Genomic DNA, 57,513 nt, shown 5'->3' on the forward strand with positions numbered 1-57,513 from the left:
TATGGACAATGCCATATGGAATAATAAAAGTGCTGAGGCGGTCAATCAGGCTTTAAAACTCATCTTAAAACAAGACAAGATTCTGTCCATCACGGCAGATAATGGTACAGAATTTAACCGCTTGTCTGATGTATTTTCTGAGGAACATATCTATTATGCGCACCCCTATGCCTCTTGGGAAAGGGGAACTGATGAGAATCACAACAGGCTCATTCGGAGATGGTTACCTAAGGGAACTAAGAAAACGACTCCCAAAGAAGTCGCATTCATCGAAAATTGGATTAATAACTATCCTAAAAAATGCTTGAACTACAAATCACCCAGAGAAGACTTCTTCATGGCTAACTTGAACTTGAAATTTGGCTTTTTTGAAAAAATAGGTAAAAAGTTTAAAAACTCGAAGAAAACTCTTGACAAATCCTGCAAATATTTATATAATCTATGGTAGTAAGGTAGTCTTACGAAAAAATATTTTAAAGAAAAACAAAGGAGATAAAACGATGAAAAAAGTTTTATTGACAAGCGCAGTCGCTCTTGCAGCATTTGGTGCTGTACAAGCTGTTTCAGCTGATACAGCAACTTTTAGTGAGGCTAATGTTCAAACATTGCCAAATGCTAAACCTGCAGCTGATGAGAGAACAGAACCAAGTGCAGAAGTTTCTAAACTCTTTAAAGAAGCAGCAGAAGCAGCAGAAGCAGCAGCTAAACGTGGAGAAGAAGCAAGTGGTAAAGTTAATACTACTGAAAATGGTGATTTGACTATTGATGATATTAAGTCTTACCTTGCATCTCAACAATCTCAACAATCTCAACAATCTAATAAACAAAGAGTTGTTACCGATAGATATGTTAAGGTTTATGATAAAGAAGGTAATGAACTGAAACTTGATGGTAAAGCAGTTGAGATTAAGTATGAAAAATCAGCTAAAAGTACTGTTGAAGTTAAAACTAAACGTGGAACATATAAATTAACAGTTCGAGTACAAAATGGTAAAGCAACCCTTTTGGAAATTCCTCAACTAGTAGCTTCTGCTGAAAAACCAGCTGCTCAAGCAGCATGGGTTCAATCAGGTTCTCGCTGGTGGTACAAACACGCTGATGGTTCTTACACAACTAATGGTTGGGAAAAAATCAACGGAACTTGGTACTATTTTGACCAAGCTGGTTGGATGGCAACTGGTTGGGTTAAAGACAATGGTACTTGGTACTACCTAAACGACAACGGTTCAATGGCAACTGGTTGGGTTAAAGATAACGGTACTTGGTACTACTTGAAATCATCAGGTTCAATGGCAACTGGTTGGTATCAAGTTGGTGGTAAATGGTACTACTCATACGCGTCAGGAGCTCTTGCAGTTAATACAACTGTAGATGGTTATAAAGTAAACCACAACGGTGAGTGGGTTAAATAATCCAAGATAATTTAAAACTAGGAGAGTTCTCTCCTAGTTTTTTTGCTCTTTGTTAGCTATAGGGGTAGAGTTTTTGGCATTTTCCTTGCAACTCCGTCTATTGGTTAGAAGAAAATAAAAAGTGAACAAGACGATATTTCAGTCGTAACCGCCTAATAACGAAGTATATTGAAAAATCTCCAGCCTAGAGAACTCACGGATAGTTCCTAATCTGGAGATTTCTTATTTGCACTTTTCTTGTACAACTTTAGTCCATGGTAAATAAGCCTCTAAAACCTCTTTGTTTACGAGAGTTTCCTCGTTTGGAAGACATTCTAGAAGATAGGATAGATATTTTTCACTATTTAGTTGATGACGTTTAGCTGTTTCCAACAAACTCATAATAATAGCTGTTGCTTTAGCTCCTTCAAAACTTTGAGAAAACAACCACCCTCGCTTTTTAAAATTTAGCTTAGGCTAAAAGAGTCCACTGGACTCTTTTACTCCGTCCCATAACCAATGATTTAATGGCGTGTTCAGCTAGATTATTGGAAAGGACCAGATGTCCGTCTTTTAAAATGGTCTTAAAGGTTTCTTCATACTTGAGGCTGTATTCAATAGCCCTTCCTAGTTTTGAACCTGCTAAAACTGACTGACATCGACACCAAGCAAAGAAATCTTCCATTAGGGGGTGGAGCTCTTCTTGACGTTTCTGTAGTCGTTCATCAGCTGGCAAAGCATGCAATCGCTTTTCACCTGCTTTTAAGGCCTAGTTTAAGACTAAGTTAGAACAAGGAAAACATTACAATGTAGCCATCATCCACCTTGCAAAAAAACTTATCCGAACCATGTTTTATCTCCTAAAAAAGAGCTACCATTTGACGAACAAAAAGTGATGTAATTTCTGAAATTAACACAAGATTACCTTTGAAAAAAATGGACTTTTTCAAGGGATTTTTGCCGTGCTCTAAAATCATCGCTAAATCATCAAATTGAAATAAGAAATATTTTAGATAAACTATTGACTTTTCTTATAGTTTGTCTTTCATTATAGCACATTTTTAAATCTAAGTTTACTAGTTTCAATGCTTCTATCTATTTATTCGGGAAAAAGTTTGAAAAATACTTGCTCTAGCTCTTCCCAATGGTATTTTTTGATTCTTTCCTTTATAATGGGTGTATGGATAAGAAAAAATTATTATTGATTGATGGGTCTTCTGTTGCTTTTCGGGCGTTTTTTGCACTCTATCAGCAGTTGGACCGTTTTAAGAATGCGGCTGGTTTGCATACCAATGCCATTTATGGTTTCCAGTTGATGTTGAGCCATTTGTTGGAGCGGGTGGAGCCTAGTCATATTTTGGTGGCTTTTGATGCGGGAAAGACGACCTTCCGGACAGAGATGTATGCGGACTATAAGGGTGGTCGGGCTAAGACTCCTGATGAGTTTCGTGAGCAATTTCCTTTCATTCGTGAGTTGCTGGATCATATGGGGATTCGTCACTATGAGCTGGCTCAGTATGAGGCGGATGACATCATTGGGACGCTGGATAAGCTAGCTGAGCAGGATGGTTTTGATATTACCATTGTCAGTGGGGACAAGGACTTGATTCAGCTGACGGATGAGCATACGGTGGTTGAAATTTCCAAGAAAGGTGTGGCTGAGTTTGAGGCCTTTACGCCAGATTATCTCATGGAAAAGATGGGCATCACACCGACTCAGTTTATCGATCTCAAGGCGCTCATGGGTGATAAGTCGGATAATATCCCTGGGGTGACCAAAATTGGTGAAAAGACTGGTATCAAGCTCTTGCTGGAGCATGGTTCGCTTGAGGGGATTTATGAAAATATCGATGGGATGAAGGCTTCTAAGATGAAGGAAAATCTTATCAATGATAAGGAACAGGCCTTTTTGTCTAAAACACTGGCGACCATTGATACCAAGGCGCCGATTGAGATTGGTTTGGAGGATTTGGTCTATAGTGGTCCAGATGTTGAAAATCTTGGGAAATTCTACGATGAGATGGGCTTCAAACAGCTCAAGCAGGCTTTAAATGTGTCGTCAGCTGATATGGCTGAGAGTTTGGACTTTACTATTGTTGAGCAAATCAGTCAAGACATGTTGAGTGAAGAATCTATCTTCCATTTTGAGCTTTTTGGTGAGAATTACCATACGGATGATTTGGTTGGATTTGCCTGGTCTTGTGGGGAAAAGCTCTATGCTACAGACAAGCTTGAGCTCTTGCAAGACCCGATTTTCAAGGACTTTTTAGAAAAAACACCTCTGAGAGTTTATGACTTTAAGAAGGCTAAAGTTCTCTTGCATCGTTTGGGTGTGGATTTGCAGTCGCCTGCTTTTGATAGCCGTTTGGCTAAATACCTCCTTTCGACTGTGGAGGACAATGAAATTGCGACTATTGCTAGTCTTTATGGTCAGACTTATTTGGTTGATGATGAGACTTTCTATGGTAAGGGAGTCAAGAAGGCCATTCCTGAACGCGAGAAATTCTTGGATCATTTGGCTCGTAAGCTTGCTGTGTTGGTCGAAACAGAGCCTATTTTGCTTGAAAAACTCAGCGAAAATGGTCAGTTAGAGCTTCTTTATGATATGGAGCAACCTCTAGCTTTTGTCCTTGCCAAGATGGAAATAGCTGGGATTACGGTCAAGAAAGAGACCTTGCTTGAGATGCAGGCTGAAAATGAGCTTGTCATTGAAAAACTGACTCAAGAGATTTACGAGTTGGCTGGTGAGGAGTTTAATATCAACTCGCCTAAGCAGTTGGGCGTGCTTCTCTTTGAAAAATTGGGGTTACCTTTAGAATACACTAAGAAAACCAAAACTGGATACTCGACTGCGGTGGATGTGTTAGAGCGTCTAGCTCCTATTGCGCCGATTGTTAAGAAAATTCTTGATTACCGTCAAATTGCTAAGATTCAATCCACTTATGTGATTGGCTTGCAAGACTGGATTTTGGCTGATGGCAAGATTCATACGCGCTATGTGCAGGATTTGACCCAGACTGGGCGTTTGTCTAGTGTGGATCCAAACTTGCAAAATATCCCTGTTCGCTTGGAACAAGGGCGCTTGATTCGTAAGGCCTTTGTACCTGAGTGGGAGGATAGTGTGTTGCTCAGTTCGGACTATTCGCAGATTGAATTGCGTGTTTTGGCGCATATTTCTAAGGATGAGCACTTGATTAATGCCTTCCAAGAGGGAGCGGACATCCATACTTCGACAGCCATGCGGGTCTTTGGCATTGAGCGTCCTGAGGATGTGACTGCAAACGACCGTCGCAATGCAAAGGCTGTCAACTTTGGAGTGGTTTACGGGATTTCAGACTTTGGTTTGTCTAATAATCTGGGCATTAGCCGTAAGGAGGCCAAAGCCTACATTGATACCTACTTTGAACGCTTCCCAGGTATTAAAAACTACATGGATGAAGTGGTGCGTGAGGCGCGTGATAAGGGCTATGTGGAGACCCTCTTCAAGCGTCGTCGTGAGTTGCCAGATATCAATTCGCGCAACTTTAACATTCGTGGTTTTGCGGAGCGGACAGCTATCAACTCACCTATCCAGGGTTCGGCAGCAGATATTCTCAAGATTGCCATGATTCAGCTAGATAAAGCCTTGGTTGCAGGTGGTTATCAGACTAAGATGCTTCTGCAAGTGCATGATGAAATCGTCCTTGAAGTTCCTAAATCTGAATTGACAGAGATGAAAAAATTGGTCAAACAAACCATGGAAGAAGCCATTCAACTCAGTGTTCCCCTCATCGCAGATGAAAATGAAGGGGCAACCTGGTACGAGGCTAAATAAAAAGGGGGCTAGTCCTCCTTTTTGTAGTAGAATGATGCAAGCCTTTTCAAAATGTGCTATACTGATGAAAAAGGAGGATTTCTATGAGTCAAGAATTTATCAATCCAAGTGATGGCGTGATTCGTCAGTATCTCGCAACGAGTAAAACCCTTGCTGTGGTGGGCTTGTCAGACCGTGAAGAAACAACTAGCAATCGAGTGACCAAGGAAATGCAGGCTCGGGGTTATAAAATCATTCCAGTCAATCCTAAGGCGGCAGGTGGCGAAATCTTGGGTGAAAAGGCTTATGCTAGCCTAGCGGAGATTCCTTTTCCTGTAGATATTGTCAATGTTTACCGTCGCAGTGAGTTTTTGCCAGATGTGGCGCGTGATTTTCTCAAGGCTGATGCTAAGATTTTTTGGGCACAGCTAGGACTTGAAAGTCTAGAAGCGGAAGAAATCTTGCGTGCTGGTGGATGCGATGACATCGTGATGAATCGTTGCATCAAGAGAGAACATACACGCTTGATTGAGGAAGCATAAGAAAAAGGTAGCTGGTGGGCTACCTTTTGTATTATACTCAATAAAAAGCAAAGAGCAAACTAGGAAACTAGTCGCAGGCTGCTCAAAACACAGTTTTGNNACGGCAAGGCGACGTTGACGTGGTTTGAAGAGATTTTCGAAGAGTATTAGAAAATGCCGATAAGTGTCTGCATACCAAGACTAGTGAGAATGATAGCTATCCAGCAAATGGCTCCGAGAACAATGGATTTTCCGCTGGATTTGACCATAGCTACTAGATTGGTTTTGAGACCGATAGCACTCATGGCCATGATAATGAGGAATTTGGAAAGTTGTTTGAGAGGGGTAAAGAAACTACTGGATACTCCGAGAGAGGTCAGTAGGGTGGTTAGGAGAGATGCAAGGATAAAGTAAAGGATAAAAAGTGGGAAGACTTTTTTCAGTTGTAAGCCTTGCTTATTTTTTTCTTTATGACTTTGCCAGTAGGAGAGAAAGAGAGTGATGGGGATAATAGCAAGGGTTCGCGTAAGTTTGACAATGGTTGCGGATTCGAGGGTATTGCTTTGGTAGAGGCTGTCCCAGGCGCTGGCGGTGGCTGTTACAGAGGAAGTATCATTGACCGCAGTTCCTGCAAAGAGGGCGAAGCCTTCATTGGATAGATGAAGCCAGGTACCTAGCGTTGGAAAGATGAGCGCAGCCAAGACATTGAAGAAAAAGATAACGGAGATGGCTTGGGCTACTTCCTTTTCCTTAGCATGGATAACAGGCGCTGTCGCTGCAATGGCAGAACCCCCACAGATAGAAGAACCTACTCCAATCAAGGTAGTCAGTTTTGTATCCAGGGCAAAGAAGCGCTGGAAGAGGTAGGCAACAATCAAGGCTATTGAAATGGTGGACAGGATGACAGGGAGTGAAGATTGCCCAACTGCGAAGACTTGAGAGATATTGAGACCAAAACCAAGCAAGATAACGGCATACTGGAGCAATTTCTTGGAACTAAAGGTCAATCCAACATCCAGTTGTTTATAAGACGAGAGAAAGGGATGTAGGAGCATGCCCATAAAAATCGCAAAAACGGGCGCGCCAATTACAGGGAAGAATCCTCCTAAGTACCAAGATACGATAGAAATGAGAAGGCAGACCAAGATGCCTGCTCCATTTTTTGATAGAAATGACATAAAAACCTCCAAATAGAATCTGTTACCATTATAGACCTGTAAACAGGAAAAGTAAAATAGAAAGTGGAGCCAACAATTATTTGACAAGTAGTGCTAATTATGTAACAATAATCTTACAAGAACTGTAACGAAGTCTTGGCAAAAACAAAAATACTAGAGCTCCACCTCTGGTATTTCTTTTTGTCCAGTTACATTAAAACTAAACTCAGGTTATATTTTTTTGTCGCGCTTATCTAACCACTTTCTGACTATCCACTCAGAAATGACATTACCGGTAATAGTAATCAGTAATGGTGCTAGAATAGTTGTAACGAAGATTATCAAAACCTCAATACTCTTCGAAAATCTCTTCAAACCACGCCAACGTCGCCTTGCCGTATNNTTTGATTTTCATTGAGTATTAGTTATGCTTTCACCTCGATTCCTAGTCTCATGAGATTTTCATTGAGTATTCTCAAAACATAGTGTTGTAATCAATTTAAATTAACCTACTTCAATTTGTTATGCTAGCGTTATTCTATCATGTATTTTTGCGGTCGGGGGGCTTTTGTAGTATAATAGAGATACGTTTTGAAAGTAGGAGGTATCTATGGACTTAACTAAGCGCTTTAATAAACAGTTAGATAAAATTCAAGTTTCGTTGATTCGTCAGTTTGACCAGGCTATTTCGGAGATTCCTGGGGTCTTGCGTTTGACCTTGGGGGAACCTGATTTTACAACGCCAGACCATGTCAAGGAGGCGGCCAAGCGAGCGATTGATCAGAACCAATCCTACTATACAGGGATGAGTGGTCTGCTGACTCTACGTCAGGCAGCTAGTGACTTTGTTAAGGAAAAGTACCAACTGGACTATGCTCCTGAAAATGAAATCTTGGTTACAATTGGGGCGACAGAGGCTTTATCTGCGACTTTGACGGCTATTTTGGAAGAGGGAGACAAGGTACTTTTGCCAGCTCCTGCTTATCCAGGCTATGAACCGATTGTTAACTTAGTTGGGGCAGAAATTGTTGAGATTGATACGACTGAAAATGGTTTTGTCTTGACTCCTGAGATGTTGGAGAAGGCCATTTTGGAGCAGGGTGATAAGCTCAAGGCGGTTATTCTCAACTATCCAGCCAATCCGACAGGAATTACCTACAGTCGAGAGCAGTTAGAGGCCTTGGCAGCTGTTTTACGCAAGTACGAAATTTTTGTTGTCTGTGATGAGGTTTACTCAGAATTGACCTACACAGGCGAAGCCCATGTGTCTCTAGGAACGATGTTGAGAGACCAGGCTATTATTATCAATGGTTTGTCTAAATCGCATGCCATGACAGGTTGGCGTTTGGGGCTGATTTTCGCTCCTGCGGCCTTCACAGCCCAGTTAATCAAGAGTCACCAATACTTGGTCACTGCCGCAAATACCATGGCGCAACATGCTGCGGTAGAAGCCTTGACGGCTGGTAAAAATGATGCGGAGCCCATGAAGAAGGAATATATCCAGCGTCGGGACTATATCATCGAAAAAATGACTGCTCTTGGTTTTGAGATTATCAAACCAGACGGTGCCTTCTATATTTTTGCTAAAATTCCAGCGGGCTACAATCAAGACTCCTTTGCTTTTCTGAAGGATTTTGCTCAGAAGAAGGCCGTTGCCTTTATCCCTGGTGCAGCCTTTGGACGTTACGGGGAAGGCTACGTCCGCCTATCTTATGCAGCCAGCATGGAGACTATCAAAGAAGCCATGAAACGACTTGAGGAGTACATGAGAGAAGCATGATTCAGTCTATCACGAGTCAAGGCTTGGTGCTTTACAATCGCAATTTTCGTGAGGATGACAAGCTCGTCAAAATTTTTACAGAGCAGGTTGGCAAACGCATGTTTTTTGTCAAACACGCTGGTCAGTCTAAGCTGGCGCCTGTTATTCAGCCCTTGGTGCTGGCACGATTTCTCTTGCGAATCAATGATGACGGACTCAGTTACATCGAAGACTATCATGAGGTCATGACTTTTCCCAAGATTAATAGTGACCTCTTTGTCATGGCCTATGCGACCTATGTGGCAGCTCTTGCAGATGCTAGTTTGCAGGACAATCAGCAGGATGCTCCCTTGTTTGCTTTTTTGCAAAAGACTTTGGAGTTGATGGAAGCAGGCTTGGATTATCAGGTTTTGACCAATATTTTTGAAATTCAAATTTTGACTCGATTTGGAATCAGCCTCAATTTTAATGAGTGTGTCTTCTGCCATCGGGTTGGTCAGGCTTTTGACTTTTCTTTCAAATATGGAGCCTGCCTCTGTCCAGAGCATTATCATGAGGATAAGAGACGTTGTCATCTCAATCCCAATATCCCCTATCTGCTCAATCAATTTCAAGCTATTGATTTTGAGACTTTGGAGACCATTTCGCTCAAGCCTGGAATCAAGCAAGAGCTACGCCAATTTATGGATCAATTATATGAAGAGTACGTTGGGATTCACCTAAAATCAAAGAAATTTATTGATTCCCTAGCAGACTGGGGACAATTACTAAAAGAGGAAAAGAAATGAAAAAAATCGCAGTAGATGCCATGGGGGGCGATTACGCACCTCAGGCCATCGTTGAGGGTGTCAATCAAGCCCTAGCTGACTTTTCAGATATCGAGGTTCAACTCTACGGAGATGAAGCTAAAATCAAGCAATATCTGACAGCGGCGGAGCGCGTCAGCATTATCCATACGGATGAGAAGATTGATTCAGACGATGAACCTACGAGAGCTATTCGGAAGAAGAAAAATGCCAGTATGGTATTGGCGGCCAAGGCTGTCAAAGAAGGCGAAGCAGACGCTGTTCTCTCAGCTGGGAATACAGGTGCTTTGTTGGCGGCTGGGTTTTTCATCGTGGGTCGTATCAAGAACATCGATCGTCCTGGGCTTATGTCGACTTTGCCGACTGTAGATGGGAAAGGTTTTGACATGCTAGACCTCGGTGCTAATGCGGAAAATACAGCCCAGCACCTCCATCAATACGCTGTCCTCGGTTCCTTCTATGCTAAAAATGTCCGTGGAATTGCGCAACCACGTGTTGGTTTGCTCAACAATGGAACAGAGAGTAGCAAGGGTGACCCGCTTCGTAAGGAAACTTACGAATTACTAGCAGCTGATGAAAGTTTGAACTTTATCGGAAACGTGGAAGCGCGTGATTTGATGAATGGCGTTGCGGATGTTGTTGTGGCAGATGGTTTCACGGGAAACGCTGTGCTCAAATCCATTGAAGGGACAGCCATGGGAATCATGGGATTGCTCAAGACAGCTATTACAGGTGGTGGTTTTCGAGCGAAACTAGGCGCCCTCCTTCTCAAGGACAGCCTCAGAGGTTTGAAAAAACAGCTCAACTACTCAGATGTTGGTGGAGCAGTCTTGTTTGGTGTCAAGGCACCTGTTGTCAAGACTCATGGCTCAAGCGATGCCAAGGCTGTTTATAGTACGATTCGCCAGATTCGTACCATGCTAGAAACAGACGTAGTTGCCCAGACTGCGCGTGAATTTTCAGGAGAATAAAAGAGATGACAGAAAAAGAAATTTTTGACCGTATTGTAACCATTATCCAAGAGCGACAGGGAGAAGACTTTGTCGTGACAGAATCCTTGAGTCTGAAAGACGATTTGGATGCTGACTCAGTCGACTTGATGGAGTTTATCTTGACACTGGAAGATGAATTTAATATCGAAATCAGCGACGAAGAAATTGACCAACTCCAAAGTGTAGGAGATGTTGTTAAAATCATTCAAGCAAAATAGAAATCGGAGTTCCAAGGCATTTGCTTTGGAATTTTTGATTTGGTTCAAATGACCGTTTAGGAACAGATTTAGTCTTTCTAGGGACAGGAGAAATCTGAGGACAAATAAGGGATATAATGAAATCAGAAAAATCAATCTCTAAAAGGAGAAAAAAGAAAGGATTTTTATGATGAAAAAATATCTTTATTCTAGTTTGTTAGTTCTTGCAGGAGGCGTTCTCCTAGCAAATACTACGGTAGCCTATGCTGATTCCCCATCAGCAAGTGAGAAAGAAGCGATTGCTCAATTAGTTAATCAAGGCAAGATAAAAGCTGAAGAAGCTGATCAAGTAAAATTGATTGGTTTTGAAGATAAAGAAACCCAAGCAGAGGGCAATCAAGAGAAGAAAGCTTTCAATCAATATCGTGATCCGAAAGGAACATGGATGCAAACCAATGGTAAATGGTGGTTTAAATACGGTTCAGGTGGGTATGCTAAAAATTGGGAACAATTAGATGGCAAGTGGTACTATTTTGATGACCAAGGATGGATGAAAGAAAATACTTGGATTCAACCTGATGGCAATTATTACTACTTATCTGCTAGTGGTGCTATGGTCACTGGTTATCAACGTGTGAATGGTACACCATACTTCTTTAGAGCCAGTGGTGTATGGGTAGAAAATCGTGGACAGGCACTTGGTGAATACGCAGAGACATTTGTAGGAAAAATCCCATATGTTTGGGGTGGGGCAGATTTGAATAGTGGCGTAGATTGCTCAGGATTTACGATGGCTATTCATGCTAAGTTTGATATTAGTATTCCTAGAGTAACCTATGGTCAAGCAACAGGAGGAAGCTATATAAGTAATGGTTCTCAACAAGCTGGAGATTTGATTTTGTATAATAGTGAAGAGACAAATGACCATGTAGGTATTTATGTTGGTGGTGGAAAGGTAGTTCATGCTCCATATCCAGGTCAATATGTTTCTTATATGAATCAATACGGTATTACTCAAAATACAATTCGTAGATATTGGTAATATTGTCTAATTTTTCACAATATTATTGACTTTGACAATGAAAAGTATTAGAATATAGCTAAATAAAGAGGGGAAGCCCTCTTATAGCTATTCAATAAAGGAGGAAATGGCTATGAAAAAATCTAAACTACTTACACTTGGTTTGCTTGCAGGTGCTGGTCTACTTTTGTCTATCAACCAAGCACAGGCTGCAGATACTTGGGTTAAAAATGGTGCTGACTGGAATCTTTCACAAGATGGCAGTCTAGCTAAGGATAAATGGGTACAAAATGCTGGGTCATGGTATCACTTCGACATCACTGGTAAAATGCAGACAGGTTGGCTCAAAGACGGTAACACTTGGTATTCGCTCGCAGATAGTGGCGCTATGCGTACTGGCTGGTACAAGGAAGGTAACACATGGTATTCGCTCGCAAGTAGTGGTGCTATGCGTACTGGCTGGTACAAAGAAGGATCTACTTGGTACTATCTCAAAGACAGTGGCGCTATGGCAACAGGATGGGCGACTCCAAATGGTAAATGGTCTTACTTTGAAAAATCAGGTGCTATGGTCGCAGATAGAGCTGTTCCAGCCAGTGATGGGGAAAGTTATGTCATTGGTAAGGATGGCTATCTAGCAAATAGAAAAGATGCTGGATACAATATTCATGATATTGTCAAACTTGGAGATGGGCAAGAATATTTGCTAAATGCTAAAGGTGACGATGTTATTATTGAAAAGAATGCCTGGTATATCAGACCAGAGTTCAAGAAGTTTTCTAACAAATATGGTGATGAGGTCGCAAATACTACCTTAGCTTTAGTGGATAATAAAGAAGAAGGACAAGAAATTGATCCTAAGGCAGTTGTACAGAACTTTCAAAACTTACCAAATCGCTACTACTTTGATGAAAATGGACATCGTGTGGTTAATATCCCAGCAATGACAACCTATTCAGAGATTAAAAAAGTTGGCAATGATGTCTATTTAGAAAATCCAGGTGCACGACTTCGTCTTGGAGCTACCCACTTTACAATCAATAACAATAAACTATACTATTTAGAAAATGAGCAAGGTAAGCTCAAAACAGGTTACTTTGTATTAATTGATGATGGTATGGCTACAGCCCACTATCACATCCTAGCCTATGCGGATCAATCTGGTGAAATTCTTAAGATGAAACGCTTGCCATCAGGAGTTTTAGATTATCTGGATAAAGAAATCGATGGTTTATACGGTGAAAAAATTAAAATTGAATCTCCACACTCAAACGAATATTATAAAGTGGTTGTGGTTAAATAAAAATAACATCTTCACAACTAATCGTTAACACTCTAACCAATATACCATTTTCAAGAGGCTTTAGATTTCTTGTATTTTAAAAGAAAACTAAAGACTTTTGTAGATGGAGCAGGGGATAGAGTTGTCTATAAAATAATGAAAAGGAGTCTGTCATGGAAATGAAAAATATATTTGTAGAATTGAAACAATTTGAAGAATTAACTCCAGAGGCTTTGGAGAAAGTGAATGGTGGAGGGATTTTTGAAGATGCCGTAAAATGGTGCGATAAGTTATTTAGTACGGGTAGACACTTTGCTTAAATTCACAGTATTCGTTAGAGATTAGATTTATTTATGATTATTTTAGAATTCTTAGTTTCTGTGCTATATATACTGTTGGTAGTCGTTTCAACCATGGTTCCTACTATTTATTTGGGTGCTCAAATTTCCCCAGAATTTTATAAAAAACGTTATTGGGTCCTTGTATTTTTAATTAGTTTATCTGCTCGCCAAACATTTGGAGAATTATTTCATATAGGAATCATTCTCTTCTTTTACTGTATTTTTTTACTAGTATTGCACAAGGGAAAAGGGGAAGCTTTTTTTCTTTCTCTGTATCTTTTTCTCTTCTTTCAAAGTATTCGTTATTTATTTTTGACAATTTGGATTCGTGTATTATCTGGTGAGCCTTGTTGTTTTGTAGATTCGTTTTCCACTTTATATAGATCTGTATTTGATTTATTATCAATATTTCTATGTTCTACAATTATGAAACGTTGTTCTTTGGATTTGGATTTATTCTTTTCAGATGCTTTCAAAACCCACTATTATAAGAGTTTTTTCATTATCCTACCTCTGACTGGATTTAGGATATTCTCTTCGTTTATGACCAATAGAAATAGTTCGTTCTACGTTCGTTTTGATACGACCATTTCTCTCCTGATTTTCATTCTCTTTTTCTCTTGGCTCTTTTACATCAAGCATTTGGAGCAGGTTTATCGTGATGAGCAGACCATTCAGAGACAGGAAGATGAAAATCGTTCCTTGCAAGGAATGGTGGATAAGTTGGGACATCTCTATGATGAGGTTCGAGGTTTCCGTCATGATTTTGCGGGAATTGTCGCCAGCATGGAGCCTGCCATAGCAAATCAAGACATGGCTGAGGTATCTACCATTTATCAAGATGTCTTTCTAAAGACTAATGAAAAGCTGAGGAAGGCGGATTACACGGCCTTTAATCTTCACAATATCCATGATATAGCTATTCGCAATACCTTGGCAAAAGCCATGATTGTGGCAGATAAGCAGGGAATTCATTTTAGTTTGGAGACGGTGGGGGTTGTCGAAGAGCTGGCATTGCCTATGTTGGAGGCTATCCGTATCCTCTCTATCCTCACGACAAATGCTTTAGAAGCAGCCAGTGAGGCTGAAAATCCGCAGATTCGGGTTGCTTTATTGGCAGGTGATAGGAGTGTCCGTTTTATCATTGAAAACACTCGTAAGAAAGAAGAACTGAATCCCAGTATTCTCAGTCAAAAGGGTTACTCTACCAAGGATAACCACAGTGGACTGGGCTTGGCAACCTTGGAGGACATGGTTTTTCATTATGATTTAAACTTAGATACCCAGCTAGGAGAGACGACTTTTAGACAAGATTTAGAATTGCCATTTAAGGATGAGAAACGAGGGGGAGAGGAATGAGAATTTTAGTTTTGGAAGACGATAGAGTCCAGCAAGGACGGATAGAGCAGACTTTACTAGATATCGGTCGCTCTCGCAATTTAAGATTGGAAATTGATATTGCCAAAAACTATGGGGATGTTGAAAAGTATTCTCAGTATTTTGACCATTACCAGCTCTATTTATTAGATTTAGAGATTGATGGAGAGCGTGAACGGGGCTTTCAGGTTGCTCAACAGGTTCGGGAGCGGGATCCTTTTACAAGCATTGTCTTTGTGTCCACGCACTCGGAGGCCTTACCTCTAGCTTTTCGCTACCACTTGTCTGCCTTGGATTTTATTTCCAAGGATCAGCCAGAGGCGGACTACTGTCATCAGCTGGAGCGCTGTCTGGACTATGTACTGGCAGTAGATAAGAGGGAAAATATGCGTCTCTTTACCTATAGTTTTGAGGGAAGACGGGGCTTCACTCTGCCCTACCATGAAATTTTAGCCTTTGAAACTTCAGTGGAATCCCATCGTATCAAGGTCTACTATGCCAATCATTCTATCAAGACCATTTATGGCAGTCTCAAGGATATCGCTGCCAAGGCTGAAAAAGATTACTTTGTCTATGCCAATCGCAATACGTTAGTCAGTTTACAGGCTATTGAAGAGATGACTGCCACAGAAGTGACCTTGTTAGAAGGCTTGCATTTCCCCGTATCACGAACAGCCAGAAGAACCCTTAAAAAATATCTTAATGTCTAATATCTGTTAGATTTGAATGAGTTTATCAATAAGAATATCGGAAAATTTTCTGATATTCTTATTTTTTGACTTCTTTTTCGAATAGATAAGTAAGAGGAAAAGAAAAGGAGTTTGCTTCATGTATCTACCGATTTTCTATTCATGGTATATTAAATTATTTTTCAAATAAAATTTAATTTAGTTGTACATTTTCGAAATTTTTTTCGAATAGATAAGTAAGAGGAAAAAGAAAGGAGTTTGCTTTATGTATCTACCAATTTTCTATTCATGGTTCATTAAATTATTTTTTAAATAAAATTTAATTTAGTTGTACATTTTTGAAATTTTTTTCGAATAGATAAGTGAGAAGAAAAAGAAAGGAATAAAATAATGAAAGAACATTATTACGGATTTGTTGAGCTAACTTCGGAAGAATTGACCGATATTCAAGGTGGAGAAAATTGGACGAAGACCCTTGCAGATTGGTACATTGGATTTCGTAGAGGTTTTGGTTTTTAGGAGGATAAGAGATGAATGAAATGAATGATAAGTATACTATTGAAGTATTAAAGGAAAGCGACTTAGCCTTGCTGGTGGGTGGTAGTGAGGCAAGTTACCAACATGGTTTAATGGTGGGGTTCATTTTACGTCGTGCGTTATTTGGATTCTAAGATAATATTTAGAGAGTGAAGCTTACCTACAACAATGAACAGAATATATGAAAAAGGAAATACAAATAACTACCTTTTTCAATTGTTAAGAATCAAAAAAGGAGAATAAGATGGAACAAATTAAAAATATGGAAAATAATTTTCATGTAATGAGTCATGAGGAATTGGCCGATGTAGAAGGAGGCTTGCTATTTGGTCTGGTAGTAGTTGGAGGAGTCGCAATTGCAGGAACATTTTTATTGGGTGCGGTAGATGGTGCTTCAGGAGCACATGCTAAGCGTCGTGGACGTTAACAGGGAAGGAAGAGCGCTGATGGAACGCATAATAGAAAGTTGGATTACTAGGGTAGAGAATTTTTACAGTTTGCAGTCAATTCCTGTAAAAGTATTTATTTTCATAGTTGGAGTAGTTGGGATTTATGCTTTAGGGACATTACTTTTAGGACCGGTTTATTGGGCGGGGCAGAAGTTTGGCGAAATGGTTTACAATTATTTGTTTTAATAAAAAATTATAGATAAAGAGGAACAGACATAATGAATATGATAAAAATTGAAGAAAAATTTACAAGTCTTACAGAAAAAGATTTGGCAACAGTAGAGGGTGGTCGAGTGTCATGGAGAGGTAATATTAACATCGATGTCCACAAAGTGATTGATAGTACGGGAAGATTTTTCGGTGGTATCTATAATGCTGGTAGATCATTTGGGCGAAATGTTTACAATGCATTTTATTAATATAGTTTATTAAAATGAATATCATATATTATATTTTTGAATTCGTTTTCGAATAGATAAATAAGAGGAATACAGGGAATGATTATTTCAGTAATTCAAGATTTGGATGAAACAATTTAATAAACACTGCTATACCAAACTTGTCAAGTTTGCAACAAGACAAGCATTAAAATAAAAAAGGAGGCATTCGTTATGAATACAAAAACGATGTCACAATTTGAAATTATGGATACTGAGATACTTGCTTGCCTTGAAGGTGGCGGATGCAATTGGGGAGATTTTGCCAAAGCAGGTGTTGGAGGAGGAGCAGCACGAGGTCTTCAGCTAGGAATTAAAACAGGAACATGGCAAGGTGCAGCAACTGGTGCTGCGGGAGGAGCTATATTTGGAGGTGTGGCCTATGCAGCGACATGTTGGTGGTAATTATGGATTTTAAAAGTTTTATTATTGGTTTAGTAGTTGGTATATTTGGTCCCTATATGGATGATCTAATTAGAAAAAAATTTTTAAAGTCTTCGGAGAAGAAAACAGAAAAATTTGTCAAAAAATAATCAAAACGATAAATGATGAATCTGATTCAAAATTATCTTGCACATGTAAAGAGGACCATCTCTCCTCTTATCAGGTAAATAGGAATCTTGCAGTAGCGAATCAAAAAAGGAGTAACTATGAATCGTAATTTAGAACGGTGTTATCTATTCTGACTATGAATAGATCATACCAGAGGTGGCTTATAAATAGCGGGGACATTAGAAATTGAAGTAACTTTAAATAGGATGTCGTAAATGTTGCTATCAATGATTTATTTGTCCCAAGCTTGCCTAGGGTGTCAGTAAAAAATCAATTTCCTTTCAAAATAGCATATTTTTAGTAGGTAGGACGTTTGTTCTGCCTATTTTTTGCTAAAAAGTGCAGTTGAAGTGTCTATTTGCATCATTTGGAGTTTTACATGTATTTTTGATAAAAAATAGGTATAGAAATTAGGAAAGTTGAAGAAAAGGAATGAAGGAGGTCTTAGTTTGTGATTTTTTACATACTTTTAAGGCTTGATGAACCAGTTTGAACTAATATATAATTGCTAGAAATTGAATACACTACTCCTTGAGGGCATTTTGCCCTTTTTTATATTTTACAATAAGTGTAAAAGGAGAGTTTTTATGCGTTACGGTTATGTTCGAGTATCTACAAGAGAACAAAATATTGATAGGCAATTTTCAGCATTGGTAGAAAACAAATTATCAAAAGAGAATATTTTTATTGATTACGTTTCAGGAAAAGATTTTGACAGAATGGAATATCAAAAATTATTAACTACCTTGAAAGAAAATGATGAATTGGTTATTAAATCAATTGATAGGTTGGGAAGAAACTATGATGAAATTTTAGAACAATGGCAATCGATTACTAAGAAAAAGAAAGTAAATATAACTGTTTTAGATTTCCCCTTATTAAATACAAAGAATAGCAATGATAATATCACAGGAAAACTAATCTCCGATATCGTTTTACAAGTCCTATCTTATGTGGCACAGTTTGAAAGAGAACAAATCAAACAAAGACAAATGGAAGGAATACGGGAAGCACAGAAAAAAGGGAAGAAATTCGGTAGACCAAAATTGGTTGTCCCGAATAATTTCCCTGATGTGATAGCTCAATATAAGAAAAAAGAAATAACCTTACGAGAAGGTGCAGACATCTTAGGAGTATCAAAAAGCACCTTTCATAATTGGATAAAAAATTCATATTTCCTGTCAAAAAACCTAGGATTTTTTGACAGGAAATACACTCTATTCTAGAGCCGTTTTAGTTAGAAAAAAAGGTTCTAAAATCAAGCATTTTGACCGATTATTATTACACTTCCATTTTATCAAGTTTGTCCAAAAAAGTCTAGGTTTTAGGACAAACTGATTACTTTACAATAAATAAAAATAGGGGGACACGAAATGGACACCAAAGCTAAAAAGTTCACACTTGCAACGATTTCAGCTCTATCACTTCTTGGGGTAGGAATTGTTACATCACAATCAGTAGCTGCTAATGATAGGCTGGTTTCCACTCAAGCAATCAATGGTCAATCCTACAATATCTTGAACTCTGAGGTTACTAGTACTTCTTCTGGTACTACTCTGGTTGGGATTGAAGGGACTTTCTTAACGCCAGATAAACAGGCTATCTTAGACCGTATCAATGCCATTCGAAAAGAGGCAGCAGACGAAGGTCTAGTTACTAGCTATGTTCCTATCAAATGGTCAACTGCGCTAGAAAAAACAGCCTTCGTTCGGGCAGCAGAAGCTTCTGTAACTAGGCATCATAAACGTTTATCTAATAAAGATATTTGGAGTGCCTGGCCTTCAGGGAATTTTTCACTAGCCGAAAACTTAGCTTGGAACTATGATGGATTTATGATAGCTATTAATCAATGGTATGAGGAAAAAGCAGATTACGTCAAATCTCGTAGTGGGGCAAGTGTATCTGGTCAAACTGGACACTACGAATCCTTAATCAATCCAGAATTGACCTATATGGGTTTGGCAGCCTTTGAAAACCCTGTCACTCAAAATGGACGGATTACCATTGCACAAAGTTTCGGAACAGCATCTGGTGGCTCTGAAGAATTAGCTGGTGGTTATGGAAAGGCCATTCAATATACAGAAGCAAATTCTTCTCAGACTCAAACATTTGCGACTAAGGCGAATCTTTTTGACAAAGACTTGAAGGCAATCGGAACTCATACCAGTAAGAAAACAAAACAAGGTAAGTCTAACGGGACTAATAAACCAGGTTTCTTTTTTCAAATGCAAGATATTGGTAGGGGTATGGGTTTTTGGCAACAATCGGGCTCTCGTTGGTGGTTTATGCAACTTGATGGGTCTTACCCTTACAATCAGTGGGCAAAATTAGATAATATCTGGTATCACTTCGATAGTTCAGGCTGGATGCAGACAGGTTGGTTGAAAGACGGTAAGGCTTGGTACTATCTCGACGGTTCAGGCGCTATGAAGACTGGTTGGCTCAAAGATAACGGTAGCTGGTACTATCTCGACGGTTCAGGCGCTATGAAAACAGGCTGGTTTACAGTTTCTGGTAAATGGTACTATGCCTATAGCTCTGGTGCACTAGCAATCAATACGACTACACCTGATGGCTACCGTGTTAATTACAACGGTGAGTGGATCTAGGATAAGATTATAAAAAATAGATAAAAAGAAAAGGAATACAAAAATTATGAAAAAAATCGTTTTAACGACTACAGTAGTTTTATCACTTGTAGCAACAGGAGCTACGATTTCAAGTGTCAATGCCGCAAGTGTTCCAATGGTCAAGAAATGGTCTCCAGCAGCCAATGCCTATGTTGAAGTCCCTGCTCCTGGTTATCGTGATACAGATTTAGTCGCAACAGATGTGACTCTTGTAGAGAAAAGAGAAGCAAAAGGTAAAGAAAAATTAACAGATGTTTTATCTGCTTCAAAGTCAAAAACTAATTTTGTAACGGTTGATTGGGTAGATAATGTTTATCAAAAAGAATTTTCTAAGCAATTTGCAAGTTTTGAATCCAATGGTATCGCCACATTCAACGGTAAAACAATTGTCTTTAAAGCAACAGACTATGGTATCTATACCATGAAGTTTGAACTAAATGGTACTCGCTATAAGTTAACTGCTGATGTCAGAGAAAATCTGGGAAAAGGAGGTCCTTTTTACACTTATATAACCAAACTAGAAGTCTTATCAACTAATCAAGCAAATACTATCTCAAATACGAGTACTGAAAAACAAATAGAAGCAACAATTACAAAGGTTGAAATTCATCATTTTGGATTTAATTTTGAAGGTGTACTCTCAGAGCCACTACAACACGGAGGAGATAATGCAGCTAGAGGAAATGTTACTCTAATTGATAAGGCTAGCGGAAAAATTGTGTATCAACATAATAATGATGTCATCTTTAGTGGTCTAACTAATGACGTCAACGACCAATTTCTTTTGCCTTTAATTTATAGCAATCAATTTAAAGGGGATGTTTTCGATATCAGACAGTTTCCTGCTGGAACATATATCTTGGAGATGTCTGGAGAAGCTGGCTCTCCGCGCGATCACTCAATTGATAATAGAAAACGTGTCTTTAAAGTTAGAAAAGAGGTGACTATCGGAAATCCTTCGACAAATTCAAATACTAACACAACAACTCAATCAGGTTCGAATTCATCTAGCTCGTCAACTTCTACAAGTTCGTCATCTGGAAACTATTCTAACACGGATACAACCATGATGACCCATCAGTCTAAATCTACTTGGATGTATTCGAATGGTCGCTGGTGGTATAAACACGAAGATGGCACTTATACAACTAATGACTGGGAAAAAATCAATGGTGTTTGGTATCGTTTTGATAACTCTGGTTGGATGCAAACTGGCTGGGTAAAAGACAACGGCACGTGGTACTATCTCGACGGCTCAGGTGCGATGAAGACAGGTTGGGTCAAAGATAACGGTAGCTGGTACTACCTTCAAGATTCAGGAGCTATGAAAACAGGCTGGATGAAAGTATCTGGCAAATGGTACTATGCCTATAGCTCTGGTGCACTCGCAATCAATACAACTACACCTGACGGTTATCGTGTCAATTACAACGGTGAGTGGGTATAAAAACAATTTCAAATTGTAAGATTAAACATATGAAAAAATTATTTCTATTCAGTATCAGTATTTTAGCTATCTCCATTTTAACAGCTTGCCAACCTCAGAGTAAAAACACTTCCTCAGAAAGTTCTGAAACAACTACTTCTAGTAGCAGTTCGCCTACTTCCACATCAGAAGAGAAGAAAAATGATTACACCCTATATAATCCTGTCCTTAAAGAATATGCCAAAGTATTAGATGATTCATCAGCTTCACCTAAAGAGCTCAATTCAAAAGCAAACTTAAAAAATACTTATCCTAAAGAATACTCTGGACTACAGTATAGCTTGTATGATTTAGACCAAGACGGTAAACTATTTATTTAATAATGTTTGTTTTAGGAGTTCTTTGATAATGAAAAAATAATTTTATTAACTACTTATCTTCATGCACAATAATTTAATTTTTACAAATACAAATAGTAACTAACGGAGAATTTTATATGAATCGCAAAATAGTTTTAATTTCACTACTTCTTTCAGGATGCATTCTGACTGCATGTACTCATACTAAGTCTCAAAGTAATCAAGAAGAAAAACAAATAGAACAAGTATCTTCAAAAAGCAAAAGTACTGAATTTGCTGAACACTTATCAAAAAATGAAACCATTATCTATGATTTAGAAAATTCTAAATCAACCTCAAAAGAAACTAGAATCGAATTTTTATTAGTTGCCAAAAATAACACAATTACAGCATTTGATTTACGCGGAAGTAAAAATAGCGAACATTTAACATTAGGCGATGTAAGTAAATTATCTGACAAAGAAGTTATTGAGAAAGCGAAAGAACTTCATAAGCAAAATATAAAAACTTATTATGACAACCTCGTCAATTATTATAAGGAAGATTTAGAACTTACACAAAAGGAACTAGATGAATATAAAGCAAAACTAGACAAATATCCTGAAGGGTCAGTTGGAATAGCAAATGGTTCAGCTGAGGAACATGAGCAACGAATTGACCGACATAAAAAAACTATACAGGCATTAGAAAATTCCAATGAACTTACAGAATTATCCAAACCTGGTACCGGCTCTTATTCTATCAAGTTAAAAACAGATGGTAGCGGAAATCAGACTGCTTTTGAATATTTAAAATATACTGGAACAATATTTGATAAGAAAAATAAGGAAATTGATATTTCAAATCCACTAAAAAATTACTTCCCTACAACTGAAGACAATGGTTTTGGTGTTTCTTCATTTTATGCTATGGATATCTACGATTCGACTTTTAATATTGGAGTAAATAAAGACCATGAAAATACAATCGCAATTCGAACCAATAAAAATACACTCTTCACGCTTGACAGTCCTAAAACAAACTTAAAGAATATTACCGTTGATAAAAAGTAATGATTATTCTGCAATTCAAAATGGAGATTTTTCTAGTGTCGCAGGCACTTGGAGGAATCGTACAGGTATTGAATTCACCTTTGACAAAAATGGTTTAGTAAGTGATCATTCCAAGATTTCAATTGAACATGCTAAGGAAATTGACCACTATCTCAAGGCAAGTTCTGTTTCTAAAGATGGAGGTGCTGGTGCAGCTATTGCCTTTTTACCAGCAGGAATCCCTATAACCATGTCTGTCACCTCTTCTTCAGATAATGGCTATACTGACTCGTCTGATATTACACAAGACCGCTTATGGTTTGGACACCAACTTATCAATGGTAGTACCGAGGGATTTTTTTACAAGGTAGAATAGTTTTAATAGACTTACAAATTTATCAATAAGAATGTCGGAAAATTTTCTGATATTCTTATTTTTTTGACTTCCTTTTCGAATAGATAAGTAAGAGGAAAAAGGAAGGAGCCTAGTTCATGTTTATATCAGTGTTCTACCCATGGTTCACTGAGTTATTTTTTAAATAAATTTAATTTAGTTGTACATTTTTGAATTGTTTTTCGAATAGATAAGTAAGAGGAAAAGAAAAGGAGTTTGCTTCATGTATCTACCGATTTTCTATTCATGGTATATTAAATTATTTTTCAAATAAAATTTAATTTAGTTGTACATTTTCGAAATTTTTTTCGAATAGATAAGTGAGAAGGAAAAGGAAGGAGTCTAGTTTATGTATCTACCGATTTTTTATTCATGGTACATTAAATTATTTTTTAAATAAAATTTAATTTAGTTGTACATTTTCGAATTATTTTTCGAATAAATAAGTAAGAGGAAAAAGAAAGGAATAAAATAATGAAAGAACATTATTACGGATTTGTTGAGCTAACTTCGGAAGAATTGACCGATATTCAAGGTGGAGAAAGTTGGGTGAAGACCCTTGCAGATTGGTACATTGGATTTCGTAGAGGTTTTGGTTTTTAGGAGGATAAGAGATGAATGAAATGAATGATAAGTATACTATTGAAGTATTAAAGGAGAGCGACTTAGCTTTGCTGGTGGGTGGTAGCAAGGAAAGTTATCAACGGGGTCTAATTACAGGTCTATTGTTACGCGGTATATTTATTGGAACCCCATTTTTTAGAAGATAAGATTTAGAAAAAATAGAACAAGAGGAGAAAAAAGATGACAAATTTTGACAAAATGGAACAGAACTTTGTAGCTCTTACAGAAGAAGAGTTGATGGATGTGGATGGGGGAGCATTGCCTCTTGTAATCGCCGGAGTGTCTATCTGGAAGATAGGTGCAGCAGTAGCAGGTGGAGCAGCAGCGCTTTTTGCTGGAGGAGCAGCTTTGGGGTATTATGCGAATAGACCATAATCTGATTGTAGTCAGAGAGGCATTTCTATGTTTTTAAAAAAAGAAGTGATATTATTAGGGGTATTGTTATCGCTACGTATTATTTTTACTATCGTTCAAATTTTAATTGATTATAAAATATTATCTGGACAGTATAGTGTAAATTTTATGGATATTTCAGAAGTATTTACTTATCCAATACTCATTTTAATCATTTACATAGCAATAAAATATAATACAAAGGAGTAATGACGAATATGAACTTAGAACAATTTTATCAATTATCTGACGATGAATTAGTGGGAACAAAAGGTGGTTTTGGTCTTGCGGAAGCAGTTGGGATTGCAGGAGTACTGAATGCTGCTGTACAAATTTTTAATGCTGGTTACAAATTTGGTTCAGATTTGGCTCGTCGTGGGCGTTAGATAATGAATAATCGCAACCTTAATCTCAATACATTGTTACCTAAACTAGCCACTATATTTCCTTTGTTGGGAATAATTCTTAATGTCGCGCTTCATGTGATTCGTACAGGTTCGTTAGTATACTTTAATTGGCAATGGACTTTGGTTGGTTTGCTTTTCTCAGCATATTTTGGTATTTTTCGCAAAGATTTGTCAAAAAATAATCCAAACTATAAATGAAGAACATGAATCAAAAGGATTTTGTGTATATGAATGGTAGCGTTTTTCCGCCATTCTTGTCAGGTAAATAGGAGCTTTCTATGAAAACATTTTTATTAGGCTTTACTGAGGGTTATTTTACCGTATCGCTCATAATCTACATCGCAACGTATTTGATTTTGAGAAATCCAATCAATACCCTATTTTATCCAGAAATTTACCCTGTTTTATTTGGGCTCTTTTATCTAGGATATAAGGTCAATAAAAAGCGAGTAGAGTAAACAGTTAAGAATGACTTGTTAGTCTGCGCTAAAATGGCTAGGCTAGAATCTAGGAATGCATCACATTGGAGTTTAATATGAAATTTATTAAATCAATACTGAAAGTTTGGCCTGAAATTATGGTATTACTTAGTTCAATGTCTTATATCATCATCAGATTAGTAGCTGACATGAATAAAGTATCTTTACTTACTTGGTTTGATAGTTTCAATATACCAACGATTGCATTATTTATGATGGTCTTCATTCTTTTATACAGAAGTAAAGAAAAAAAGAATGGATAAATTTGAGGTAGTAGACGCTCTATAGGGAATAGGTGTCTTATAGTAACGAATCAAAAAAAGGAGTAACTATGAATCGTAATTTAGAACGGTGTTATCTATTCTGACTAGGAATAGATTATACCAGAGGTGGCTTAGAAATAGCAGGGACATTAAAAATTGAAGTAACTTTAAATAGGATGTCGTAAAGGTTACTATCAATGATTTATTTGTCCCAAGCTTGCCTAGGGTGTCAGAAAAAAATCATTTTCCTTTCAATAGCATATTTTTAGTAGGTAGGACGTTTGTTCTGCCTATTTTTTGCCAAAAAAGTGTATTTGAGCTGTTTATTTGGAGTTTTACATGTATTTTTTGATAAAATTTGATAAAATAGGTATAGAAATTAGGAGAGTTGAAGAAAAGAAATGAAGAAGGTTTTAAGATATTTTTTAGTATTTGTTTTTCTATTTTTGATGAATATTTTCATCTTTAAGATACTAGCAACTCTGGGATTTCAGCTGACAATGAGTGAAAAGAGTTATATTGTACCACCGCTGTTTTCGATTATCGTTTTGTACATGATTGACAAAAGAATTAGGAAGAAAAAGAAATCTTTGTAATCAACTTAAGGAGTATTACTATGGATGAGTTGAAACGTGAAATTGGTTATAAAATCAAAACTATTAGGCGATCTTGTGGAAAAACTCAGATAGATATTTGTGGTGATGAATCAGAGTTGACGATTCGTCAGCTAGCACGTATTGAAAATGGGCAAGCTTTAGCAACACTTCCTAAATTATTATTGATTGCGGATAAACTTGGAGTATCATTACAGAATATTGTGGATGTTAAGGTTATAGAGATTCCAAAAGGATTCCTAAAACTCAAAGATGAGCTGATTCATTCTCAAACCTACGCTGATAAGGGAAGAATCGAACGAAAAGAAGCTATACTTGAGGAAATATATGAAAACTATTATGAGAATTTGCCTGAGGAAGAGCAGTTAATTGTGGATGTGACACAAGCTCGTTTTGATATTTATGGTAGTTCAGATGTGACCTACGGTTTAGGGTTAGTGGAAGAATATTTCCAGCAGTTATTAAAAAAGAAATATTTTTCTGTAAATGATTTGTTGATTATTGAATTGTATTTCTTTTGTTGTGCTATGGGATTAGAAGATAAAGAACATTTTGAGGAGTTAGCTCAAAAAGTATTGCTATGTTCAGAATATGAAGATAAGGCTAGCCTAGCTCAGATGGAAAAAGTTCTTCTGAGCCTATTTATCCAAATTCAGACAGAAGATAGTCTGATATATATTCAAACATTTGAGAAAATTATTGCTAAAACAAGACATGTTTTTTACCGACCTCATCTATTTTTGCTAAAGGCAAAATATGCTTTATTTGTAGACAAGAATATTTTAGAGGCAGAAAGTTTCTATGAAAAGGCAATTTCTCTAGCAGAATTGCTAGATGATCAGATATTAGTTCAGAGAATCTTAGAAGAAAAACAAATAGATTTCCCAACAACCTGACTTCTAAGTCATGTTGTTTTTTTCATGTTTTTGTTATATTAAACCTATAAAGAAAACGCTCTCAAAAAGAAAGGAGGTTTATTATGGTTGGAACGTTATTTGTCCCTTTAAGTATAAGAGTTTGGTTCTATCTATAATATCAGGTAGAGATTAATGGAATAAAGTATTCTTATATTGGATTAAAGGAATGTTTTAATAGGTTTCCTACATTAGTATAGAGGATGAAACTCAATTTTCAATGATATAAAAGAGTGATTTGGAGATTGTGAGGGTTGAGTATGTTTATTTATGATGTAGGAAGTGTAAACTAAAAAGGAGGTAGTAATCGTATAAAAGTTAAATAGACATTATCTTTTATTGAGTCTTAGTGATATAAAAGTAATTTGATAATCTAGGAAAATGTAGTAGTAATTTATTTATTATAGATATGTTAATAAAAGTAGTATAAAATATAGACGAACATTTGAAGAGAGTTAGGAATACAACATGTGCGAATTAACTCTCAATAAAACATACATAATATACAAAAGGAGTACACTAAAATGAAATCTAAAAGAATGGAATTTCATAATAAATTTCTCATTGTTTCAGCAATGTTAGCAGTCATTAGTTGGTTAAGCTTAGGTGTTGTTTCTTTTCCTATGTTGGCTGGGACATTAGGAATTTCGACAAAAGCTGCTGCTACTGTAGTCAATTTGATTAGTGCTTATAGTACAGTTACAGCAGTAATTTCAATTGTAGGTGCAATCACAGGAGTAGGTTCTATTGGTTCGGGTATTGCAGCAACAGTTCTTTATATATTGAAAAAGAAGGGTGCTGCTAAAGCAGCTCTATGGTAGAACTAGATGAAAATACTTTCTAAAAAAGAATGTGAAAGTATTTTAGGTTATCTTAATTTTATTGGGATAACCCTTTTGTTTTTTGTTATCATAAGTTTGTCAATCTATTTTAAAAGCTATCTTCCTTTTCAAGGGAAATTATTTTTACTTTTTTTGGTAGTAGATTACGCTACTTTGAATCGTTATAATATGAAACTGCCTATCCAAAGTAAAAAAATAAATACTTTCTATATAAGGAAAAACTATATTTTTCTCTATCTTCTTGCCATTGTCAAGAAATATTATTCTTTCCAAATTTTACAATCATTCATTTATTTATTTATTTTGTATTTTCTAGATATTATTGGATATTTTTATTTATACATTACTCTTTGTTTGATAGTTATTCAAATTATTTCTTTAATTCTACCTAGTTTGTTTTCAATTATAAGTAAATTGTTCTTATTTTTATCTATAGGACTATTGTCTATAGAACAAGGACAAGTTGTAATTTATGTCATACTACTCAATTATTTTATTTTAGTTATGGGGATATTAGATAATCACGCGAGTAATTTCTATTTTAAAAGCAGTCGAATGAGCCAAAAAAGATTTCGTAGCAGTCTATTTATATTGCTTCGTTTTTGTTGGTTAAATAAAGGGTTAACTTTTTCTTTTATTTTGATTAGTATTCTTCTTTCCTATCTATTTTGGTATATGATGACGATGTTATCAATTGATGGTACAAAAATACCAATATTGTTTCTTTATACCTCAATATATATCACATTAATGGAGGCAATAATAGGGAATCATAAATCCTCAATTGGGGTAGATCTAGCTTTACTTCAATTATCTGCTCTTAATCATTCTAAAATGAATTTCTTTTTTAAGAATGCACAACTAATGATGTTGACGCATTTAATCTCTTTCTTACAATTTTCATTGTTGTTATGTTTGATTCCGGTGACAAGTTATAGTAATGATATAAAAAGTATTTTGTTGAATTTGTTATTGATTCCATTCAATTATTTTATAGCCTATGTCTATTATAAGAAAGCTCTATTTTTAATTAAAGGTACAGTTAGTTTATTGAGATGGAGTTTTCTGGTTTTATATTGTTTTCTGATATTATTTGTAACTTTAGTAGGGGGCATTAGATGAGAAAAAGTGGTTTTCTGATTTACTATGTGTTATTTTGTACGGTCTGTTTTTCACTAGGTTTACTTTTAAGCTTTATATTAAAAAGTGAGACTTTTGCTACTATACCTCCGAAACTGGAATTACAATTTACATTGACAGTTTTACAGGCAAATTCTACAAATTTTTTGCTATATCTATTCTGTTTTCCGATTTCGCCCTTATTGCAACTTTTTGATTTGCTATCTTTAGGAATACAATTGGGTATATCTGGTCAGATGATTGGAATAGTAGCTACAATAAAAGGAATATTACCTCATGGTCTTATTGAAATACCGAATTTTATTTGGTATCAAGGTATGAGTCAGTATCTTTTATACCGATTATTGAAGGATAGGGGAATTGAAAATATACTTATTTATATAAAAAGTAATTTAAAATGGTATATCATTTCTTATATTTTATTAATTTTAGCAGCGTTGATAGAGGGAATTAAATTATGAAAATTGAAAATGAATCTAAAAGTTATGATAAATGTATACTGAAAAATATATCACTAGAGATTGATAAGGGAATTTACAGAGTTGAAGGAGAGAATGGTTCAGGAAAGAGCACCCTTCTACAACTTTTAGCTGGGCTAGAGACTTTTGATAGTGGTTTAAAGAATTGTGTCTCCAAAGATGTACTATACCTTGATACCAATCAGCTTGGGGTTATTCCATTTACTATAGAAGAAAATTTGCAGTTGTTGTGTGATTCTTTTCAAATCCATCTATCATTTGAGGATAAAGAACAAATTAATACTTTTTTTGATAATAAAATCGGAGATAACTATATGACAGCATCTACTGGAACAAAATTCAAATTAGGCTTATCCTTAATTTTTGCTAAAAATTGGGATTATATTTTTATTGATGAGACCTTATCAACAGTGGATGCAAGAAGTATTGATATGATTGCTAAACGTTTAATTTCCATGAAAGAAAGCTCTACTATTATATATGTATCTCATAATTTATTGAATCAAGAATTGATTAGCAAATCTCAAAGGATTTTAATAGAGGAAGGACGGGTTTATGAAATTTCAAACAAATAATAGTTTATACAAATTAATGAATCTGATTATTTATCTTTTTCTTTTATATTTGTTTATTGATTTACTGATGAAGTCGGGAATTTTAGATGAACAAATTGATAAATTATCTGAACTATCTAATCTTTTTACAATTAAAATAGAAACAATATTGACAGTGATTTCTGTTGTTTTCACATTTATAGCAACTCTTATTGAATATGGATTTTCTCTCTTTCTGATTACATTATTTTTTGATAAGGATAAGAGGAACTTTGGAGATATTCTTTTATCTAAAAATATAACCTTAAGTTTTAGCATTTTACTTTGTTACTTATTTAATCCATCGGATATAAAGTTTGCTTATTTCAGCATATTGACAGTATTACTAATTGGGATAACAAATTATGCGAGATTTAAAAATTTAAGATTGACAGTAGTATTTTCTGTACCATTTTTATTTAATGCTATAGTGTCTATTATAAATAGTTTTTAGAAATACTAAAATTTCTTTTCTTTACTTAATAATGACACGAAATCATTTCGGTTTTATTAACTTGGAATTCTTATATTTTCTAGGTAGAACGTTTGTTCTGCCTATTTTCTTTATCCAAAAAGTGCAGTTGGGAGGGAGATAGGCGCATTTGGGGAGGAAGTCCAGTTTTTGTTTGAGGATTGGGGTAAGATAGTTGTTATCAGATGAGTTTATACTCTTCGAAAATCAAATTCAAACCACGTCAACGTCGCCTTGCCGTATATATGTGACTGACTTCGTCAGTCCTATCTACAACCTCAAAACAGTGTTTTGAGCAGCCTGCGGCTAGTTTCCTAGTTTGCTCTTTGATTTTCATTGAGTATTAGGAAAAAGGAGATGAAGATGAAATTTGGGAAACGTCACTATCGTCCGCAGGTGGATCAGATGGACTGCGGTGTAGCTTCATTAGCTATGGTTTTTGGCTACTATGGTAGTTATTATTCTTTGGCTCACTTGCGAGAATTGGCTAAGACGACTATGGATGGGACGACGGCTTTGGGCTTGGTCAAGGTGGCAGAGGAAATTGGTTTTGAGACGCGAGCAATTAAGGCGGATATGACGCTCTTTGACTTGCCAGATTTGACTTTTCCTTTTGTTGCCCATGTTCTTAAGGAAGGAAAATTGCTCCACTACTATGTGGTGACTGGGCAGGATAAGGATAGCATTCATATTGCCGATCCAGATCCTGGGGTGAAATTGACCAAACTGCCACGTGAGCGTTTTGCGGAAGAATGGACAGGAGTGACTCTTTTTATGGCACCTAGTCCAGACTACAAGCCTCATAAGGAACAAAAGAATGGTCTGCTCTCTTTTATCCCTATATTAGTGAAGCAGCGTGGCTTGATTGCCAATATCGTTTTGGCAACACTCTTGGTAACCTTGATTAACATTGTGGGTTCTTATTATATGCAGTCTATCATTGATACCTATGTGCCAGATCAGATGCGTTCGACGCTTGGGATTATTTCTATTGGGCTGGTTATCGTCTATATTCTCCAGCAGATTTTGTCTTACGCTCAGGAGTATCTCTTACTTGTTTTGGGGCAACGCTTGTCGATTGATGTGATTTTGTCCTATATCAAGCATGTTTTTCACCTGCCTATGTCCTTTTTTGCGACACGTCGGACAGGGGAAATCGTGTCTCGTTTCACGGATGCTAATAGTATCATCGATGCGCTGGCTTCGACCATTCTTTCGATTTTCCTAGATGTGTCAACAGTTGTCATTATTTCTCTTGTTTTATTTTCACAAAATACCAATCTCTTTTTCATGACTTTATTGGCACTTCCTATCTACACAGTGATTATCTTTGCCTTTATGAAGCCGTTTGAAAAGATGAATCGGGACACCATGGAAGCCAATGCGGTTCTGTCTTCTTCTATCATTGAGGACATCAACGGTATTGAGACTATCAAGTCCTTGACTAGTGAAAGTTCACGTTATCAAAAGATTGACAAGGAATTTGTGGATTATCTGAAGAAATCCTTTACCTATAGTCGGGCAGAGAGTCAGCAAAAGGCTCTGAAAAAAGTTGGCCATCTCTTGCTCAATGTCGGCATTCTCTGGATGGGGGCTGTTCTGGTCATGGATGGCAAGATGAGTTTGGGGCAGTTGATTACCTATAATACCTTGCTGGTTTACTTTACCAATCCTTTGGAAAATATCATCAATCTGCAAACCAAGCTTCAGACAGCACAGGTTGCCAATAACCGTCTGAATGAGGTCTATCTGGTAGCCTCGGAGTTTGAGGAGAAGAAAACGGTTGAGGATTTGAGTTTGATGAAGGGAGAGATGACTTTCAAGCAGGTTTACTATAAGTATGGCTATGGTCGAGATGTCTTGTCGGATATCAATTTGACTATTCCGCAGGGTTCTAAGGTGGCTTTTGTGGGGATTTCGGGGTCAGGTAAGACGACCTTGGCTAAGATGATGGTTAATTTTTACGACCCAAGTCAGGGAGAGATTAGTCTGGGTGGTGTCAATCTCAATCAGATTGATAAAAAAGCCCTGCGCCAGTACATCAACTATCTGCCTCAACAGCCCTATGTCTTTAACGGAACGATTTTGGAGAATCTTCTCCTTGGAGCCAAGGAGGGGACGACTCAAGAGGATATCTTACGGGCGGTGGAATTGGCAGAGATTCGGGAGGATATCGAGCGCATGCCACTGAATTACCAGACAGAATTGACTTCGGATGGGGCAGGGATTTCAGGTGGTCAACGGCAGAGAATCGCTCTGGCGCGTGCTCTCTTGACAGATGCACCTGTCTTGATTTTGGATGAGGCGACCAGCAGTTTGGATATTTTGACAGAGAAGCGGATCGTAGATAATCTCATGGCTTTAGACAAGACCTTGATTTTCATCGCCCACCGCTTGACCATTGCAGAGCGGACAGAGAAGGTTGTTGTCTTGGATCAGGGCAAGATTGTTGAAGAAGGAAAGCATGCTGATTTGCTTGCACAGGGTGGCTTTTACGCCCATTTGGTCAATAGCTAGAAAGAGGAGAGGATGAAACCAGAATTTTTAGAAAGTGCGGAGTTTTATAATCGTCGTTACCATAATTTTTCCAGTCGGGTGATTGTCCCCATGTCCCTTCTGCTTGTGTTTTTACTTGGATTTGCAACATTTGCAGATAAGGAGATGAGTTTGTCTACTAGAGCTACTGTCGAGCCTAGTTGTATCCTTGCACATATCCAGTCAACTAGCAACAATCGTATTCTTGTCAATCATTTGGAAGAAAATAAGCTGGTTAAGAAGGGGGATCTCTTGGTTCAATATCAGGAAGGGGCAGAGGGTGTCCAAGCGGAGGCCTATGCTAGTCAGTTGGATATGCTCAAGGATCAAAAAAAGCAATTGGAGTATTTGCAAAAGAGCCTGCAAGAAGGGGAGAACCACTTTCCAGAGGAGGATAAGTTTGGCTACCAAGCCACCTTTCGCGACTACATCAGTCAAGCAGGCAGTCTTAGGGCTAGTACATCGCAACAAAATGAGACCATCGCGTCCCAGAATGCAGCAGCTAGCCAAACCCAAGCCGAAATCGGCAACCTCATCAGTCAAACAGAGGCTAAAATTCGCGATTACCAGACAGCTAAGTCAGCTATGGAAACAGGTGCTTCCTTGGCCAGTCAGAATCTAGCCTACTCTCTCTACCAGTCCTACAAGTCTCAGGGCGAGGAAAATCCGCAAGCTAAGGCTCAGGCTGTTGCGCAGGTTGAAGCGCAGCTTTCTCAGTTAGAATCTAGTCTTGCTACTTACCGTGTCCAGTATGCAGGTTCAGGTACCCAGCAAGCCTATGCGTCAGGTTTAAGCAGTCAATTGGAATCTCTCAAATCCCAACACTTGGCAAAGGTTGGTCAGGAATTGACCCTTCTAGACCAAAAAATCTTGGAAGCAGAGTCAGGCAAGAAGGTTCAGGGAAGTCTTCTAGACAAGGGGAAAATTACGGCCAGTGAGGATGGGGTGCTTCACCTTAATCCTGAGACTAGTGATTCTACCATGGTAGCAGAAGGTACCCTACTAGCCCAACTCTATCCATCCTTGGAAAAAGAAGGAAAAGCCAAGCTAACAGCTTATCTAAGTTCAAAAGATGTAGCAAGAATCAAGGTCGGTGATTCTGTTCGCTATACTACGACTCATGATGCCAAGAATCAACTTTTCCTAGATTCTACTATTACCAGCATAGATGCTACAGCTACCAAGACTGAAAAAGGGAATTTCTTTAAAATTGAAGCGGAGACTAATCTAACTTCTGAGCAGGCTGAAAAACTTCGGTACGGGGTGGAAGGCCGTCTACAGATGATTACGGGCAAGAAAAGTTACCTGCGTTATTATTTAGATCAATTTTTGAACAAAGAGTAATGTTCGTATTTTCAGAGTTAAATGATTTTAAAACTGTGAGAAAGATTCTTCTTGCAGTTTTTTCTTTATGATTTTCGAGGGTGCTATGTTATTTATTCGGTTAAATTCTTGTAATTTTAGGTTTTTTATGGTAGAATGTGCTCAAGTAATACGAAAGGCGAACTTTAAAATGTCAAAACAGTTGATCTATTCGGGAAAAGCTAAAGATATCTATACAACTGAAGATGAAAATCTTATTATTTCAACTTACAAGGACCAGGCGACTGCTTTCAACGGTGTCAAGAAGGAGCAGATTGCAGGTAAGGGAGTCTTGAATAATCAGATTTCATCTTTTATTTTTGAGAAATTAAATGCGGCTGATGTGGCGACTCACTTTGTGGAGAAACTTTCAGACACGGAACAACTCAATAAAAAGGTTGAGATTATTCCTTTGGAAGTCGTGCTCCGCAACTACACGGCTGGTTCCTTTTCAAAACGTTTTGGCGTAGACGAAGGTATCGCCTTGGATACTCCGATTGTTGAATTTTACTATAAAAATGATGATTTGGATGATCCATTTATCAATGACGAGCATGTGAAATTCCTAAAGATTGCGGATGACCAGCAGATTGCTTACTTGAAGGAAGAAACCCGTCGTATCAATGAACTCTTGAAAGGCTGGTTTGCTGAGATTGGGCTTAAGTTGATTGACTTTAAGCTAGAGTTCGGTTTTGACAAGGATGGCAAGATTATCTTAGCAGATGAATTTTCACCAGATAACTGCCGTTTGTGGGATGCGGATGGCAACCACATGGATAAGGATGTTTTCCGTAGAGGATTGGGAGAACTAACAGACGTTTACGAGATTGTTTGGGAAAAGTTGCAGGAATTGAAATAACAACCTCAAGGCTGTTTGGAAACATTGCAAGAGCTGAAATAAAGGAATAAGAATTGATGGATAAACGTATTTTTGTTGAAAAAAAGGCTGATTTTCAGGTCAAGTCAGAGAGTTTGGTGAGAGAGCTCCAGCACAACTTGGGGCTTTCAACTTTGAAAAGTATTCGCATCGTGCGAGTTTATGATGTATTTGACTTGGCAGAGGACCTGTTTGCACCTGCAGAGAAACACATTTTCTCTGAGCAGGTGATAGACCATGTTTTGGATGAAGCGGCTGTGCAGGCGGATCTTGCCAACTATGCTTTCTTTGCGATTGAAAGCCTACCAGGGCAGTTTGACCAGCGTGCGGCTTCTTCACAGGAAGCCTTGCTTTTACTAGGAAGTTCGAGTGATGTGACGGTTAATACAGCACAATTGTACTTAGTCAATAAGGATATTGATGCGACTGAGTTGGAAGCGGTCAAGAACTATCTGCTCAACCCAGTTGATTCTCGTTTCAAGGACATCACGGTAGGGATTGCCAAGCAGGAATTTTCAGAGTCAGACAAGACTATTCCCAAATTGACTTTCTTTGAAAGCTATACAGCAGAAGACTTTGCTCGCTACAAGGCTGAGCAAGGGATGGCCATGGAAGTGGATGATTTGCTCTTTATCCAAGACTACTTTAAGTCAATGGGGCGCGTGCCAACTGAGACCGAACTCAAGGTTTTGGACACTTACTGGTCTGACCACTGCCGTCATACGACTTTTGAGACAGAGTTGAAACACATCGACTTTTCAGCTTCTAAATTCCAAAAGCAATTGCAGGCGACCTATGACAAGTATATTGCCATGCGTGATGAGTTGGGACGTACGGCAAAACCACAAACCTTGATGGATATGGCTACTATTTTCGGTCGTTATGAGCGTGCCAATGGACGTTTGGATGATATGGAAGTGTCAGATGAAATCAATGCTTGCTCAGTAGAAATCGAAGTGGATGTTGATGGTGTGAAAGAGCCATGGCTCCTAATGTTCAAGAACGAAACCCACAATCACCCAACTGAGATTGAGCCATTTGGTGGGGCTGCTACCTGTATTGGTGGAGCCATTCGTGACCCATTGTCAGGACGTTCATACGTTTACCAAGCTATGCGTATCTCGGGTGCAGGTGATATTACAGCACCAATCTCTGAAACGCGTGCTGGTAAGCTGCCACAACAAGTCATTTCTAAAACAGCGGCTCATGGTTATTCTTCATATGGTAACCAAATTGGGCTTGCGACGACCTATGTTCGTGAATACTTCCACCCAGGCTTCGTTGCTAAGCGTATGGAGTTGGGTGCCGTTGTCGGTGCTGCTCCTAAGGAAAATGTAGTCCGTGAAAAACCGGAAGCGGGGGATGTCATTATCCTGCTCGGTGGTAAGACTGGACGTGATGGTGTCGGTGGTGCGACAGGGTCTTCTAAGGTTCAAACAGTTGAGTCTGTAGAGACTGCTGGTGCTGAGGTTCAAAAAGGAAATGCCATCGAAGAACGCAAGATTCAGCGCCTCTTCCGTAATGGCAATGTCACTCGTCTGATCAAGAAGTCCAATGACTTTGGGGCAGGCGGTGTCTGTGTGGCTATCGGTGAATTGGCAGACGGTCTTGAAATCGACCTCAACAAGGTGCCTCTTAAATACCAGGGCTTGAATGGTACAGAAATTGCCATCTCTGAATCACAAGAACGGATGGCGGTCGTGGTTCGTCCTGAAGATGTGGATACCTTCGTTGCCGAATGTAACAAAGAAAATATTGATGCTGTTGTGGTGGCGACAGTAACTGAAAAACCAAATCTTGTCATGCACTGGAATGGTGAGACAATCGTTGACTTGGAACGCCGTTTCCTTGACACCAATGGTGTGCGCGTGGTTGTCGATGCCAAAGTTGTGGACAAGGATGTCAAACTCCCAGAAGAGCGTCAAACATCTGCTGAAACACTGGAATCAGATACCCTTACGGTTCTATCTGACCTCAACCATGCAAGTCAAAAAGGATTACAGACTATCTTTGACTGCTCTGTTGGACGCTCAACGGTTAATCACCCACTTGGTGGTCGTTACCAACTCACACCAACTGAGGCATCTGTGCAGAAATTGCCAGTTCAACACGGTGTGACTCATACTGCGTCGGTCATTGCTCAAGGTTTCAACCCATATGTAGCTGAATGGTCTCCATACCACGGTGCTGCTTATGCGGTTATCGAAGCAACTGCTCGTTTGGTGGCTGCTGGTGCCAACTGGTCCAAGGCTCGTTTCTCTTACCAAGAGTATTTCGAGCGTATGGATAAACAAGCAGAGCGTTTCGGTCAGCCAGTAGCTGCTCTTCTAGGTTCTATTGAAGCACAAATTCAGCTTGGCTTGCCATCTATCGGTGGTAAGGACTCCATGTCTGGTACCTTTGAAGAATTGACCGTTCCGCCAACCTTGGTTGCCTTTGGGGTGACGACGGCAGATAGCCGTAAGGTGCTCTCTCCAGAATTTAAAGCTGTTGGGGAAAATATCTACTACATCCCAGGTCAAGCCCTCTCTGCAGAGATTGATTTTGACTTGATTAAGAAAAATTTTACTCAGTTTGAAGCCATCCAAGCTGACCATAAAGTGACATCTGCATCAGCTGTCAAATACGGTGGTGTAGTTGAAAGTTTGGCTCTTGCTACTTTTGGAAATCATATCGGTGCAGAGGTAATCTTGCCTGAACTTGAAAGTTCTTTGACAGCACAATTGGGCGGATTTGTCTTCACATCTCCTGAAGAAATTGCTGGAGTAGAGAAGATTGGACAAACGAAAGCAGACTTTACACTGACTGTCAACGGTGTGAAGCTAGATGGACACAAGCTTGACAGTGCATTTCAAGGGACATTGGAAGAAGTTTACCCAACAGAATTTACCCAAGCGAAAGAACTAGAAGAAGTACCAGCTGTGGTATCAGATGTTGTGATTAAAGCCAAAGAAAAGGTTGAAAAACCTGTGGTTTACATCCCAGTCTTTCCAGGAACCAACTCAGAATATGATTCAGCTAAGGCCTTCGAAAAAGAAGGTGCAGAGGTCAATTTGGTGCCATTCGTGACCTTGAATGAAGAAGCTATTGTCAAGTCAGTTGAAACTATGGTTGACAATATCGACAAGACTAATATTCTCTTCTTTGCCGGTGGATTCTCGGCTGCGGATGAACCAGATGGTTCAGCTAAGTTTATCGTCAATATCCTGCTTAATGAAAAAGTGCGTGCGGCTATTGATAGCTTTATCGCCCGTGGTGGCTTGATTATCGGTATCTGTAATGGATTCCAGGCCCTCGTCAAATCAGGTCTTCTTCCATACGGGAACTTCGAGGATGCCAGCAGTACGAGCCCAACCCTCTTCTACAATGATGCCAACCAGCACGTGGCCAAGATGGTGGAAACTCGGATTGCCAATACCAACTCGCCATGGTTGGCTGGAGTGCAAGTGGGTAATATTCATGCTATCCCAGTATCGCATGGTGAAGGGAAGTTTGTCGTGACGGCTGAGGAATTTGCAGAGCTCCGTGACAATGGTCAAATTTTCAGCCAATACGTTGACTTTAACGGTAAACCAAGTATGGATTCTAAGTACAATCCGAATGGTTCTGTCCATGCCATCGAAGGAATTACCAGCAAGAATGGTCAAATCATCGGTAAGATGGGCCACTCAGAACGTTATGAGGATGGTCTTTTCCAAAATATCCCAGGCAATAAAGACCAACACCTGTTCGCATCAGCGGTTAAACATTTCACTGGAAAATAAGACTTACAGATTTTCTAATAGATAGTATCAGTAATGTAAAAGTCATGTAAATCTAGCTCTTGATGATTACAAATGAAAATTAGGTATAAAAAATGACATACGAAGTAAAATCTCTTAATGAAGAATGTGGTGTTTTCGGTATTTGGGGACATCCAGATGCTGCTAAGTTGACCTATTTTGGACTCCACAGTCTTCAACACCGTGGTCAGGAGGGGGCAGGAATCCTCTCCAATGATCAAGGACAACTGAAGCGCCATCGTGACATGGGGCTTTTATCAGAAGTTTTCAGAAATCCAGCCAATTTGGATAAATTGACAGGAGCTGGTGCGATTGGGCATGTGCGTTATGCGACTGCTGGCGAAGCTTCTGTTGATAACATCCAACCCTTCCTCTTCCGTTTTCACGATATGCAGTTTGGTTTGGCTCATAATGGAAATCTGACCAATGCAGCCTCTCTCAAGAAAGAACTGGAACAAAGAGGAGCAATTTTCAGCGCGACTTCGGACTCTGAAATCTTGGCTCACCTCATTCGTCGCAGTCACAATCCTAGTCTGATGGGCAAAATCAAGGAGGCGCTCAGCCTAGTTAAAGGTGGTTTTGCCTATATCTTGCTATTTGAAGATAAGTTGATTGCGGCTCTTGATCCCAATGGTTTCCGTCCGCTTTCTATCGGGAAAATGGCCAACGGAGCGGTGGTGGTTTCCTCTGAAACCTGTGCTTTTGAGGTTATTGGTGCTGAATGGATTCGTGATTTGAAGCCAGGTGAGATTGTGATCATTGATGACAAGGGCATCCAGTATGATAGCTATACGGATGATACTCAGTTAGCAATCTGTTCTATGGAGTATATCTATTTTGCCCGCCCTGATTCTAACATTCATGGTGTCAATGTTCATACGGCACGTAAACGTATGGGTGCTCAATTGGCGCGTGAATTCAAGCATGAGGCGGATATAGTGGTCGGTGTGCCCAATTCTTCCCTCAGCGCAGCCATGGGATTTGCGGAAGAATCTGGTTTGCCAAATGAAATGGGCCTCATCAAGAACCAATACACCCAACGTACCTTTATCCAACCGACTCAAGAATTGCGGGAGCAAGGGGTGCGGATGAAATTGTCTGCAGTTTCTGGTGTTGTCAAAGGCAAGCGTGTGGTTATGATTGATGACTCTATTGTACGTGGAACAACTTCTCGTCGTATCGTTCAGCTTTTGAAAGAAGCAGGTGCGACTGAAGTTCACGTTGCTATTGGCAGTCCAGCGCTAGCTTATCCATGCTTCTACGGGATTGATATCCAGACCCGTCAGGAGCTGATTGCGGCTAATCATACGATTGAAGAAACTCGCAAAATCATTGGAGCTGACAGCCTGACTTACCTCTCTGTTGAGGGGTTGATTGATTCGATTGGGATTGAAACGGATGCGCCAAATGGTGGTCTCTGTGTCGCTTACTTTGACGGTGACTACCCAACACCTCTCTATGACTACGAAGAAGACTATCGTAGAAGTTTGGAAGAAAAGACCAGTTTTTACAAGTGAGTTACTGAGATTCTCCATAAAAGAAAAGGAATAAAGAAATGGCAAATAAAAATGCGTACGCTCAATCTGGTGTGGATGTTGAAGCGGGTTATGAAGTTGTTGAACGGATTAAAAAGCACGTGGCTCGTACGGAGCGTGCAGGTGTCATTGGAGCTCTTGGTGGCTTTGGTGGCATGTTTGATCTTTCAAAAACAGGTGTCAAAGAGCCCGTATTGATCTCAGGGACGGATGGTGTCGGAACCAAGCTCATGCTGGCTATCAAGTACGACAAGCACGATACTATCGGTCAGGACTGTGTGGCCATGTGTGTCAACGATATCATCGCTGCAGGTGCGGAACCCCTCTATTTTCTCGACTATGTGGCGACAGGTAAGAATGAACCAGCTAAGCTAGAGCAAGTCGTTGCTGGTGTGGCAGAAGGTTGTGTGCAGGCTGGTGCTGCCCTCATCGGTGGGGAAACGGCTGAAATGCCGGGCATGTACGGCGAAGATGACTACGACTTGGCTGGATTTGCGGTTGGTGTGGCTGAAAAATCTCAAATCATTGACGGTTCAAAGGTGGCAAAAGGTGATGTTCTTCTCGGACTCGCTTCAAGTGGGATTCACTCAAATGGTTACTCTCTCGTCCGTCGTGTCTTTGCAGACTACACAGGTGAGGAAGTCCTGCCAGAATTGGAAGGCAAGCAACTCAAGGAAGTTTTGCTTGAGCCGACTCGTATCTATGTCAAGTCTGTTTTGCCACTCATCAAGGAAGAGTTGGTCAACGGCATTGCCCATATCACAGGTGGTGGCTTTATTGAGAATGTCCCTCGTATGTTTGCAGCTGATTTAGCAGCTGAGATTGAGGAAGACAAGGTTCCAGTGCTTCCAATTTTCAAAGCCCTTGAAAAATACGGTGAAATCAAACATGAAGAAATGTTTGAAATCTTCAATATGGGGGTAGGGCTCATACTGGCAGTTAGCCCTGAAAATGTAACTCGTATCAAGGAATTGTTGAATGAACCAGTCTATGAAATTGGTCGTATCGTCAAGAAAGAAAACGAAAGTGTCATCATCAAATGAAAAAAATAGCAGTTTTTGCCTCTGGTAATGGCTCAAATTTTCAGGTGATAGCGGAACAATTTCCAGTAGAGTTTGTCTTTTCAGACCATCGTGACGCCTATGTGCTCGAACGTGCAGACAAGCTTGGTGTCCTATCCTACGCTTTTGAACTCAAGGAGTTTGAGAACAAGGCAGACTACGAAGCGGCCCTTGTCGAACTCTTGGAAGAGCACCAGATTGACTTGGTTTGTCTAGCAGGCTACATGAAAATTGTTGGGCCAACCTTATTGGCAGCCTATGAAGGCCGAATCATCAACATTCATCCAGCCTACCTGCCAGAATTTCCAGGAGCTCATGGGATTGAGGACGCTTGGAATGCTGGTGTTGCTGAGAGTGGCGTGACCATTCACTGGGTGGACTCAGGTGTAGATACAGGGAAGATTATCAAACAAGTGCGTGTGCCACGGCTGGCTGATGATACCATAGAAAGCTTTGAAGCTCGCATCCATGAGGCAGAGTACAAGTTGTATCCGGAAGTGTTGGATAGTTTGAAATTAAGGAGAAAGTAAATTTTGAATAATAAAGTTATTAAGACTTTACTAGATAAAGTTAAAGAATTTGAATATTTTTTTAATGAGTATGAAAAACAATTTTACCCTAAAGTAATAAAAATTAGAAATTTATTTCTAGTTAGCTTAATTGTATTTATTATTCTAATGTTGACAAGTTATGTACTTTGGTTCTGGAATTTTGGTGATTTGTGTGTTAAAATAGTTTCTCTTATTTTTACTGTACTTTCTTTGGGGGGCTTTATTTATCTCAGTCGAAAATTTGATAAAATTTCAGATGGAAAACCTAATAAATTTGAAGAGCTATGTAGAGAAATAAAGTATGAATTGATTCTTATGTATGGAGAAAAAGCTAGTTATGCTGTGAAGTTGTTAATAGCTGATTTGACAGATAAACAGGATAATAAAATTAAGAAGTATGAAAGTTTAGTAAAGTCGGTAGGCATAGTTGGTATAATTTTGGTAACGGCTTTTATCACTTTGGCTTTAAATAAATTATTTGTTGCAGATGAGACAGCTATTTCTGTTGAAACATTTTTGGGTTTAATTTTAATCGTAGCTATAATAGTATGGTTGATTAATTTCATAGATAGTGGAATAAAAAATATTATTAAATACCCCATATGGGGTAAAGCTTCAAAAGAAGTGTATCTAATAGATATTTTATACGAAGTTAAATATATGGTTTTGGAAAAGGAGAATATAATGACTAAACGCGTCTTAATCAGCGTCTCAGACAAAGCGGGCATTGTTGAATTTGCCCAAGAACTCAAAAAACTTGGTTGGGAGATTATCTCAACAGGTGGAACTAAGGTTGCCCTTGATAATGCTGGGGTGGATACCATTGCTATCGATGATGTGACTGGTTTCCCAGAAATGATGGACGGTCGTGTGAAGACCCTCCACCCAAATATCCACGGAGGGCTTCTCGCTCGTCGTGACTTGGATAGCCACTTGGAAGCGGCTAAGGACAACAAGATTGAGCTCATTGACCTTGTGGTGGTCAACCTTTACCCATTTAAGGAAACTATCCTTAAACCAGATGTGACTTATGCTGATGCAGTTGAAAATATCGATATTGGTGGGCCGTCTATGCTTCGTTCAGCAGCGAAAAATCATGCCAGTGTTACAGTTGTGGTAGATCCTGCTGACTACGCTGTGGTTTTGGACGAATTGGCAGCAAACGGCGAAACCTCTTATGAAACTCGCCAACGTTTAGCAGCCAAAGTATTTCGTCACACAGCGGCTTATGACGCCTTGATTGCAGAATACTTCACAGCTCAAGTGGGTGAAAGCAAGCCTGAAAAACTCACTTTGACTTATGACCTCAAGCAACCAATGCGTTACGGTGAAAATCCTCAACAAGATGCCGATTTCTATCAAAAAGCTTTGCCGACAGATTACTCGATTGCATCCGCTAAACAGCTCAACGGTAAGGAATTGTCTTTTAACAATATCCGTGATGCGGATGCTGCCATTCGTATCATCCGTGACTTCAAAGATCGTCCAACCGTTGTGGCTCTCAAACATATGAATCCATGTGGAATTGGTCAAGCTGACGACATCGAGACTGCTTGGGACTATGCTTATGAGTCTGACCCAGTCTCAATTTTCGGTGGAATCGTCGTTCTCAACCGTGAGTTGGATGTTGCGACAGCTGAGAAGATGCATGGTGTTTTCCTTGAAATCATCATCGCACCAAGTTATACGGATGAAGCGCTAGCTATTTTGACTAATAAAAAGAAAAACTTGCGTATCCTTGCCTTGCCATTTGATGCTCAAGAGGCTAGCGAAGTGGAAGCAGAATACACAGGTGTTGTCGGTGGACTTCTGGTACAAAACCAAGACGTGGTCAAAGAAAGCCCAGCTGACTGGCAAGTGGTGACCAAACGCCAGCCAACTGAGACAGAAGCGACTGCTCTTGAGTTTGCTTGGAAAGCTATCAAGTACGTCAAATCAAACGGTATCATCGTAACCAATGACCACATGACACTTGGTGTCGGTCCGGGTCAAACTAACCGTGTGGCTTCTGTTCGCATCGCTATTGATCAAGCTAAAGACCGTCTTGACGGCGCTGTTCTTGCTTCGGATGCCTTCTTCCCATTTGCGGATAATGTGGAAGAAATCGCCAAAGCAGGGATCAGGGCTATCATCCAGCCGGGTGGATCCGTCCGTGACCAAGAGTCTATCGAAGCTGCTGACAAATATGGCTTGACAATGGTCTTTACAGGTGTGAGACATTTTAGACATTAAGAACGTTAAAGGGAAGAAAACAGTTTCTTTCCTTTTTTGGCTTAAAATGCTAACTGAAACAAGATTAAAACGAACTTTTTTGATATAATGTTGGTAAATAATTCGCAAAAGAGGTTGAGAAATGAAACTGCTTGTTGTCGGTTCGGGTGGTCGTGAGCATGCGATTGCTAAAAAGTTACTTGAATCAAAAGGGGTTGAAAGAGTCTTTGTAGCTCCTGGGAATGACGGTATGACTCTGGATGGTCTGAAATTGGTAAATATCTCTATTTCCGAACATTCTAAATTGATTGAGTTTGCAAAAGCCAACGATATTGCTTGGACCTTTATAGGGCCAGATGACGCCCTTGCAGCTGGTATCGTGGATGATTTTAACCAAGCTGGTCTCAAAGCCTTTGGTCCGACAAGATTGGCGGCAGAGTTGGAGTGGTCCAAGGATTTTGCTAAGGAAATCATGGTCAAATACGGCGTTCCGACAGCAACCTATGGCACATTCTCAGATTTCGAGGAAGCCAAGGCCTATATCGAAAAGCAGGGTGCGCCTATCGTAGTCAAGGCGGATGGCCTGGCGCTTGGGAAGGGTGTCGTCGTTGCGGAGAGGGTTGAGCAAGCGGTCGAAGCAGCTCACGAGATGCTTTTGGACAATAAATTTGGTGACTCAGGTGCGCGTGTGGTTATTGAGGAATTCCTTGAAGGAGAGGAATTTTCACTCTTTGCCTTTGTCAATGGGGACAAGTTCTACATCATGCCAACAGCGCAAGACCACAAACGTGCCTATGATGGCGATAAGGGGCCTAACACTGGTGGGATGGGTGCCTATGCGCCAGTTCCACACTTACCACAGAGTGTAGTTGATACAGCGGTTGAGACTATTGTCAAGCCAATCCTTGAAGGGATGATCAAAGAAGGCCGTCCGTATCTTGGCATCCTCTATGCAGGGCTTATCCTGACAGCAGAAGATCCTAAAGTCATCGAGTTCAATGCTCGCTTTGGAGATCCTGAAACACAGATTATCTTGCCTCGTTTGACATCTGACTTTGCACAAAATATTACAGATATTCTGGATAGCAAGGAGCCAAACATCACCTGGACGGATAAGGGTGTGACTCTGGGTGTGGTTGTCGCATCCAAGGGCTACCCGCTAGACTATGAAAGGGGCGTTGAGTTGCCAGCCAAGACAGAAGGCGATGTCATCACCTACTATGCAGGGGCTAAGTTTGCGGAAAATAGCAGAGCACTGATCTCAAACGGCGGACGAGTTTATATGCTCGTTACCACAGCAGCCACCGTCAAAGAAGCCCAAGCCAGCATCTACCAAGAACTATCCCAACAAAAAATAGAAGGACTCTTCTACCGAACAGATATCGGAAGCAAGGCAATTAAGTAAAGATATAAGAATAACGCGCCGTAGTCGCCAAACACGATAATGGTCGTCGTGGTGAAAAGACCAGAACAGTGAATGTTCTGGTCAGGGGGAAACTTTGAGACCTTAGGCTCAAAGTTTAGGAATGAAACCGAAGGTTTGCTTCCGTCCCCACCACCTAAGACCATTATCAAAAAAGAAGAAAAAAGGAAAAATTATGACTAAACCAATTATTTCCATCATCATGGGCTCAAAATCCGACTGGGCAACCATGCAAAAAACAGCAGAAGTCCTAGACCGCTTCGGTGTAGCCTACGAGAAGAAGGTTGTCTCTGCCCACCGCACACCAGACCTCATGTTCAGACATGCCGAAGAAGCTCGTAGCCGTGGCATCAAGGTCATTATCGCAGGTGCAGGTGGCGCAGCCCACTTGCCAGGAATGGTAGCTGCCAAAACAACCCTTCCAGTCATTGGCGTGCCAGTCAAATCTCGTGCCCTTAGTGGCGTGGATTCACTCTATTCTATCGTTCAGATGCCGGGTGGGGTGCCTGTTGCGACAATGGCTATCGGTGAAGCTGGTGCGACAAATGCGGCTCTCTTCGCCCTCCGTCTTCTTTCAGTAGAGGATCAAGCTATCGCGACGGCTTTGGCAGATTTTGCAGAAGAACAAGGAAAAATCGCAGAGGAGTCTACCAATGAGCTCATCTAAAACAATCGGAATTATCGGTGGCGGTCAACTGGGTCAGATGATGGCCATTTCTGCTATCTACATGGGGCACAAGGTTATCGCGCTGGATCCTGCGGCGGATTGCCCGGCCTCTCGCGTGGCGGAAATCATTGTGGCACCTTATAACGATGTGGACGCCCTCCGTCAGTTGGCAGACCGTTGCGATGTCCTCACTTACGAGTTTGAAAATGTCGACGCTGACGGTTTGGATGCCGTTATCAAGGATGGACAACTCCCTCAAGGAACAGATCTGCTCCGCATTTCGCAAAATCGTATTTTTGAAAAGGACTTTTTGTCAAACAAGGCTCAAGTCACTGTGGCACCCTACAAGGTCGTGACTTCTAGCCTAGACTTGGCAGATATCGACTTGTCGAAAAACTATGTCCTCAAGACTGCGACTGGTGGCTACGATGGTCATGGACAAAAGGTTATTCGTTCAGAAGCAGACTTGGAAGCAGCCTATGCGCTAGCAGACTCAGCAGACTGCGTCTTGGAAGAATTTATCAACTTTGACCTTGAGATTTCTGTCATCGTGTCAGGAAATGGCAAGGAGGTGACGTTTTTCCCAGTTCAGGAAAATATCCACCGCAACAATATCCTGTCTAAGACCATCGTACCAGCCCGCATTTCTGAAAGTCTAGTAGACAAGGCTAAAGCTATGGCAGTGCGAATCGCAGAACAACTCAACTTGTCTGGAACTCTCTGTGTGGAAATGTTTGCGACTGATGATGACGTTATTGTCAATGAAATCGCCCCACGACCACATAACTCTGGGCACTATTCTATTGAAGCCTGTGATTTCTCTCAGTTTGACACCCATATTCTCGGTGTTCTCGGAGCACCATTACCAGTCATCAAACTCCATGCGCCAGCCGTTATGCTTAATGTCCTCGGTCAGCATGTCGAGGCTGCTGAGCAATATGTGACAGAAAATTCAAGCGCCCACCTCCACATGTATGGTAAAATAGAAGCGAAGCACAACCGCAAGATGGGACATGTGACCTTGTTTAGTGATGTACCGGATAGTGTGGATGAGCTTGGGGAAGGGATTGATTTTTAGGACAAGTCTATGATACAAATTATCGTTAATACATTTATTGAAAAGGATAAGACTGGAGCAGTTGTTGAAGTGTTGTATGCCAGTGCTGACCAAGATAAGGTACAAGCTAAATATGAAGAACTAGCTGCACAATACCCCGAAAATTATTTAGCTATCTATGATGTACCGCTGGATACGGATTTGAATACACTAGATCATTACCCGTCTGTGTTTATTGAAAAAGAGGAGTTTGAGTAGAAATCTTGGTTTACCTAGATAGCTTATTCCCAACAGCTTAAGAAGAAAGGAAAAATTAACACATGATCAACCGTTACTCTCGCCCTGAGATGGCGAATATTTGGAGTGAAGAAAATAAATACCGTGCTTGGCTTGAGGTGGAAATCCTCTCTGACGAGGCATGGGCTGAGTTGGGGGAAATCCCTAAGGAAGATGTGGCTTTGATTCGCAAGAAGGCGGACTTTGACATCGACCGTATTTTGGAAATTGAGCAGGAGACGCGCCACGATGTGGTGGCTTTCACGCGTGCGGTTTCTGAGACTCTTGGTGAAGAGCGCAAGTGGGTTCACTATGGGTTAACTTCTACCGACGTGGTGGATACTGCTTATGGTTACCTCTACAAGCAGGCCAACGACATCATCCGTCGTGACCTTGAAAACTTCACTAATATCATCGCTGACAAGGCCAAGGAGCACAAGTTCACCATCATGATGGGGCGTACTCATGGTGTGCACGCTGAGCCGACAACCTTTGGTCTTAAATTGGCAACTTGGTACAGCGAAATGAAACGCAATATCGAGCGTTTCGAGCATGCAGCTGCTGGTGTAGAAGCTGGTAAGATTTCTGGTGCGGTTGGGAACTTTGCCAATATCCCACCATTTGTAGAGGAGTATGTCTGCGATAAACTTGGCATCCGTGCCCAAGAAATCTCTACACAAGTCCTTCCTCGTGACCTTCACGCTGAGTACTTTGCGGTTCTTGCCAGCATTGCGACTTCAATCGAACGTATGGCGACTGAGATTCGTGGTCTACAAAAATCTGAGCAACGCGAAGTAGAAGAGTTCTTTGCTAAAGGGCAAAAAGGGTCTTCAGCAATGCCTCACAAACGCAACCCAATCGGTTCTGAAAATATGACTGGTCTGGCGCGTGTCATTCGTGGTCACATGATTACGGCTTATGAAAACGTCGCTCTCTGGCACGAACGCGATATTTCTCACTCATCAGCTGAGCGTATCATCACACCAGATACGACCATTTTGATTGACTACATGCTCAACCGTTTTGGAAATATCGTCAAGAACTTGACAGTCTTCCCAGAAAATATGATCCGAAACATGAACTCGACTTTTGGTCTTATCTTTAGCCAACGGGCTATGTTGACATTGATTGAAAAAGGCATGACCCGTGAGCAAGCCTATGACTTGGTGCAACCAAAAACAGCCTACTCTTGGGACAACCAAGTAGACTTTAAACCACTTCTTGAGGCAGATTCAGAAGTAACATCACGTCTCACTCAAGAAGAAATCGATGAAATCTTCAACCCAGTTTATTACACCAAACGAGTGGATGATATCTTTGAACGTCTTGGACTAGGTGATTAATTAAAAAATAAACAGCGAGCTTCAATCTCGCTGTTTATTTTTTATCGAAAAGACTTAGTCTTCTTTTCTTTTAGTGAGTCCATAGGCTGCTAGTGTGGACATGAGTCCTGCGACTACTAGTCCTGCAGAATCGTGAGTTCCTGTTTCAGGAAGTTTTTTCTCTGTTACCACAGGAGCTGGATCTTGAGGAAGAGCTTTGCTTTCCTCAGCAGGAGCAGTTGATGGAGCTGGTTGGCTTGGGATTTCTAGTTTTGGTTTTTCTTCAGCAATAGCGGCTTGTCCGTTTTCATCGCCTACATGTGTTACCATAGTTCCGACTTCGACTATTTGAGTAACGGCTTCCTGTGCTACGACACTATTTACAAGTGTTTTCACTTCCTTACCATCGGCAGAAGTGCTCACAGAGTAGAAGTTGCTACGATGTCCATTGACGCCCTTAGTAATGACTTGTGTTTTTCCTTTGAGTAAGAGTGGATTTTCACGAGTCACTGTGGTAAATGGAATTTCTTCTTTTTGGATATCCAGTCTAGGTTTTACCTCAGTAGTTGGTGCAAGACCACTTTCATCACCCTTGTGAGTTACAGGAGCGCCAACTTCAACCACTTGGTTTATAACTTCTTTGGTTACCTGGCTATCAAGGACTGTTTCTGTTGTTTTTCCATTTTCAGTGAGTACAGAGATGTAATGAGTTCGTTCACCTTTGACTCCTGCTGTGATAATATTTTCCTGACCAGCTGGGAGGTTAGGATTTTCTTTCTTGATAACTTCAAATGGAATTTCTTCAGTTCTTGTGATGAGTTCTGGTCTGGTTTCAACATTGGCAGCCACTTCATTTTCATCTAGGCTTCCTGAATGAGTTGCAGCTGGTTTGAGGCCTTGAAGAGCGGCTTTTAGGTTGGCTACAAGTGTGTCAAGCTCAGCTTGTTTATTACGGTTGAGGTTGTAATTTAGAGCTGTTTTAGCTGCGTCAAGGGCCTCAAGACTTTCTTTACTATATCCTTCTAAGTTTGTAGGAATTTTAGCTAATTCTTCGCGGAGAGCATTATAATTAGCACGGAAGTAGTCTTTGTTGTGGTCTGCAAAGGCAGTCATGAGTTCAAAGATTTCCTCTTCCTTGTATTCAGCGCTTGGTCTATCTGCCCAGATTGAAAGCATACTTCCGACTGTTGGAAGATCTACTTCAGGATATTTGGTAGAAGCTAGTTGATTGAATGGTGTTTTTCCAGAATTTTCAATTGCCTTTGAAAGAGGATAAGCTTCATCTTGTTTGTGATTTCCTAAAACATAGTACCAGTCACCGTTGGTATTCAAGAACTTATAACCTTTGTTTGCCAGATACTGAGGTGACGCAAGGTTGTAGCCCCACCAGCCTTTAGACCAGTAAGAAATCAAGACATCTTTATCGAATTCAGCATCATCCTTGTCTTCGTAATAGAAGCCATCGTTGAAGGCCATTGGTTGTAGCCCTCTTTCCTTAGCCATAGCAGCTAGACTGTTAGAATAGTCTGCAAACTTGTTATAGAGTCCATACCATTTGAGGTAGTACCAACCTTGGGCGTTGGTCGCATCATTGGCATATTCATCTGTACCATAGTTGAATATCTTTGATTTATCAGCAAAGTAATCCATATACTTACCGATAAGGGCTTTGGTAAAGTTAAGGGCTTCTTGATTTTCAAGGTCCATGGTTGTTTTTGAAACTTTATCAAAGTTTGCTTGAGGATTTTTAGTACCTAATTTTTCCATGGCAACCAGCATAGCATCCATGTGACCTGGATTGTTAATAGCTGGGATGAGACCGATGTCCTTAGATTTAGCGTATTCAATTAGCTCTGTCACTTCTGCCTGTGTTAGTGCAGTACCGTTTGGATCGTCGTAGTAAGCTTTAGTTCCTTCGATAATAGCTTTTTTAACGTCATCACTAGCATAGGTTTTTCCGTTGGCAGTAATGGTCATATCATCGAGTAGAAAGCGAAGTCCGTCATTTCCTAGAAGGAGATGAACATCAGAATATCCGAGCTCACTGGCCTTGTCTACGATGCGTTTGAGCTGGTTCAGAGTAAAGTATTTGCGACCTGCATCGATGGAAATGACTTTATTCTTATTCAGTTTTTCAAGTTCGCGTTTAGCATCCTCTTCTTTTTGTGCTTCTGGAGTTAAAGCCAAGTTTTTAATAGCATCTTGAAGGCTTGCGATTGCTTGATCAATCGTATCCTGTTGAGCACGGCTGAGGTTGCTATCGAGTGAACGGATGGCTTTTTCAGCTTCTTTGACAGCAGCAAAACTTTCAGCAGTATAACGGTTAGAGTCTTTTGGAATAGTTTCTAGTGCTTTTTCTGCAGGTTGATAGTTGGCTGCGAAGTATTCAGCGTTGGCATTTGCAAAATGACGCATGAGTTTGAAGAGGCGAGATGGAGAATAACGTGCAGATGGGGTATCGGCCCAAGCAGCTACCATACCACCGATGATTGGGACATCAGCTCCTTCTGTTTTTGGTACAGAAGTGATTGGTGTGTTTTTAATACCATTGAGCCCCTGATCGAGATTGTACCAACCTTGGTCATCAGCGTTTCGTCCAAGAACGTAGTACCAAGCATCATTGGTATTAAGGATTTGGTGACCTTTTTCAGCTAGTAGTTTAGAAGAAGCGACATCGTAGCCTCCCCAACCACCAGTCCACATAGAAACGATGATGTCTTTGTCAAAACTACCAAAGCTTGTGTCGCTATTGTAGTAGATACCGTCGTTAAAGGCCATTGGTTTGAGACCGTGCGATTTTACAATACGAGCGAGGTCATTGGCGTAGGCAATAAATTTTTCATAGCCTTTTACAGGGTAGCCTTCGTTTGGATAGTATTTATCAGCTTGAAGCACACTCCAACCTTTAGCATCTGTCGCATCATTGGCATATTCATCAAGTCCGATGTTGAAGATTTCAGTTTTTTTCGCGAAATAAGCAGCATACTTGTCGATAAGGGCTTTTGTAAAAGCGACAGCTTGTTCGTTGTCAAGATCGACAGTACGGGCTGATTCCTTCCCAAAATAGCTAAAGTTAGGGTTTTGGATTCCCAATTCTTTCATGGCATTGAGAATCGCATCCATGTGACCAGGACTATTTACTGTCGGAATGAGACCGATACCTTTATCTTTTGCATAGTTAATCAGATCTGTCATTTGACTTTCTGTTAAGTGATTGCCGTTTGGATCGTTGTAATAATCATTTGTACCTTTTTCAATGGCGCGTTTGACATCGTCACTGGCATAGGTCTTGCCGTTAGCTGTGATGCTCATATCGTCCAACATGAAACGAAGTCCATCATTTCCGACTAATAGGTGTAAATCAGTGTAGCCATAATGTTTCGCTTTATCGATGATTTCCTTGAGCTGTTCTGGTGAGAAATATTTACGTCCAGCATCAATAGAAACAATTTTCTTTTTCGCTAGTTTTTCACTTACAGTTGCAGCACGTTCCTTTCCTGCCTCTGTTGCCGGTTTGTCAGCCTCTGCTTTCGCTTCATTTTTTTTAGCATCTTTTTCAGCTGGTTTATCCTTGTCAGTCTTGTCTGTATTTGACTCTTTAGAATCAATCTCTTTAGCTTCTTCTGCCTTTTTATTAGCAGTTTCTTTTTCAGCAGAAGTTGGAGTTACCACCTCTGCTTTATCACTAGGAGTTGAACTAACTTCCTCTTGTGGTTTTTCTTCTGTTTTTGGAAGACTAGCTACCTTATCAGTAGCTGGAGTTTCTGTTTCTACAGTTTTTGGAGCTTCTGGTTGAAGCTCTGCTTTAGGTGTTTCCTCAGTCCGATTTTCGGATGATTGAGGGGAATCAGAAACCGTATGGATGGTCGGTTGGTTTTCTGTAGTAGTAGGAGTAACTCCATCGGCTGCAACAGTCTGTGCTTGGAAGGCAAATCCAATTAGAACAGAAGCTGCTCCTACAGCGTATTTACGAATAGAAAAACGCTGTTGTTTTTCATGTTTCATTGCAAAACCTCCTGATTGCATTGTTATATTGATAGCGATTATATAAATCAACGCCTTTATTTTATTTCTTATATTAACGAGAGTCAAGAGGAGATGACAAAAAACTATAATAAGTATAAAAAAATATAAAATTTAAGCTTAAGATTTCAGATTAGTCGGAAAAAATACGTATATATATCTAGTATAATTTTTGGTTCTATTTCTATAAAATATTCCACAAATTATAGAATCTTCCAAAAATAGGTAAGCGCTACCTTTTTGGTGTGGTATAATAAGCATAGAAAAAGCCCGAGCGATTAGGCTCAGGCTTTCTTCTTAGTGATCACGGTCACATGAGATGAATTTAATCTTGTAGTAATCAGATTGTTTGTAAGTTTCACTGTATTCTAAAACTTGGCCAGTTGATTCGAGTTTGGTGATTTTAGTTTGTAGGACAGTAGGGAATTGTTCATCGACTCCGAGGACTGAAGCCGCATGTTCTGGAGTTGGAAAGACTATTTCGTTGATTTCTTCAAAGTGTTCATCATTCATGTGAATGTGGTAGTCTAACTTGAAACGATTATAGATAGAACTATAGTATTCAAGGTTTGGATAATTTGCGTTGATATATTGTTCTGGGATGTAGGATGTATGGTAGATATAAACGACACCGTTTGATTCGCGGATACGTTCAATCTTGTAGTAGAATTGATCGCCGCGTAGACCCAATTTTTCCAAGTAAACAAGCTTGTTTCCGCGTTCAATTGAAAGAACAGTTACCTTATCATCTTTAGCATTGAAGAGTTCAATATCTGAAAACTCTACAAGCTTGTGTTTGCGTGCACGTGAAACGAAGGTTCCTTTTCCTTGTTGGCGGACAATATAGCCATCTTTGGCAAGGTCGTTTAAGGCGCGAACAACTGTGATAGAGCTGACATCGTACATTGAAATGAGTTCTGCTTCAGTGTAAAATTTATCTCCACTGCTAAACTGCCCAGAGATGATTTTATTTTTTAATTCGTCTTTTATGTATTGATATTTGGGAATTGCCATATTTTTACCTCTATTTTCCTTCTCCATAGAAAATTTTACCATAAAAGCGAAAAAAATAGTAGTCTTTTGAATAAAAAATTAGATAACAGATTAAAAAATTAAGTTACATAGGCATTGCTCATATTTTATAAATGTATTTTATACAAAATTATTTTAGGTTCTCTATTCCGAATGTAAAGAGCGTTTGAAATGGGTCTGAAAATGTTTGAAACTAATTGAACGTGTGTATAATAGTAAAATTACAGTAAATATTCCGACAATTTCTATTGACAATTCAAACAGATTGGTTTATAATTACTATAACAACGAGTGAAAGCGCAAACTTTGCAATCAAAAGGTAGTTTTATGACACGATTTGAGATACGAGACGATTTCTATTTAGATGGGAAACCGTTCAAGATTTTGTCCGGCGCCATTCATTATTTTAGGATTCCTCCAGAGGATTGGTATCATTCGCTCTATAACTTGAAGGCTCTTGGTTTTAATACGGTAGAGACTTATGTGGCTTGGAATTTACACGAGCCTCGTGAGGGTGAGTTTCATTTTGAAGGAGCTCTGGATTTGGAGCGATTTCTACAGACAGCGCAAGACTTGGGTCTCTACGCTATCGTTCGTCCGTCACCCTTCATCTGTGCGGAGTGGGAATTCGGTGGTTTACCAGCCTGGCTCTTAACCAAAGACATGAGGATTCGTTCTTCAGATCCTGCCTATATTGAGGCTGTCGGTCGCTATTATGATCAGCTCTTGCCACGACTGGTTCCACATCTGTTGGACAATGGTGGCAATATCCTCATGATGCAGGTTGAAAATGAGTATGGTTCTTATGGAGAAGATAAGGCTTACCTGAGAGCCATTCGACAGCTGATGGAAGAGCGTGGCGTAACCTGTCCTCTCTTTACATCAGATGGTCCTTGGAGAGCTACTCTGAAAGCGGGAACCTTAATCGAAGATGACCTCTTTGTAACAGGGAACTTTGGTTCTAAGGCACCTTACAACTTTTCACAGATGCAGGAATTCTTTGATGAGCATGGCAAGAAATGGCCGCTCATGTGTATGGAGTTCTGGGATGGCTGGTTCAATCGTTGGAAAGAACCGATTATCACACGGGATCCTAAGGAATTGGCAGATGCAGTTCGAGAGGTTTTGGAACAAGGCTCCATCAATCTTTACATGTTCCACGGTGGTACAAACTTTGGCTTCATGAATGGTTGCTCAGCTCGAGGGACTTTGGACCTGCCACAAGTTACATCTTATGATTACGATGCTCTTCTGGATGAAGAAGGAAATCCAACTGCCAAATACTTGGCAGTCAAGAAGATGATGGCAACACATTTCCCAGAGTATCCGCAGTTAGAACCACTCTACAAAGAGAGTATGGAGTTGGATGCTATACCAATAGTAGAAAAAGTTTCCTTGTTTGAAACCTTGGATAGCTTGTCAAGTCCAGTAGAAAGCCTCTATCCTAAAAAGATGGAGGAGCTGGGACAAAGCTATGGTTACTTACTCTATCGAACAGAAACAAACTGGGATGCAGAAGAAGAAAGACTTCGTATCATTGACGGTCGAGATAGGGCCCAGCTGTATGTCGATGGTCAGTGGATTAAAACCCAATATCAGACAGAGATTGGGGAAGATATTTTTTATCAAGGTGAAAAGAAAGCGTTATCTAGGATTGACATATTGATAGAAAATATGGGGCGTGTCAACTATGGGCATAAGTTCTTAGCAGATACGCAACGTAAGGGAATTCGGACAGGGGTTTGTAAGGATTTGCATTTCTTACTGAACTGGAAACACTATCCACTCCCACTAGACAATCCTAAGAAAATTGATTTTTCAAAAGGATGGACTCAAGGACAACCAGCCTTTTACGCTTATGACTTTACAGTCCAAGAGCCAAAAGATACTTACCTAGACTTGTCTGAGTTTGGTAAGGGAGTTGCCTTTGTCAATGGGCAGAATCTAGGACGTTTTTGGAACGTCGGCCCAACCCTCTCACTTTATATCCCTCATAGCTATCTCAAGGAAGGTGCCAACCGCATCATCATCTTTGAAACAGAGGGCCAATATAAAGAAGAGATTCATTTAACTCGTAAACCTACACTAAAACACATAAAGGGGGAAAACTTATGACAATTGTAGGATGCCGTATCGATGGACGTTTGATCCACGGACAAGTAGCCAATCTTTGGGCTGGAAAACTAAATGTTTCACGTATTATGGTTGTAGATGACGAAGTTGTCAACAACGATGTTGAAAAGAGTGGTTTGAAACTTGCGACACCACCAGGTGTAAAATTGAGTATTTTGCCAATTGAGAAAGCGGCAGCCAATATTCTTGCTGGTAAATACGATAGCCAACGTCTCTTTATCGTTGCTCGTAAACCAGACCGCTTCCTTGGTTTGGTAGAAGCAGGTGTACCACTTGAAACCCTTAATGTTGGGAATATGTCTCAAACACCAGAAACTCGCCCTATCACACGTTCTATCAACGTAGTAGACAAGGATGTGGAAGATTTCCACAAATTGGCAGAAAAAGGTGTTAAACTTACTGCTCAAATGGTTCCAAATGATCCAATTTCAGACTTTTTGAGCTTATTAAAATAGGAAAAAATTTTTTAGGAGGTCATTGTTATGATACAATGGTGGCAAATTTTACTTCTCACTTTGTACTCAGCTTATCAAATCTGTGATGAGTTGACGATCGTTTCATCTGCAGGTTCCCCTGTATTTGCTGGTTTCATTACTGGTTTAATCATGGGAGATGTGACTACTGGTTTGCTTATCGGTGGTAACTTGCAACTGTTCGTTCTTGGGGTTGGTACCTTCGGTGGTGCTTCTCGTATCGACGCAACTTCTGGTGCGGTTCTTGCGACAGCCTTCTCTGTTTCACAAGGAATTGATGCACCGCTTGCCATTACTACAATCGCTGTACCAGTAGCAACTCTCTTGACTTACTTCGACGTTCTTGGTCGTATGACTACTACCTTCTTCGCTCACCGTGTGGATGCTGCCATCGAACGCTTTGACTATAAAGGTATTGAACGCAACTACTTGCTTGGTGCGATTCCTTGGGCTTTATCTCGTGCCCTTCCAGTCTTCTTTGCCCTTGCTTTTGGTGGTGAATTTGTACAAGGCGTAGTAGACTTCGTTACAAAATACCAATGGATTGCAGATGGTTTGACACTCGCAGGACGTATGCTTCCAGGTCTTGGATTTGCAATCTTGCTTCGTTACCTTCCAGTTAAACGTAACCTTCATTACCTTGCTATGGGATTTGGTTTGACAGCTATGTTGACTGTTCTTTACTCATATGTAACAGGTCTTGGTGGCGCTGTTGCTGGTATCGTAGGTACTCTTCCTGCTGAAGTTGCTGAAAAAATTGGTTTCGTGAACAACTTCAAAGGATTGTCTATGATTGGTATCTCTATCGTAGGTATTTTCCTTGCAGTGCTTC

General features: G+C 39.7%; 60 protein-coding genes and 2 pseudogenes (1 of these 62 only partly in view). 57 read left to right on the forward strand and 5 right to left on the reverse strand.

What is annotated here, in order from left to right; genetic code table 11:
* The coding region (locus HT678_RS00500) for an IS30 family transposase (protein WP_172924508.1) at positions 1–448 on the forward strand (448 nt) is incomplete at its 5' end.
* A gap of 670 nt (positions 449–1,118) precedes the next feature.
* Positions 1,119–1,412: pseudogene (locus HT678_RS11845) on the forward strand (N-acetylmuramoyl-L-alanine amidase family protein); the annotation flags it as partial.
* A 222-nt stretch (positions 1,413–1,634) separates the two neighbouring features.
* Here HT678_RS11845 and HT678_RS11355 read toward each other — a convergent pair.
* Positions 1,635–2,127: pseudogene (locus HT678_RS11355) on the reverse strand (IS66 family transposase); the annotation flags it as partial.
* Between the two features lie 444 nt (positions 2,128–2,571).
* Here HT678_RS11355 and polA point away from each other — a divergent pair.
* Positions 2,572–5,205, forward strand: a complete 2,634-nt coding sequence (gene polA / locus HT678_RS00520) for a DNA polymerase I (RefSeq protein ID WP_172924510.1) — start codon at positions 2,572–2,574, stop codon at positions 5,203–5,205.
* Between the two features lie 83 nt (positions 5,206–5,288).
* Positions 5,289–5,726, forward strand: coding sequence for a CoA-binding protein (locus tag HT678_RS00525; protein WP_000076477.1), 438 nt, complete (start codon positions 5,289–5,291; stop codon positions 5,724–5,726).
* A 146-nt stretch (positions 5,727–5,872) separates the two neighbouring features.
* On the opposite strand, the gene HT678_RS00530 is transcribed toward HT678_RS00525, so the two are convergent.
* A complete protein-coding gene (locus HT678_RS00530; protein ID WP_119947183.1) occupies positions 5,873–6,883 on the reverse strand; it encodes a YeiH family protein in 1,011 nt (336 codons plus the stop codon).
* 589 nt (positions 6,884–7,472) lie between these two features.
* Between HT678_RS00530 and HT678_RS00535 the strand changes: the two genes are divergently transcribed.
* From HT678_RS00535 to purN, 44 genes are all read left to right on the forward strand, one after another.
* Positions 7,473–8,642: a pyridoxal phosphate-dependent aminotransferase gene (locus HT678_RS00535; RefSeq protein WP_000366342.1), complete on the forward strand. Its 1,170-nt coding sequence runs from the start codon at positions 7,473–7,475 to the stop codon at positions 8,640–8,642.
* Positions 8,639–9,409 carry a DNA repair protein RecO gene (recO, locus tag HT678_RS00540; RefSeq protein ID WP_000616164.1) on the forward strand — a complete coding sequence of 257 codons (771 nt, stop codon included), beginning with the start codon at positions 8,639–8,641 and terminating at the stop codon, positions 9,407–9,409. The genes HT678_RS00535 and recO overlap by 4 nt, the downstream gene beginning before the upstream one ends.
* Positions 9,406–10,398 carry a phosphate acyltransferase PlsX gene (gene plsX, locus HT678_RS00545; RefSeq protein ID WP_119948254.1) on the forward strand — a complete coding sequence of 331 codons (993 nt, stop codon included), beginning with the start codon at positions 9,406–9,408 and terminating at the stop codon, positions 10,396–10,398. Before recO ends, plsX begins: the two co-directional genes overlap by 4 nt.
* 5 nt (positions 10,399–10,403) lie before the next feature.
* Entirely contained in the window at positions 10,404–10,637 is a 234-nt protein-coding gene (locus HT678_RS00550; protein WP_000136445.1) for an acyl carrier protein, read from the forward strand.
* A gap of 166 nt (positions 10,638–10,803) precedes the next feature.
* Positions 10,804–11,658 (forward strand): C40 family peptidase, encoded by an 855-nt coding sequence (locus HT678_RS00555; protein WP_023935480.1) that lies wholly within the window; start codon positions 10,804–10,806, stop codon positions 11,656–11,658.
* Between the two features lie 112 nt (positions 11,659–11,770).
* Positions 11,771–12,940, forward strand: a complete 1,170-nt coding sequence (locus HT678_RS00560; protein WP_172924511.1) for an N-acetylmuramoyl-L-alanine amidase family protein — start codon at positions 11,771–11,773, stop codon at positions 12,938–12,940.
* Between the two features lie 152 nt (positions 12,941–13,092).
* Entirely contained in the window at positions 13,093–13,239 is a 147-nt protein-coding gene (locus tag HT678_RS00565) for a smi_0057.1 family bacteriocin-like peptide (RefSeq protein ID WP_023940555.1), read from the forward strand.
* 564 nt (positions 13,240–13,803) lie between these two features.
* Positions 13,804–14,619 (forward strand): GHKL domain-containing protein, encoded by an 816-nt coding sequence (locus HT678_RS11360; RefSeq protein WP_007285090.1) that lies wholly within the window; start codon positions 13,804–13,806, stop codon positions 14,617–14,619.
* Positions 14,616–15,347 carry a response regulator transcription factor gene (locus HT678_RS00575; RefSeq protein WP_001221866.1) on the forward strand — a complete coding sequence of 244 codons (732 nt, stop codon included), beginning with the start codon at positions 14,616–14,618 and terminating at the stop codon, positions 15,345–15,347. The genes HT678_RS11360 and HT678_RS00575 overlap by 4 nt, the downstream gene beginning before the upstream one ends.
* Before the next feature lie 369 nt (positions 15,348–15,716).
* The gene (locus HT678_RS00580; RefSeq protein ID WP_138699531.1) at positions 15,717–15,845 is read left to right on the forward strand and encodes a smi_0059.1 family bacteriocin-like peptide; all 129 of its coding nucleotides are present in this window, start codon (positions 15,717–15,719) and stop codon (positions 15,843–15,845) included.
* Between the two features lie 11 nt (positions 15,846–15,856).
* The gene (locus HT678_RS00585; protein ID WP_001004581.1) at positions 15,857–15,997 is read left to right on the forward strand and encodes a hypothetical protein; all 141 of its coding nucleotides are present in this window, start codon (positions 15,857–15,859) and stop codon (positions 15,995–15,997) included.
* 110 nt (positions 15,998–16,107) lie between these two features.
* Entirely contained in the window at positions 16,108–16,290 is a 183-nt protein-coding gene (locus HT678_RS00590) for a class IIb bacteriocin, lactobin A/cerein 7B family (RefSeq protein WP_000435077.1), read from the forward strand.
* A 19-nt stretch (positions 16,291–16,309) separates the two neighbouring features.
* Positions 16,310–16,498 carry a hypothetical protein gene (locus tag HT678_RS00595; protein ID WP_138703720.1) on the forward strand — a complete coding sequence of 63 codons (189 nt, stop codon included), beginning with the start codon at positions 16,310–16,312 and terminating at the stop codon, positions 16,496–16,498.
* Between the two features lie 32 nt (positions 16,499–16,530).
* Complete coding sequence (locus HT678_RS00600) at positions 16,531–16,731, forward strand: SPPN_00645 family bacteriocin-like peptide (protein ID WP_001055966.1); 201 nt, start codon at positions 16,531–16,533, stop codon at positions 16,729–16,731.
* Between the two features lie 192 nt (positions 16,732–16,923).
* Positions 16,924–17,154, forward strand: a complete 231-nt coding sequence (blpU, locus tag HT678_RS00605; RefSeq protein ID WP_001093485.1) for a bacteriocin-like peptide BlpU — start codon at positions 16,924–16,926, stop codon at positions 17,152–17,154.
* Positions 17,155–17,156: 2 nt separating this feature from the next.
* On the forward strand, positions 17,157–17,282 hold the full coding sequence (locus HT678_RS11850; RefSeq protein ID WP_007284823.1) for a PncF family bacteriocin immunity protein: 126 nt from the start codon (positions 17,157–17,159) through the stop codon (positions 17,280–17,282).
* 606 nt (positions 17,283–17,888) lie between these two features.
* Positions 17,889–18,527, forward strand: a complete 639-nt coding sequence (locus HT678_RS00610; RefSeq protein WP_119946621.1) for a recombinase family protein — start codon at positions 17,889–17,891, stop codon at positions 18,525–18,527.
* Positions 18,528–18,674: 147 nt separating this feature from the next.
* Positions 18,675–19,910 carry a CAP domain-containing protein gene (locus tag HT678_RS00615; protein WP_172924512.1) on the forward strand — a complete coding sequence of 412 codons (1,236 nt, stop codon included), beginning with the start codon at positions 18,675–18,677 and terminating at the stop codon, positions 19,908–19,910.
* Positions 19,911–19,956: 46 nt separating this feature from the next.
* Positions 19,957–21,378, forward strand: a complete 1,422-nt coding sequence (locus HT678_RS00620) for an N-acetylmuramoyl-L-alanine amidase family protein (RefSeq protein ID WP_172924513.1) — start codon at positions 19,957–19,959, stop codon at positions 21,376–21,378.
* A 29-nt stretch (positions 21,379–21,407) separates the two neighbouring features.
* The gene (locus HT678_RS00625; RefSeq protein WP_240153443.1) at positions 21,408–21,737 is read left to right on the forward strand and encodes a hypothetical protein; all 330 of its coding nucleotides are present in this window, start codon (positions 21,408–21,410) and stop codon (positions 21,735–21,737) included.
* Positions 21,738–21,853: 116 nt separating this feature from the next.
* Positions 21,854–22,768, forward strand: coding sequence for a hypothetical protein (locus HT678_RS00630; protein ID WP_172924514.1), 915 nt, complete (start codon positions 21,854–21,856; stop codon positions 22,766–22,768).
* Complete coding sequence (locus HT678_RS00635) at positions 22,755–23,123, forward strand: DUF6287 domain-containing protein (protein WP_240153444.1); 369 nt, start codon at positions 22,755–22,757, stop codon at positions 23,121–23,123. The genes HT678_RS00630 and HT678_RS00635 overlap by 14 nt, the downstream gene beginning before the upstream one ends.
* A gap of 492 nt (positions 23,124–23,615) precedes the next feature.
* Positions 23,616–23,744, forward strand: coding sequence for a smi_0059.1 family bacteriocin-like peptide (locus HT678_RS00640; protein ID WP_000658224.1), 129 nt, complete (start codon positions 23,616–23,618; stop codon positions 23,742–23,744).
* Between the two features lie 11 nt (positions 23,745–23,755).
* Positions 23,756–23,911, forward strand: coding sequence for a hypothetical protein (locus tag HT678_RS00645; RefSeq protein WP_001004584.1), 156 nt, complete (start codon positions 23,756–23,758; stop codon positions 23,909–23,911).
* Positions 23,912–23,945: 34 nt separating this feature from the next.
* On the forward strand, positions 23,946–24,140 hold the full coding sequence (locus tag HT678_RS00650) for a class IIb bacteriocin, lactobin A/cerein 7B family (RefSeq protein WP_000180815.1): 195 nt from the start codon (positions 23,946–23,948) through the stop codon (positions 24,138–24,140).
* A gap of 27 nt (positions 24,141–24,167) precedes the next feature.
* Complete coding sequence (locus tag HT678_RS00655; protein WP_023940558.1) at positions 24,168–24,368, forward strand: hypothetical protein; 201 nt, start codon at positions 24,168–24,170, stop codon at positions 24,366–24,368.
* A gap of 8 nt (positions 24,369–24,376) precedes the next feature.
* Positions 24,377–24,544: a class IIb bacteriocin, lactobin A/cerein 7B family gene (locus HT678_RS00660; protein ID WP_001047583.1), complete on the forward strand. Its 168-nt coding sequence runs from the start codon at positions 24,377–24,379 to the stop codon at positions 24,542–24,544.
* A 3-nt stretch (positions 24,545–24,547) separates the two neighbouring features.
* Positions 24,548–24,763, forward strand: coding sequence for a bacteriocin immunity protein (locus tag HT678_RS11365; RefSeq protein ID WP_078149558.1), 216 nt, complete (start codon positions 24,548–24,550; stop codon positions 24,761–24,763).
* Positions 24,764–24,843: 80 nt separating this feature from the next.
* The gene (locus tag HT678_RS00665; protein ID WP_000846995.1) at positions 24,844–25,023 is read left to right on the forward strand and encodes a hypothetical protein; all 180 of its coding nucleotides are present in this window, start codon (positions 24,844–24,846) and stop codon (positions 25,021–25,023) included.
* Between the two features lie 77 nt (positions 25,024–25,100).
* Positions 25,101–25,307 (forward strand): hypothetical protein, encoded by a 207-nt coding sequence (locus HT678_RS00670; protein WP_023938646.1) that lies wholly within the window; start codon positions 25,101–25,103, stop codon positions 25,305–25,307.
* Between the two features lie 401 nt (positions 25,308–25,708).
* A complete protein-coding gene (locus tag HT678_RS11370; RefSeq protein WP_000757185.1) occupies positions 25,709–25,903 on the forward strand; it encodes a hypothetical protein in 195 nt (64 codons plus the stop codon).
* A gap of 20 nt (positions 25,904–25,923) precedes the next feature.
* Positions 25,924–26,817, forward strand: a complete 894-nt coding sequence (locus HT678_RS00675) for an XRE family transcriptional regulator (RefSeq protein ID WP_000343887.1) — start codon at positions 25,924–25,926, stop codon at positions 26,815–26,817.
* A gap of 542 nt (positions 26,818–27,359) precedes the next feature.
* On the forward strand, positions 27,360–27,656 hold the full coding sequence (locus HT678_RS00680) for an uberolysin/carnocyclin family circular bacteriocin (RefSeq protein ID WP_000837726.1): 297 nt from the start codon (positions 27,360–27,362) through the stop codon (positions 27,654–27,656).
* Positions 27,657–27,662: 6 nt separating this feature from the next.
* The gene (locus tag HT678_RS00685; protein ID WP_000698831.1) at positions 27,663–28,799 is read left to right on the forward strand and encodes a hypothetical protein; all 1,137 of its coding nucleotides are present in this window, start codon (positions 27,663–27,665) and stop codon (positions 28,797–28,799) included.
* Entirely contained in the window at positions 28,796–29,278 is a 483-nt protein-coding gene (locus HT678_RS00690) for a stage II sporulation protein M (RefSeq protein WP_001232096.1), read from the forward strand. The genes HT678_RS00685 and HT678_RS00690 overlap by 4 nt, the downstream gene beginning before the upstream one ends.
* A complete protein-coding gene (locus tag HT678_RS00695) occupies positions 29,275–29,871 on the forward strand; it encodes an ATP-binding cassette domain-containing protein (RefSeq protein ID WP_000687786.1) in 597 nt (198 codons plus the stop codon). The genes HT678_RS00690 and HT678_RS00695 overlap by 4 nt, the downstream gene beginning before the upstream one ends.
* A complete protein-coding gene (locus HT678_RS00700; protein WP_000671988.1) occupies positions 29,852–30,343 on the forward strand; it encodes a hypothetical protein in 492 nt (163 codons plus the stop codon). Before HT678_RS00695 ends, HT678_RS00700 begins: the two co-directional genes overlap by 20 nt.
* 381 nt (positions 30,344–30,724) lie before the next feature.
* On the forward strand, positions 30,725–32,878 hold the full coding sequence (comA, locus tag HT678_RS00705) for a peptide cleavage/export ABC transporter ComA (protein WP_023938645.1): 2,154 nt from the start codon (positions 30,725–30,727) through the stop codon (positions 32,876–32,878).
* A gap of 12 nt (positions 32,879–32,890) precedes the next feature.
* On the forward strand, positions 32,891–34,240 hold the full coding sequence (comB, locus tag HT678_RS00710) for a competence pheromone export protein ComB (protein ID WP_023938644.1): 1,350 nt from the start codon (positions 32,891–32,893) through the stop codon (positions 34,238–34,240).
* Positions 34,241–34,409: 169 nt separating this feature from the next.
* Positions 34,410–35,117, forward strand: a complete 708-nt coding sequence (gene purC, locus HT678_RS00715) for a phosphoribosylaminoimidazolesuccinocarboxamide synthase (protein ID WP_050222965.1) — start codon at positions 34,410–34,412, stop codon at positions 35,115–35,117.
* Positions 35,118–35,173: 56 nt separating this feature from the next.
* Positions 35,174–38,899: a phosphoribosylformylglycinamidine synthase gene (locus HT678_RS00720; RefSeq protein ID WP_023938642.1), complete on the forward strand. Its 3,726-nt coding sequence runs from the start codon at positions 35,174–35,176 to the stop codon at positions 38,897–38,899.
* A gap of 92 nt (positions 38,900–38,991) precedes the next feature.
* Positions 38,992–40,434: an amidophosphoribosyltransferase gene (gene purF / locus HT678_RS00725; RefSeq protein WP_023938639.1), complete on the forward strand. Its 1,443-nt coding sequence runs from the start codon at positions 38,992–38,994 to the stop codon at positions 40,432–40,434.
* Between the two features lie 38 nt (positions 40,435–40,472).
* Positions 40,473–41,495, forward strand: a complete 1,023-nt coding sequence (gene purM, locus HT678_RS00730; RefSeq protein WP_023938637.1) for a phosphoribosylformylglycinamidine cyclo-ligase — start codon at positions 40,473–40,475, stop codon at positions 41,493–41,495.
* Complete coding sequence (purN, locus tag HT678_RS00735; protein ID WP_023938635.1) at positions 41,492–42,043, forward strand: phosphoribosylglycinamide formyltransferase; 552 nt, start codon at positions 41,492–41,494, stop codon at positions 42,041–42,043. The genes purM and purN overlap by 4 nt, the downstream gene beginning before the upstream one ends.
* 356 nt (positions 42,044–42,399) lie before the next feature.
* Here the strand turns inward: purN and HT678_RS00740 are convergent, their stop codons facing one another.
* Positions 42,400–42,630 carry a hypothetical protein gene (locus tag HT678_RS00740; RefSeq protein WP_138703024.1) on the reverse strand — a complete coding sequence of 77 codons (231 nt, stop codon included), beginning with the start codon at positions 42,628–42,630 and terminating at the stop codon, positions 42,400–42,402.
* A gap of 118 nt (positions 42,631–42,748) precedes the next feature.
* Here HT678_RS00740 and purH point away from each other — a divergent pair, with 118 nt between their 5' ends.
* The 6 genes from purH to purB all read left to right on the forward strand — a co-directional run bounded on the left by purH (position 42,749) and on the right by purB (position 49,041).
* Entirely contained in the window at positions 42,749–44,296 is a 1,548-nt protein-coding gene (gene purH / locus HT678_RS00745; RefSeq protein WP_031222471.1) for a bifunctional phosphoribosylaminoimidazolecarboxamide formyltransferase/IMP cyclohydrolase, read from the forward strand.
* A gap of 121 nt (positions 44,297–44,417) precedes the next feature.
* Positions 44,418–45,680 (forward strand): phosphoribosylamine--glycine ligase, encoded by a 1,263-nt coding sequence (gene purD / locus HT678_RS00750; protein WP_050208255.1) that lies wholly within the window; start codon positions 44,418–44,420, stop codon positions 45,678–45,680.
* 193 nt (positions 45,681–45,873) lie between these two features.
* Positions 45,874–46,365 (forward strand): 5-(carboxyamino)imidazole ribonucleotide mutase, encoded by a 492-nt coding sequence (gene purE, locus HT678_RS00755; protein WP_000165491.1) that lies wholly within the window; start codon positions 45,874–45,876, stop codon positions 46,363–46,365.
* On the forward strand, positions 46,352–47,443 hold the full coding sequence (gene purK, locus HT678_RS00760; RefSeq protein ID WP_000099012.1) for a 5-(carboxyamino)imidazole ribonucleotide synthase: 1,092 nt from the start codon (positions 46,352–46,354) through the stop codon (positions 47,441–47,443). Before purE ends, purK begins: the two co-directional genes overlap by 14 nt.
* A 9-nt stretch (positions 47,444–47,452) precedes the next feature.
* Positions 47,453–47,680 (forward strand): hypothetical protein, encoded by a 228-nt coding sequence (locus HT678_RS00765; protein ID WP_000614701.1) that lies wholly within the window; start codon positions 47,453–47,455, stop codon positions 47,678–47,680.
* A 62-nt stretch (positions 47,681–47,742) separates the two neighbouring features.
* Complete coding sequence (gene purB / locus HT678_RS00770; RefSeq protein WP_000610745.1) at positions 47,743–49,041, forward strand: adenylosuccinate lyase; 1,299 nt, start codon at positions 47,743–47,745, stop codon at positions 49,039–49,041.
* 54 nt (positions 49,042–49,095) lie between these two features.
* Here purB and strH read toward each other — a convergent pair whose 3' ends face one another.
* Together strH and HT678_RS00780 are read right to left on the reverse strand one after the other, a co-directional pair.
* Positions 49,096–53,025 carry an LPXTG-anchored beta-N-acetylhexosaminidase StrH gene (gene strH, locus HT678_RS00775; protein WP_172924515.1) on the reverse strand — a complete coding sequence of 1,310 codons (3,930 nt, stop codon included), beginning with the start codon at positions 53,023–53,025 and terminating at the stop codon, positions 49,096–49,098.
* Between the two features lie 315 nt (positions 53,026–53,340).
* Positions 53,341–54,057 carry a GntR family transcriptional regulator gene (locus HT678_RS00780; RefSeq protein WP_172922018.1) on the reverse strand — a complete coding sequence of 239 codons (717 nt, stop codon included), beginning with the start codon at positions 54,055–54,057 and terminating at the stop codon, positions 53,341–53,343.
* Between the two features lie 345 nt (positions 54,058–54,402).
* Between HT678_RS00780 and HT678_RS00785 the strand changes: the two genes are divergently transcribed.
* The 3 genes in view from HT678_RS00785 to HT678_RS00795 are tightly spaced (at most 27 nt apart) and all read left to right on the forward strand, a layout consistent with a single transcriptional unit that may run on beyond the window.
* Positions 54,403–56,190, forward strand: a complete 1,788-nt coding sequence (locus HT678_RS00785; RefSeq protein ID WP_000196546.1) for a beta-galactosidase — start codon at positions 54,403–54,405, stop codon at positions 56,188–56,190.
* Positions 56,187–56,663 carry a PTS system mannose/fructose/N-acetylgalactosamine-transporter subunit IIB gene (locus HT678_RS00790; RefSeq protein ID WP_000156972.1) on the forward strand — a complete coding sequence of 159 codons (477 nt, stop codon included), beginning with the start codon at positions 56,187–56,189 and terminating at the stop codon, positions 56,661–56,663. Before HT678_RS00785 ends, HT678_RS00790 begins: the two co-directional genes overlap by 4 nt.
* A gap of 27 nt (positions 56,664–56,690) precedes the next feature.
* Positions 56,691–57,513 carry the 5' portion of a PTS mannose/fructose/sorbose/N-acetylgalactosamine transporter subunit IIC gene (locus HT678_RS00795; protein WP_000617007.1) on the forward strand. It continues 83 nt past the right edge of the window, so the window shows 823 of its 906 coding nt (coding positions 1–823); it begins with the start codon at positions 56,691–56,693; its stop codon lies off the right edge, out of view.

Origin of the sequence: Streptococcus sp. 3167, from assembly GCF_013277175.1 — a bacterium.
Taxonomy (GTDB): Bacteria; Bacillota; Bacilli; order Lactobacillales; family Streptococcaceae; genus Streptococcus; species Streptococcus pseudopneumoniae.

Bases quoted from the DNA above. Each gene is read 5' to 3' on its own strand.
- polA (WP_172924510.1), top strand. From the start codon at position 2,572: ATGGATAAGAAAAAATTATTATTGATTGATGGGTCTTCTGTTGCTTTT.
- HT678_RS00525 (WP_000076477.1), top strand. From the start codon at position 5,289: ATGAGTCAAGAATTTATCAATCCAAGTGATGGCGTGATTCGTCAGTAT.
- HT678_RS00530 (WP_119947183.1), bottom strand. From the start codon at position 6,883: ATGTCATTTCTATCAAAAAATGGAGCAGGCATCTTGGTCTGCCTTCTC.
- HT678_RS00535 (WP_000366342.1), top strand. From the start codon at position 7,473: ATGGACTTAACTAAGCGCTTTAATAAACAGTTAGATAAAATTCAAGTT.
- recO (WP_000616164.1), top strand. From the start codon at position 8,639: ATGATTCAGTCTATCACGAGTCAAGGCTTGGTGCTTTACAATCGCAAT.
- plsX (WP_119948254.1), top strand. From the start codon at position 9,406: ATGAAAAAAATCGCAGTAGATGCCATGGGGGGCGATTACGCACCTCAG.
- HT678_RS00550 (WP_000136445.1), top strand. From the start codon at position 10,404: ATGACAGAAAAAGAAATTTTTGACCGTATTGTAACCATTATCCAAGAG.
- HT678_RS00555 (WP_023935480.1), top strand. From the start codon at position 10,804: ATGATGAAAAAATATCTTTATTCTAGTTTGTTAGTTCTTGCAGGAGGC.
- HT678_RS00560 (WP_172924511.1), top strand. From the start codon at position 11,771: ATGAAAAAATCTAAACTACTTACACTTGGTTTGCTTGCAGGTGCTGGT.
- HT678_RS00565 (WP_023940555.1), top strand. From the start codon at position 13,093: ATGGAAATGAAAAATATATTTGTAGAATTGAAACAATTTGAAGAATTA.
- HT678_RS11360 (WP_007285090.1), top strand. From the start codon at position 13,804: ATGACCAATAGAAATAGTTCGTTCTACGTTCGTTTTGATACGACCATT.
- HT678_RS00575 (WP_001221866.1), top strand. From the start codon at position 14,616: ATGAGAATTTTAGTTTTGGAAGACGATAGAGTCCAGCAAGGACGGATA.
- HT678_RS00580 (WP_138699531.1), top strand. From the start codon at position 15,717: ATGAAAGAACATTATTACGGATTTGTTGAGCTAACTTCGGAAGAATTG.
- HT678_RS00585 (WP_001004581.1), top strand. From the start codon at position 15,857: ATGAATGAAATGAATGATAAGTATACTATTGAAGTATTAAAGGAAAGC.
- HT678_RS00590 (WP_000435077.1), top strand. From the start codon at position 16,108: ATGGAACAAATTAAAAATATGGAAAATAATTTTCATGTAATGAGTCAT.
- HT678_RS00595 (WP_138703720.1), top strand. From the start codon at position 16,310: ATGGAACGCATAATAGAAAGTTGGATTACTAGGGTAGAGAATTTTTAC.
- HT678_RS00600 (WP_001055966.1), top strand. From the start codon at position 16,531: ATGAATATGATAAAAATTGAAGAAAAATTTACAAGTCTTACAGAAAAA.
- blpU (WP_001093485.1), top strand. From the start codon at position 16,924: ATGAATACAAAAACGATGTCACAATTTGAAATTATGGATACTGAGATA.
- HT678_RS11850 (WP_007284823.1), top strand. From the start codon at position 17,157: ATGGATTTTAAAAGTTTTATTATTGGTTTAGTAGTTGGTATATTTGGT.
- HT678_RS00610 (WP_119946621.1), top strand. From the start codon at position 17,889: ATGCGTTACGGTTATGTTCGAGTATCTACAAGAGAACAAAATATTGAT.
- HT678_RS00615 (WP_172924512.1), top strand. From the start codon at position 18,675: ATGGACACCAAAGCTAAAAAGTTCACACTTGCAACGATTTCAGCTCTA.
- HT678_RS00620 (WP_172924513.1), top strand. From the start codon at position 19,957: ATGAAAAAAATCGTTTTAACGACTACAGTAGTTTTATCACTTGTAGCA.
- HT678_RS00625 (WP_240153443.1), top strand. From the start codon at position 21,408: ATGAAAAAATTATTTCTATTCAGTATCAGTATTTTAGCTATCTCCATT.
- HT678_RS00630 (WP_172924514.1), top strand. From the start codon at position 21,854: ATGAATCGCAAAATAGTTTTAATTTCACTACTTCTTTCAGGATGCATT.
- HT678_RS00640 (WP_000658224.1), top strand. From the start codon at position 23,616: ATGAAAGAACATTATTACGGATTTGTTGAGCTAACTTCGGAAGAATTG.
- HT678_RS00645 (WP_001004584.1), top strand. From the start codon at position 23,756: ATGAATGAAATGAATGATAAGTATACTATTGAAGTATTAAAGGAGAGC.
- HT678_RS00650 (WP_000180815.1), top strand. From the start codon at position 23,946: ATGACAAATTTTGACAAAATGGAACAGAACTTTGTAGCTCTTACAGAA.
- HT678_RS00655 (WP_023940558.1), top strand. From the start codon at position 24,168: ATGTTTTTAAAAAAAGAAGTGATATTATTAGGGGTATTGTTATCGCTA.
- HT678_RS00660 (WP_001047583.1), top strand. From the start codon at position 24,377: ATGAACTTAGAACAATTTTATCAATTATCTGACGATGAATTAGTGGGA.
- HT678_RS11365 (WP_078149558.1), top strand. From the start codon at position 24,548: ATGAATAATCGCAACCTTAATCTCAATACATTGTTACCTAAACTAGCC.
- HT678_RS00665 (WP_000846995.1), top strand. From the start codon at position 24,844: ATGAAAACATTTTTATTAGGCTTTACTGAGGGTTATTTTACCGTATCG.
- HT678_RS00670 (WP_023938646.1), top strand. From the start codon at position 25,101: ATGAAATTTATTAAATCAATACTGAAAGTTTGGCCTGAAATTATGGTA.
- HT678_RS11370 (WP_000757185.1), top strand. From the start codon at position 25,709: ATGAAGAAGGTTTTAAGATATTTTTTAGTATTTGTTTTTCTATTTTTG.
- HT678_RS00675 (WP_000343887.1), top strand. From the start codon at position 25,924: ATGGATGAGTTGAAACGTGAAATTGGTTATAAAATCAAAACTATTAGG.
- HT678_RS00680 (WP_000837726.1), top strand. From the start codon at position 27,360: ATGAAATCTAAAAGAATGGAATTTCATAATAAATTTCTCATTGTTTCA.
- HT678_RS00685 (WP_000698831.1), top strand. From the start codon at position 27,663: ATGAAAATACTTTCTAAAAAAGAATGTGAAAGTATTTTAGGTTATCTT.
- HT678_RS00690 (WP_001232096.1), top strand. From the start codon at position 28,796: ATGAGAAAAAGTGGTTTTCTGATTTACTATGTGTTATTTTGTACGGTC.
- HT678_RS00695 (WP_000687786.1), top strand. From the start codon at position 29,275: ATGAAAATTGAAAATGAATCTAAAAGTTATGATAAATGTATACTGAAA.
- HT678_RS00700 (WP_000671988.1), top strand. From the start codon at position 29,852: ATGAAATTTCAAACAAATAATAGTTTATACAAATTAATGAATCTGATT.
- comA (WP_023938645.1), top strand. From the start codon at position 30,725: ATGAAATTTGGGAAACGTCACTATCGTCCGCAGGTGGATCAGATGGAC.
- comB (WP_023938644.1), top strand. From the start codon at position 32,891: ATGAAACCAGAATTTTTAGAAAGTGCGGAGTTTTATAATCGTCGTTAC.
- purC (WP_050222965.1), top strand. From the start codon at position 34,410: ATGTCAAAACAGTTGATCTATTCGGGAAAAGCTAAAGATATCTATACA.
- HT678_RS00720 (WP_023938642.1), top strand. From the start codon at position 35,174: ATGGATAAACGTATTTTTGTTGAAAAAAAGGCTGATTTTCAGGTCAAG.
- purF (WP_023938639.1), top strand. From the start codon at position 38,992: ATGACATACGAAGTAAAATCTCTTAATGAAGAATGTGGTGTTTTCGGT.
- purM (WP_023938637.1), top strand. From the start codon at position 40,473: ATGGCAAATAAAAATGCGTACGCTCAATCTGGTGTGGATGTTGAAGCG.
- purN (WP_023938635.1), top strand. From the start codon at position 41,492: ATGAAAAAAATAGCAGTTTTTGCCTCTGGTAATGGCTCAAATTTTCAG.
- HT678_RS00740 (WP_138703024.1), bottom strand. From the start codon at position 42,630: ATGAAATTAATCAACCATACTATTATAGCTACGATTAAAATTAAACCC.
- purH (WP_031222471.1), top strand. From the start codon at position 42,749: ATGACTAAACGCGTCTTAATCAGCGTCTCAGACAAAGCGGGCATTGTT.
- purD (WP_050208255.1), top strand. From the start codon at position 44,418: ATGAAACTGCTTGTTGTCGGTTCGGGTGGTCGTGAGCATGCGATTGCT.
- purE (WP_000165491.1), top strand. From the start codon at position 45,874: ATGACTAAACCAATTATTTCCATCATCATGGGCTCAAAATCCGACTGG.
- purK (WP_000099012.1), top strand. From the start codon at position 46,352: ATGAGCTCATCTAAAACAATCGGAATTATCGGTGGCGGTCAACTGGGT.
- HT678_RS00765 (WP_000614701.1), top strand. From the start codon at position 47,453: ATGATACAAATTATCGTTAATACATTTATTGAAAAGGATAAGACTGGA.
- purB (WP_000610745.1), top strand. From the start codon at position 47,743: ATGATCAACCGTTACTCTCGCCCTGAGATGGCGAATATTTGGAGTGAA.
- strH (WP_172924515.1), bottom strand. From the start codon at position 53,025: ATGAAACATGAAAAACAACAGCGTTTTTCTATTCGTAAATACGCTGTA.
- HT678_RS00780 (WP_172922018.1), bottom strand. From the start codon at position 54,057: ATGGCAATTCCCAAATATCAATACATAAAAGACGAATTAAAAAATAAA.
- HT678_RS00785 (WP_000196546.1), top strand. From the start codon at position 54,403: ATGACACGATTTGAGATACGAGACGATTTCTATTTAGATGGGAAACCG.
- HT678_RS00790 (WP_000156972.1), top strand. From the start codon at position 56,187: ATGACAATTGTAGGATGCCGTATCGATGGACGTTTGATCCACGGACAA.